At 61.9% G+C, this 57,671-nt stretch carries 45 protein-coding genes and 2 tRNA genes (1 of these 47 cut by a window edge); 23 read left to right on the top strand and 24 right to left on the bottom strand.

What is annotated here, in order from left to right:
* The 3 genes in view from HMPREF3048_RS00620 to HMPREF3048_RS00610 are tightly spaced (each overlapping or abutting the next) and all read left to right on the top strand, a layout consistent with a single transcriptional unit that may run on beyond the window.
* Positions 1 to 357 carry the 3' portion of an ATP-binding cassette domain-containing protein gene (locus HMPREF3048_RS00620; protein WP_070421939.1) on the top strand. Its footprint begins 258 nt before the window's first position, so the window shows 357 of its 615 coding nt (coding positions 259–615); its start codon lies off the left edge, out of view; its stop codon occupies positions 355 to 357.
* Complete coding sequence (locus HMPREF3048_RS00615; protein WP_070770940.1) at positions 354 to 2,447, top strand: YhgE/Pip domain-containing protein; 2,094 nt, start codon at positions 354 to 356, stop codon at positions 2,445 to 2,447. Before HMPREF3048_RS00620 ends, HMPREF3048_RS00615 begins: the two co-directional genes overlap by 4 nt.
* Positions 2,444 to 3,958 carry a cutinase family protein gene (locus tag HMPREF3048_RS00610; RefSeq protein WP_070770939.1) on the top strand — a complete coding sequence of 505 codons (1,515 nt, stop codon included), beginning with the start codon at positions 2,444 to 2,446 and terminating at the stop codon, positions 3,956 to 3,958. The genes HMPREF3048_RS00615 and HMPREF3048_RS00610 overlap by 4 nt, the downstream gene beginning before the upstream one ends.
* 55 nt (positions 3,959 to 4,013) lie before the next feature.
* Here HMPREF3048_RS00610 and HMPREF3048_RS00605 read toward each other — a convergent pair whose 3' ends face one another.
* The 6 genes from HMPREF3048_RS00605 to HMPREF3048_RS00580 all read right to left on the bottom strand — a co-directional run bounded on the left by HMPREF3048_RS00605 (position 4,014) and on the right by HMPREF3048_RS00580 (position 16,292).
* Entirely contained in the window at positions 4,014 to 8,633 is a 4,620-nt protein-coding gene (locus tag HMPREF3048_RS00605) for a hypothetical protein (RefSeq protein ID WP_141758809.1), read from the bottom strand.
* A gap of 322 nt (positions 8,634 to 8,955) precedes the next feature.
* Entirely contained in the window at positions 8,956 to 13,374 is a 4,419-nt protein-coding gene (locus HMPREF3048_RS00600; RefSeq protein WP_141758808.1) for a hypothetical protein, read from the bottom strand.
* 266 nt (positions 13,375 to 13,640) lie between these two features.
* A complete protein-coding gene (gene crtI, locus HMPREF3048_RS00595; RefSeq protein WP_070770936.1) occupies positions 13,641 to 15,173 on the bottom strand; it encodes a phytoene desaturase family protein in 1,533 nt (510 codons plus the stop codon).
* Positions 15,170 to 15,976, bottom strand: a complete 807-nt coding sequence (locus tag HMPREF3048_RS00590) for a phytoene/squalene synthase family protein (protein ID WP_070770953.1) — start codon at positions 15,974 to 15,976, stop codon at positions 15,170 to 15,172. Before HMPREF3048_RS00590 ends, crtI begins: the two co-directional genes overlap by 4 nt.
* Before the next feature lie 153 nt (positions 15,977 to 16,129).
* Positions 16,130 to 16,202 (bottom strand) — tRNA-Ala (locus HMPREF3048_RS00585).
* Between the two features lie 16 nt (positions 16,203 to 16,218).
* Positions 16,219 to 16,292 (bottom strand) — tRNA-Ile (locus tag HMPREF3048_RS00580).
* Between the two features lie 725 nt (positions 16,293 to 17,017).
* Here HMPREF3048_RS00580 and HMPREF3048_RS00575 point away from each other — a divergent pair.
* On the top strand, positions 17,018 to 18,262 hold the full coding sequence (locus HMPREF3048_RS00575; protein WP_070770935.1) for a hypothetical protein: 1,245 nt from the start codon (positions 17,018 to 17,020) through the stop codon (positions 18,260 to 18,262).
* An 82-nt stretch (positions 18,263 to 18,344) separates the two neighbouring features.
* Here the strand turns inward: HMPREF3048_RS00575 and HMPREF3048_RS00570 are convergent, their stop codons facing one another.
* Together HMPREF3048_RS00570 and gyrA are read right to left on the bottom strand one after the other, a co-directional pair.
* The gene (locus HMPREF3048_RS00570; protein ID WP_070421925.1) at positions 18,345 to 18,689 is read right to left on the bottom strand and encodes a DUF3566 domain-containing protein; all 345 of its coding nucleotides are present in this window, start codon (positions 18,687 to 18,689) and stop codon (positions 18,345 to 18,347) included.
* 3 nt (positions 18,690 to 18,692) lie between these two features.
* Entirely contained in the window at positions 18,693 to 21,209 is a 2,517-nt protein-coding gene (gyrA, locus tag HMPREF3048_RS00565; protein ID WP_070770934.1) for a DNA gyrase subunit A, read from the bottom strand.
* A 71-nt stretch (positions 21,210 to 21,280) separates the two neighbouring features.
* Between gyrA and HMPREF3048_RS00560 the strand changes: the two genes are divergently transcribed.
* The 4 genes from HMPREF3048_RS00560 (at position 21,281) to HMPREF3048_RS00545 (ending at position 24,145) form a co-directional block, all read left to right on the top strand.
* A complete protein-coding gene (locus tag HMPREF3048_RS00560; protein ID WP_070421923.1) occupies positions 21,281 to 21,493 on the top strand; it encodes a CopG family transcriptional regulator in 213 nt (70 codons plus the stop codon).
* Positions 21,493 to 21,753, top strand: coding sequence for a TetR family transcriptional regulator (locus HMPREF3048_RS00555; protein ID WP_371326156.1), 261 nt, complete (start codon positions 21,493 to 21,495; stop codon positions 21,751 to 21,753). The genes HMPREF3048_RS00560 and HMPREF3048_RS00555 overlap by 1 nt, the downstream gene beginning before the upstream one ends.
* A 79-nt stretch (positions 21,754 to 21,832) precedes the next feature.
* Positions 21,833 to 23,680, top strand: coding sequence for a Rib/alpha-like domain-containing protein (locus HMPREF3048_RS00550; protein ID WP_070770932.1), 1,848 nt, complete (start codon positions 21,833 to 21,835; stop codon positions 23,678 to 23,680).
* Between the two features lie 27 nt (positions 23,681 to 23,707).
* Complete coding sequence (locus HMPREF3048_RS00545) at positions 23,708 to 24,145, top strand: hypothetical protein (protein ID WP_070770931.1); 438 nt, start codon at positions 23,708 to 23,710, stop codon at positions 24,143 to 24,145.
* A gap of 131 nt (positions 24,146 to 24,276) precedes the next feature.
* On the opposite strand, the gene HMPREF3048_RS00540 is transcribed toward HMPREF3048_RS00545, so the two are convergent.
* Positions 24,277 to 25,176 carry a chymotrypsin family serine protease gene (locus HMPREF3048_RS00540; RefSeq protein WP_141758807.1) on the bottom strand — a complete coding sequence of 300 codons (900 nt, stop codon included), beginning with the start codon at positions 25,174 to 25,176 and terminating at the stop codon, positions 24,277 to 24,279.
* Positions 25,177 to 25,290: 114 nt separating this feature from the next.
* Between HMPREF3048_RS00540 and HMPREF3048_RS00535 the strand changes: the two genes are divergently transcribed.
* Positions 25,291 to 25,725: a DUF6918 family protein gene (locus HMPREF3048_RS00535; protein WP_070421918.1), complete on the top strand. Its 435-nt coding sequence runs from the start codon at positions 25,291 to 25,293 to the stop codon at positions 25,723 to 25,725.
* A gap of 89 nt (positions 25,726 to 25,814) precedes the next feature.
* Here HMPREF3048_RS00535 and gyrB read toward each other — a convergent pair whose 3' ends face one another.
* The 6 genes from gyrB to dnaA all read right to left on the bottom strand — a co-directional run bounded on the left by gyrB (position 25,815) and on the right by dnaA (position 34,353).
* Positions 25,815 to 27,932 carry a DNA topoisomerase (ATP-hydrolyzing) subunit B gene (gene gyrB, locus HMPREF3048_RS00530; protein ID WP_168167329.1) on the bottom strand — a complete coding sequence of 706 codons (2,118 nt, stop codon included), beginning with the start codon at positions 27,930 to 27,932 and terminating at the stop codon, positions 25,815 to 25,817.
* 122 nt (positions 27,933 to 28,054) lie between these two features.
* Positions 28,055 to 28,897 carry an Abi family protein gene (locus HMPREF3048_RS00525; RefSeq protein ID WP_141740798.1) on the bottom strand — a complete coding sequence of 281 codons (843 nt, stop codon included), beginning with the start codon at positions 28,895 to 28,897 and terminating at the stop codon, positions 28,055 to 28,057.
* 219 nt (positions 28,898 to 29,116) lie between these two features.
* On the bottom strand, positions 29,117 to 29,713 hold the full coding sequence (locus tag HMPREF3048_RS00520) for a DciA family protein (protein ID WP_070613778.1): 597 nt from the start codon (positions 29,711 to 29,713) through the stop codon (positions 29,117 to 29,119).
* Positions 29,697 to 30,878 carry a DNA replication/repair protein RecF gene (gene recF, locus HMPREF3048_RS00515; RefSeq protein ID WP_070770930.1) on the bottom strand — a complete coding sequence of 394 codons (1,182 nt, stop codon included), beginning with the start codon at positions 30,876 to 30,878 and terminating at the stop codon, positions 29,697 to 29,699. Before recF ends, HMPREF3048_RS00520 begins: the two co-directional genes overlap by 17 nt.
* 15 nt (positions 30,879 to 30,893) lie before the next feature.
* Positions 30,894 to 32,093: a DNA polymerase III subunit beta gene (gene dnaN / locus HMPREF3048_RS00510; protein ID WP_070421914.1), complete on the bottom strand. Its 1,200-nt coding sequence runs from the start codon at positions 32,091 to 32,093 to the stop codon at positions 30,894 to 30,896.
* 673 nt (positions 32,094 to 32,766) lie between these two features.
* Complete coding sequence (gene dnaA / locus HMPREF3048_RS00505) at positions 32,767 to 34,353, bottom strand: chromosomal replication initiator protein DnaA (protein ID WP_070613775.1); 1,587 nt, start codon at positions 34,351 to 34,353, stop codon at positions 32,767 to 32,769.
* 761 nt (positions 34,354 to 35,114) lie between these two features.
* On the opposite strand from dnaA, the gene rpmH reads away from it, so the two are divergent.
* The 7 genes from rpmH to HMPREF3048_RS00470 all read left to right on the top strand — a co-directional run bounded on the left by rpmH (position 35,115) and on the right by HMPREF3048_RS00470 (position 39,647).
* Complete coding sequence (gene rpmH / locus HMPREF3048_RS00500; RefSeq protein ID WP_070421912.1) at positions 35,115 to 35,252, top strand: 50S ribosomal protein L34; 138 nt, start codon at positions 35,115 to 35,117, stop codon at positions 35,250 to 35,252.
* 15 nt (positions 35,253 to 35,267) lie between these two features.
* The gene (gene rnpA, locus HMPREF3048_RS00495) at positions 35,268 to 35,621 is read left to right on the top strand and encodes a ribonuclease P protein component (protein ID WP_070770929.1); all 354 of its coding nucleotides are present in this window, start codon (positions 35,268 to 35,270) and stop codon (positions 35,619 to 35,621) included.
* Complete coding sequence (yidD, locus tag HMPREF3048_RS00490; RefSeq protein ID WP_070421910.1) at positions 35,621 to 35,908, top strand: membrane protein insertion efficiency factor YidD; 288 nt, start codon at positions 35,621 to 35,623, stop codon at positions 35,906 to 35,908. The genes rnpA and yidD overlap by 1 nt, the downstream gene beginning before the upstream one ends.
* A 9-nt stretch (positions 35,909 to 35,917) precedes the next feature.
* Entirely contained in the window at positions 35,918 to 36,898 is a 981-nt protein-coding gene (gene yidC, locus HMPREF3048_RS00485; RefSeq protein ID WP_070421909.1) for a membrane protein insertase YidC, read from the top strand.
* Between the two features lie 100 nt (positions 36,899 to 36,998).
* Entirely contained in the window at positions 36,999 to 37,631 is a 633-nt protein-coding gene (gene rsmG / locus HMPREF3048_RS00480) for a 16S rRNA (guanine(527)-N(7))-methyltransferase RsmG (RefSeq protein WP_101732845.1), read from the top strand.
* A 27-nt stretch (positions 37,632 to 37,658) separates the two neighbouring features.
* Complete coding sequence (locus HMPREF3048_RS00475; protein WP_092102887.1) at positions 37,659 to 38,579, top strand: ParA family protein; 921 nt, start codon at positions 37,659 to 37,661, stop codon at positions 38,577 to 38,579.
* Between the two features lie 3 nt (positions 38,580 to 38,582).
* Positions 38,583 to 39,647, top strand: a complete 1,065-nt coding sequence (locus tag HMPREF3048_RS00470) for a ParB/RepB/Spo0J family partition protein (protein WP_070770928.1) — start codon at positions 38,583 to 38,585, stop codon at positions 39,645 to 39,647.
* Positions 39,648 to 40,150: 503 nt separating this feature from the next.
* Here HMPREF3048_RS00470 and HMPREF3048_RS00465 read toward each other — a convergent pair.
* The 7 genes from HMPREF3048_RS00465 to HMPREF3048_RS12475 form a co-directional block, all read right to left on the bottom strand.
* Positions 40,151 to 41,326, bottom strand: a complete 1,176-nt coding sequence (locus HMPREF3048_RS00465; protein ID WP_070568245.1) for an N-acetylmuramoyl-L-alanine amidase — start codon at positions 41,324 to 41,326, stop codon at positions 40,151 to 40,153.
* 48 nt (positions 41,327 to 41,374) lie between these two features.
* On the bottom strand, positions 41,375 to 41,704 hold the full coding sequence (trxA, locus tag HMPREF3048_RS00460) for a thioredoxin (protein ID WP_070421904.1): 330 nt from the start codon (positions 41,702 to 41,704) through the stop codon (positions 41,375 to 41,377).
* Positions 41,705 to 41,714: 10 nt separating this feature from the next.
* On the bottom strand, positions 41,715 to 42,728 hold the full coding sequence (trxB, locus tag HMPREF3048_RS00455; protein ID WP_083316620.1) for a thioredoxin-disulfide reductase: 1,014 nt from the start codon (positions 42,726 to 42,728) through the stop codon (positions 41,715 to 41,717).
* Positions 42,729 to 42,738: 10 nt separating this feature from the next.
* Positions 42,739 to 43,305, bottom strand: coding sequence for an RNA polymerase sigma factor (locus HMPREF3048_RS00450; RefSeq protein WP_070421903.1), 567 nt, complete (start codon positions 43,303 to 43,305; stop codon positions 42,739 to 42,741).
* A 74-nt stretch (positions 43,306 to 43,379) separates the two neighbouring features.
* Positions 43,380 to 46,805, bottom strand: coding sequence for a murein biosynthesis integral membrane protein MurJ (gene murJ / locus HMPREF3048_RS00445; protein WP_070770927.1), 3,426 nt, complete (start codon positions 46,803 to 46,805; stop codon positions 43,380 to 43,382).
* Positions 46,802 to 49,264 carry a hypothetical protein gene (locus HMPREF3048_RS00440; protein WP_070770926.1) on the bottom strand — a complete coding sequence of 821 codons (2,463 nt, stop codon included), beginning with the start codon at positions 49,262 to 49,264 and terminating at the stop codon, positions 46,802 to 46,804. Before HMPREF3048_RS00440 ends, murJ begins: the two co-directional genes overlap by 4 nt.
* Entirely contained in the window at positions 49,261 to 50,037 is a 777-nt protein-coding gene (locus tag HMPREF3048_RS12475) for an NUDIX hydrolase (RefSeq protein WP_083284711.1), read from the bottom strand. The genes HMPREF3048_RS00440 and HMPREF3048_RS12475 overlap by 4 nt, the downstream gene beginning before the upstream one ends.
* 129 nt (positions 50,038 to 50,166) lie before the next feature.
* Here HMPREF3048_RS12475 and HMPREF3048_RS00430 point away from each other — a divergent pair, with 129 nt between their 5' ends.
* From HMPREF3048_RS00430 to HMPREF3048_RS00405, 6 genes are all read left to right on the top strand, one after another.
* On the top strand, positions 50,167 to 51,591 hold the full coding sequence (locus tag HMPREF3048_RS00430) for a CCA tRNA nucleotidyltransferase (protein WP_246815326.1): 1,425 nt from the start codon (positions 50,167 to 50,169) through the stop codon (positions 51,589 to 51,591).
* Complete coding sequence (locus HMPREF3048_RS00425) at positions 51,584 to 52,192, top strand: YqgE/AlgH family protein (protein ID WP_070770925.1); 609 nt, start codon at positions 51,584 to 51,586, stop codon at positions 52,190 to 52,192. The genes HMPREF3048_RS00430 and HMPREF3048_RS00425 overlap by 8 nt, the downstream gene beginning before the upstream one ends.
* Positions 52,193 to 52,912 (top strand): AzlC family ABC transporter permease, encoded by a 720-nt coding sequence (locus HMPREF3048_RS00420; protein ID WP_070770924.1) that lies wholly within the window; start codon positions 52,193 to 52,195, stop codon positions 52,910 to 52,912. It begins immediately after the preceding gene.
* On the top strand, positions 52,913 to 53,260 hold the full coding sequence (locus HMPREF3048_RS00415; protein WP_070421897.1) for a branched-chain amino acid transporter permease: 348 nt from the start codon (positions 52,913 to 52,915) through the stop codon (positions 53,258 to 53,260).
* Positions 53,261 to 53,393: 133 nt separating this feature from the next.
* Positions 53,394 to 53,831, top strand: a complete 438-nt coding sequence (locus HMPREF3048_RS00410) for a hypothetical protein (RefSeq protein ID WP_070770923.1) — start codon at positions 53,394 to 53,396, stop codon at positions 53,829 to 53,831.
* 212 nt (positions 53,832 to 54,043) lie between these two features.
* Positions 54,044 to 54,415, top strand: a complete 372-nt coding sequence (locus HMPREF3048_RS00405) for a hypothetical protein (RefSeq protein WP_070770922.1) — start codon at positions 54,044 to 54,046, stop codon at positions 54,413 to 54,415.
* Between the two features lie 69 nt (positions 54,416 to 54,484).
* Here HMPREF3048_RS00405 and HMPREF3048_RS00400 read toward each other — a convergent pair whose 3' ends face one another.
* On the bottom strand, positions 54,485 to 55,768 hold the full coding sequence (locus HMPREF3048_RS00400; RefSeq protein ID WP_070613757.1) for an HNH endonuclease signature motif containing protein: 1,284 nt from the start codon (positions 55,766 to 55,768) through the stop codon (positions 54,485 to 54,487).
* Between the two features lie 250 nt (positions 55,769 to 56,018).
* Complete coding sequence (locus tag HMPREF3048_RS12675; RefSeq protein WP_168167328.1) at positions 56,019 to 56,801, bottom strand: hypothetical protein; 783 nt, start codon at positions 56,799 to 56,801, stop codon at positions 56,019 to 56,021.
* Between the two features lie 373 nt (positions 56,802 to 57,174).
* Between HMPREF3048_RS12675 and HMPREF3048_RS00390 the strand changes: the two genes are divergently transcribed.
* Positions 57,175 to 57,429, top strand: coding sequence for a hypothetical protein (locus HMPREF3048_RS00390; RefSeq protein WP_070770920.1), 255 nt, complete (start codon positions 57,175 to 57,177; stop codon positions 57,427 to 57,429).
* Positions 57,430 to 57,671 lie beyond the last annotated feature (242 nt).

Below are 57,671 nucleotides of genomic sequence, written 5' to 3'. Positions count from 1 at the left end.
GTGCGCGTGCGGGATGCGGTGCGGGAGCAGATTGCGTGGTCGCAGAGTTTCTTCAAGCGCACCCCGCGCAGCCCGGAGGCGATTAAGGCGCATCCGTACGTGGAGAAGTGGTTGGAGCCGCTGCAGTTGGAGGAGCTGGATCTGCTGGCCAAGGTCGGCGACATTACTCCGCTGGAGCGCTTCCGCTTGCGCGTGTTGCTTGCGTTGATTTCGCGTCCGGAGGCGAAGTTGCTCATTGTCGACGACATCGATCAGGTCCGTGACATGAAGTTGCGCAAGTTGCTTCTTAGCGACCTCCGCGGCGTCGCGGTCCACCTTCCCGTGATGGTGAATACGGTCAATGAGGAGGGGCTATGAGCGGCCTGCATATCGGAACCGATTTCCGGAAGTTTTTGAACGGCAAGCTCCCACCGCTTGCCCTTGTTGCCATCATGTTGCTGCCGTTGCTGTTCGGCGGTTTGTTTGTGTGGTCGTATTGGGATCCACTAGGCAATTTGTACAAGTTGCCGGTTGCGTTGGTGAACTCGGATGAGGGTGAGAACGGCGACCAGGTGGTTGACGAGCTGTTGGAGCAGCGTCCGTTGGATTTCCAGTTGGTCAGTGCCGAGGAGGCCAAGGAGGGCATTGCTAACGGCACGTATTACCTGGGTATGGAGATTCCGACGAACTTCTCTGAGGCTGTGACCAGCGTGAAGTCAGAGGATCCACATTCGGCGAAGATCAACATCACCTTGAATGAGACGAACGGTTTCATCCCGACGGTGTTGGGTGATAAAGCCGGTGAGGCGGTCGCGGTTGCGGTGTCGAACTCGGTTGGCGAGAAGGTGGTGGACCAGCTGTTCGTCGGCATTAATACGTTGTCGCAGGGCGTGCAGGACGCCGCGGATGGCGCGGGCAAGCTCGACGACGGTGCGAATAAGGCCAAGGACGGCTCGCAGAAACTCAACGACGGCGGCACGAAGCTCAACGACGGTATCCAGCAGCTCAATGACAAGGTGCAGCAGATGCCGGGTGCGGTGGGCAAGCTCGACGGCGGTGTGGCCAAGTTGCAGGACGGTGCGGCGCAGCTTAATGACGGCATCACCACCGCATCCGGCGGCGCCTCCAAGCTCTCTAACGGCCTGGATCAGTTGCAGGCGGGTACCCAGCAGTTGGGTGCCGGTGCGACGAAGATCGCCGGTGGCGTGGATAAGCTCACCGGCTTTGCTGGCACGTTGAACCAGGCGCAGGCGGCGTTGGCTGACGTCAATGCGAACCTGGACCGCGTGATCGCGGATCTGGACCGCTCCCCTATCCCGGGCTCGAACGAGTTGGCCGCGCAAGCTCGTGGCGTGAAGGCACAGTTGAACGCTGGTCCGCTGCAGGCGGTGCCGGGCAACGACCTGGTTGGCCAGTTGATGCAGTTGCAGGCCGGTGCGCACGAGTTGGCCACGCAGTTGTCTGATCCGACCGCGCAGTACCGCGGCGGCGTGGATAGCGCCGTAGCGGGTGCCCGCACTCTTGCGGAGGGTCTGGCCCGCCTGCAGGACGGTTCTGGCACGTTGCTGGCGGGTATTACGACGTTGAAGGACGGTACGTCGAAGTTGGTTGTCGCTGCGAATACGGCGACGGATGCGACCTCGAAGTTGGCGGCCGGCTCGAACCAGTTGGTGGTGGGCCTGAGCGATTTGAACGACGGCCTGGTGAAGCTTTCTGACGGCACCGGCGAGCTCTCCATGAAACTTGCGGACGGCGCCAAGGAAGCCCCGAAGTGGGAAGGCGAACGCCTGGACAAGGCGATCCACGCCGCCGCGGATCCGGTGACCCCGCAGCACACGGGCGACAGCGTGACTTACTTTGGTAAGGGTTTGAGCCCGTTCTTCCTGGCCCTGTCGCAATGGTTCGGTGTGCTGATCACCTACATGATCATGAAGCCGTTTAGCCGCCGCGCCATCGACTCGGGCGTGAGCGCGTTCCGCGTGATGCTGTACACGATGATCCCTTCCGTGATCATTGGCTTTGCGCAGTCTGTGGCGCTGTGGGTGGTGCAGGTTGGTGTGCTGAAGGTGGAGCCGCAGCACCCGGTGGCGCTGTTCGGCGTGTTGGTGTTCGTGTCGTGGGTGTTTATCTCCGCGATTATGGCGTTGAACACCACGTTGGGCCCGGCGCCTGGCCGTTTGGCCACGATGGCGTTGATGTCGCTGCAGTTGGTGGCGTCGAACGGCCTGTATCCGCCGGAGGTGCAGCCTGGGTTTATCCAGTGGGTGCACACGTGGGACCCGATGCGCTATTCGGTGGATTTGGTGCGCTACGCCCTGTTCGGTGCGCCGTCGTATGACCCGCGTCTGTGGACTGCGCTTACGGTCCTGTTGTTCGTGGCGGCCCTGTCCATCGCCCTTACGTGTTTCGCGCTGCGGAAGCGTCGCACGATGGCGTTCAAGGACCTGCACCCCGAGTTGACGGTGTGAGACGCCCCCTAGCCATCCTGCTGTCCGCCGCGCTTGTGCCGCTCGCGGTGCCACAGGCGCAGGCGTTGCAGTTGCGGTGCCACCCCGTGCATGTGATTCAGGCGGCGGGGTCCGGGTTTTCGCATTCGTGGCATCCGTCCGCGCGCGAGTCGCTTTTCGACGACACCTCCTCCCCCGCCGACGACCTCCAAACCCGCTTCGGCGCCCGGACGGTGTCCACGTTTCAGGTGAAGTACCCGGCCTCGCTGGGCCGCTTCAGCGTGTTCGGTACCTCGGGCAACGTCCCGGAAGGCACCGAGGCGGCCACGTATGGGGAGTCGGTGCGCTACGGCCGGGACGTGGCCACCTTGGAGATGGAGACCGTGGCCCGGCATTGCCCCGGCACCCGGTTCATTTTGATCGGCTACTCCCAGGGCGCCCACCTGGTCGGTGATGCAGCGGCGGAGGTTGCCGCCGGTCGCGTGCGGGGTGTGGGTGCGGATGACATCGCCGCCGTCCTTCTCTTCGCCGACCCCGCCCGCGCGCCGCTGGGTGACCCGGCGCCGCAGCAACCTTCGCGCCTCTACGCCGAACCACCTGCGGGCGTGCGCGGCCGCAACGGGGAGACAGTCCAGACCGGTGGCACGACGCTCAACCCCGCGTTCGAGGGCCTCGCCGGCACCCGCACCACGCCGTTTACCGGCTTGGAGGGCAAGGTGCTCTCCCTGTGCAACGGCGCGGACATGGCGTGCGCGACCGAGCCCACGAGCCCGCTGCGCACGCTTGCGGATGTGGCCATGCGCGATGTCACACCCGGCCCTTTCAACGCCATCACCGGCATCCGCGTCGCCCGCTTCCGCGACTTACGCGCGCAGGGGCTGCCGGTGCGCGAGGCGTTTGAGCAGTCGGGCCTCTCACTTATCGACGCCACCCTCATCCCCCAAATCATCATCGAAGCCACCACCGCCGCCACCGCCCTTGGGCAGCACGCGGCGGGCACCAGCACCACTCCCCCAGCCGAACAAGCCGCCATCGCGCTGCTCGCCGCACTGCCGGAGTTGGCCAAGGAGGGCGTGACCTGGCCGTGGTTGTTCCAGGCGCTTGAGCCTCTGCGCGATCAGGCGGCGCAATTGCTTGACGACGACACCACCGCCTGGCTCGATCTCACCCTCGAAGTGTTTCGCACCATCCATGCCGTGGAGCAGTTCAGTTGGCAGCTGCATCGCCTCGGCGTGATCCCCCGCACCCCAACCGGCACCGAAGGCCGCCAGGCCTGGGCGCATAGTACCGTAGCGGCGTTGTGCGGGCAGGTGCTGGATGTGACCGGCCTGCGCGCCACTTACGAGGATCCCCAGAACGCAGTGTTGGTGTCGTCGGCCCAGCGTGCTGGCGATTTCGGGCCGCGGCACATGTCGTATTACAAGTTGGGCTTCACTGACATCCCCGGTGGGTTCAAGGTGGGCGGCCAGACGGGTTATGACTATGCGTTGGGGTGGCTTGACCGGGTGGTGCGTGGGGTCGTCGCAAAGTAAATGCGCAAGAGAAAACCCGCCGGGCTTTCGCCTGGCGGGCTAGCTCACTGCGGGTTTACTTGTCCTCAGCGGGCTTGTTCTCTTCGGTGCCCTTGTCCTTGGACTCCGGCATCTTGTCGGAGGAGCCCTTCATCAGGGTCTCGTTGCCGGTCGCCTTGCCCACCATGTAGGAGGAGGTGTACTCACCTGCACCACATGCGCGCATGACGCCGTCGACTGCCAGGAGGCCGAGGGTGATCGCACCCAGAGCGCCGGCTGCGAGGCCGATCATCTGCGGGTTCTCGATAGCGAACGCACCCTGGATGCCAGCCGCACGCTGTGCACGGTTCTCGTCGTGGATGCCCAAACCGCGTTGGATCTGGTCGTTCGCCTGACGGATTGCCGCGTTGACCTGGGCGGAGACCTGCTCTAGGCCCGGGATCTGAACCTGCGACAGGATACCCAGCGGGATAGCCAGCAGCAGCGGCGCGGTCATGCCGACGATGCCGGCGATGCACGTGCCGTCGAGCTCAGAGGAGCCCTTGGTGGTCTGATTATTCGTCTCCTTGTTCAGGAGGAACTCGAAGTTGAACTCCTGAATGTCGTGGCTCTGTGCACCCTGTTCGGTGTAGCGGAAGAAACCACTCGGAAGACCGCACTCAGCCGGGTTGAGCGGCTTACCCTTGGCCTTCTGATCAGCAAGGCACTTCCTAGCCTTCTCAGCAAGATCCTTCGGGATGATCAGGTCTGCACCCTTATCGGTCGGCACAAGCTTGGTGCCGTTGCTCTCACCGACCACACCGACGTCCTTGACCGGATCCTTGAAGTACAGGTGAACAACAACGTCACCGTTCTTGGTGCTGTTGTCGATCGTGACATCCGGGAGGTTCTTGTTCGAGCCAGCCGGAGCACCGTTCTCGGTAACGGCACCTTCCTTCACCACACCCAGAATCAGGTTGCGGACAATATCGCCGTTGGAGTTTCGCTCCTCGACGCGGATCGTCTCACCAACCGTGCCCTTCTTCGGGGTGATGATGAACTTGCCGTTCTCGGTCTTCGTATCAGCGTGCTCGCCACCAGAAACCACAACGAAGGTGTTCTCCGGCTTGAGTGCCTCGAACTGACGCTCCTTACCTTCGATCACGTAGTCACGCTGCTGGTAGGTAACGGCGGACTTGCCCTGCGTGATCTTCAGGCGGTAGCGGTTGATTTCCTTACCGTTCTTGTCGAGCTCAACGACCAAACCGGACTTGCCAGCTGCGTTGGACTTCGGCTTCAGAATCCACTGACCGTTGCTGTCCCTCGGTGCCTGGAAGAATTCGGCACCTTCGAGGATCTTGAACGAGTTCTCCTGGTGCACCATGGTGGCGATGAACTCAGAGTTCGTCGAGACGGTGTACTCGCGATCCTTAACAGGTGCGTCAGTCAGCTCGAGCTCGTAGCGAGCCCAGACGCCACGCTTGTCCTTGACCTCGATAACAGCGGTGCCGGTCTCACCCTTCGGGCTGGTGATAATGAGCTTCTTATCGCGCTCCTGCACATCAACGAGGTTCTTGCCCTTGATGACCTCAAAGGTATCCGGGTAGTCCTTGACCTCGTTGAAGTTCACCTGTGCGGTGCCATTAACCGTCATGCGGCGCTTGATGGTCTCAACGTTAGCGTTGCGACCCGGAGTGACGTTGATGGTGTAACGCTCGTAGACGTATCCATCATCGGTCCGGTTCTCGATGACAACCTTGCCCTCAGCATCGGCCTTCAGGTCGAGTTTCAGGGTGTCCTTGCCATCCTCCGCATCACCTGCGATGAGGTCCTTGCCTTCGACGATGAAGAGCTTGTTGCCGCCCAGGTTGAGGAAGTTGTCCGCCGTGATGTTGTAGGTCATCTCACGGATCTGTGCTGGCTTCACGGTGTAGATGTACTTCGTGATGGTCTTGTATTCGACCTTGCCGTCAGTTACGAACGGCTGCTCTTCCTTGACGACGACGCGGCCGTCAGCACCCGGCTTGAAGTAGAGCTCAAAATCGTCATTTTCTTCAATCTTCGACTTCTCAGCCAGAAGATCCTTGCCCTCGACGATCTTCAGCTTGTTGCCCGGCGTCTGATTATTGCCAATGAAACCACGGAGCACACGAACGATCGAGCGATCAACAACATCGCGCTCGCGCTCTTCCTCGCTAACCTGACCAAGGTTTCGGGCAGGTGCAATGCGTACGGTCCACACTGCGGACAGAACTCCGTTCTTGTCCTTGATGTGGATGACAACGTTGCCACCCTTCTCGTTAACCGGAGTGCCGTCTTCGTTAGTCGGGTCGACGACAAGGGTCTTTCCGTCGTTGGTCTCAAAGATGCGTGCGACGTCCTTGCCGTCGACGATCTCCCAGGTCCAACCGTCCTTCAGGTTGATCTCTGCAGACCCGTTGTTCTCAATCGAGTCGTCACGCATGAACGGACCACCGTTCGGGTCCTTCACGATCTCCAGGGTGTAGTTGTACTCCACTCCCTTGTCGTCAGTGAAGACAATCTCGACGGTGCCCTCAGCGCCATCCTTCGGCTTGATTACCCAGTTCTTGCCGTCTTCGCTCTTGACGATCTGGACCAGGTTCTCACCAGACTTGATGGTGTAGCTGCCACCGCGACGCTCGATGATCGCCGTGGAGGTGTTCAGGATCTGGCGAGTGACGTCGAACTGAGAGTTCGTGTTCTCGACGGTGACAATGTTCTCGCGAACGTCGCCGCCTTCCTCGGTGATGCGAACAACGACATTGCCGCGAACCGACGGGTCCTTGACGTCAACCTTGAGCTTGTTCTCGTCTTCGACAACCTCAATGGAGCCCGGCTTCGGCTCGATGCGGTTGCCATCCTTGTCGACGAGGTACCACTCGTACTTCTCATTCTTGTCCCACGGAATCTCGCGGACGCGGTTCTCGCTGCCCGGATTGATCGTGTAGAAGAAGTTGTTGACCTTGATCTTCGTCTTGGTCTCGACGTTGATGGTGTCGCTGACCTTGATGCGATAGATGTGCTGGTTGCCCTGGTCGTCGGTGATCAGGATCTCCACGTCACCTTCACCCGTGAAGCCCGGCTTCGGGGTGATCTTGAGCTTGCCGTCTTCGGTGCGCTCAACGATGACGATGTCCTGACCCTTGATGATCTCGAAGGTCCAGGAGCTACCCAGGTCCTTCGGAAGCTCAATGTCCTTGGACTTTTCGCCCTTGATGAAGCCAGCGAAGTGGTGGTATTCGCGGATCTCCTTGACGCTCTCGTAGACCTTCTCGCGGTAGTAGTTCTCCACGTGGGTCAGCGTCTGTGTTTCAACCGGAACTGGATCCGGCGTGATGGTCTTCGTCGTGGTGACGGTCGTGCCCGGGACGTGCTTCTCGGTGATCTTGACCGGGGTGGTCGTCACGGTCTCCACAGTTTCGCTCGGCTCACGCGTGATCGTCTCGGTGACTGCGGTGACGGTCTCGGTGTACGTGGTCGGCTTGCCAGGCTTGGTTTCCGTGGTCACGTACGGCTCAGGCGTAACCACCGTGGTCTCCACCTTCGGCTTGCCGTTGACCGTGGTGGTGACATAGTTGGTCAGCGGCGTCGGGATCACGGTCTTGGTGACCTCTTCGCCCGGCACCGTGGTGCGGGTAACAACCGTGCTACCCGGAACCGTGGTCTTCTCGTTCTTGGTTACCGGCGGCAGGGTACGGGTGGACGTGATCGTGGTAGCCGGCAGCGTCTTCGTCGTAACGGTTTCGACTGGCTTCTGCGGGACCGTCTCAGTGACGGTGCTCGGATCCAGCGTTTCCGTGGTGACCGTGGTGGTCGCCTCCGGCGTGGTGTAGCTGGTAACGGTGATCTTGCCGTCCCAGTCCTTCTTGTTCGGGTTCAGGCCCGGCTGCTCGTTCGGGATGATGCGCTGGAACGTCAGGTTCAGGCGACGCGTCATCGTGTAGTTGTAGTTCTTCGGCACGATGATGGTGACGTACGCGTCCTTCGGGTACTTCGACTTGAAACCATCGAGGATCTTGCGGTCGGGAACCAGAGCGTAGTTCGGCTTTCCGCTCTTGGTGTCCACCGTGACGTGCACCAGGCTGAAGCCGGTAAGTGCACGGAACTGAGCGCCGTCAACAGTGACCGGGTTCTTGTCACCCGGGTCGCTGGTGTCCGGACGGCCGTCATAGATCGCGCCACGAACGTTGTTCAGGGACGTCAGGTCGTTGCCCAGCAGCGCACGGAGTACGGTGGTCTTGACCTTGATGGCGTGGGTCCTATCCTCGCCTTCCTTGTGCTTCTGGTAGTCCTCCATGAGCTTGGTGACGACGTTGATCGCTGCGTAGCGCACGTCCTCGTCGATGTACTCACCGTTGCCGTAACGACCGGAAGCACCGGTCAGCTTGCGGACTTCGTAGCCCGCCTTGGTGTTGTCCCAAGGGTTCGACAGGCCCCAGTCGATGCACCAACCGTTGCCGTACTCGGTCGGAAGCAGGCCGATCGAACCGTTTCGCTCGTTCTTGCTTTTCTTAACGGCCTCGAAGTATTCGTGAAGTTCCTTTTCACTCATCTTCTCGTAGGCGTTCACCGTGAGGTAAGAGTCTGCGACGGTTGCAGCAGTTGCCTCAGGCGCTACCACGGCGATCGTGCCAGCCACAGTGGTGGCGGAAATAAGCGCAGTCATGACGCGCTTCTTCAAATGTGCGTTCTTCAACGGCTTCAATCCTTACAACTCGGAGGAGATATTCGAAGCAGCCTTGAGATCACCTGAACACGGATCTCCAAACTGATAACTACATATTTAAGCGCAATATCGGCTTGGAGAATAGTCCGAAACCCCCTACAGAAAGCCAAAACGCCAGATCAACACCAAAAACTTAGAAACCTGACCCTCTGAACTGGACGTTTAGACAGTACTCAGGAAGAAAACCACAAGGTGATTTTCACCACAATCCGAGCAATTGTTCAACAAATCCTCAAAGAACGCCGAAAGCCCGAAGCCAAGTCGGCTTCGGGCTTTCAGGGATCAGAACGATCTACTTCTTGGATTCGTCCTTCTTGTCCTTTGCGCCAGCTTCCTCGGACGGCTTTTCAGCCTGGTCCTTGGAGCTCTTGCCGGAGGAACCGTACATCATCCATTCCTGACCGGTGGCCTCACCGATCTTGTAGGACGAGGTCATCTCCCCCTGGCCGCAGGCACGCAGCACACCGTCGATCAGGAACAGACCGAGCGTGATTGCGCCGAGGGAACCAGCGGCGAGGCTCAGCATCTCCGGGTTGGCAACGTTGAACGCGCCCTGGAAGCCAGCTGCGCGGCGAGAACGGTCCTCGTTGTAGATACCCAGACCGCGCTGGATCTGGTCATTCGCCTGACGGATGGCGTCGTTCACCTGAGCGGACAGACCTTCAAGGCCTGGGATGCGAACCTGGGAGAGGATACCCAGCGGGATGGCCAGCAGCAGCGGCGCAGACAGGCCGACGATGGAGGCAATGCACTTGCCGTCGAGCTCAGAGGAGCCCTTCTGGCTGCCGTTGGTGTCCTTCACATTGATGGTGGCTTTGATGTTGACCTTGCGCTCTACGCCCTTAGCTGGGACGCCGTTTTCGACACCACCGATCCAGAGGTAGTCCCACTTACCGTTCGGGATTGCGCCCGGATCGACGATGATCTGGTCGCCTTCGCGCTTGACCTTATTCGGGTCGACCGGAACACACTGGGCGTCATTGCACACCTTGATCTCAACACTGTTGCTGCCGCCGGTGATATTGAAGGTCCAGCCATCCTTGGCGTTACCCTTCGGCTCGCTGATGGAGATCGACGGCGTCGTGGTGTCGCCCTGCGATGTCGGCGGGATCTCGAGCTCGACGATGCGGACCGGGTTGCCCTCAGGGTCGCGCTCTTCGACGAGGATCTTGGCGTACTTCTGCTCGGTCGGAGTGATCTGGAGGCTACCGTCCTCCAGCTTCTCCTCTTTAACAAAGTCGCGGCCGCGGATGATGTTGAAAGTGTTGCCCGGGGTGCCCGGGTTGATCTTGCCGTCGAGCTTCTCGATGTAAACGCGACGCTCTTCCTTGAAGTTCAGCGGCTTCGGGTCGGACACGATCTTGATGACGTGACGCTTGACCACAACATCGCCGCGGGTCTCCACCACCGTGACGGTCTTGCCAACGGAGCCCGGCTTCGGCGTCAGGATCCATTCGCCGTCCTTAGAGGGGTCAACCTCGACCCACTCGGAGCCGTCCTGAACAACGATCTTGTTCTCGTTGCGGCGGGTGATCTTGAAGGTGCCGTTCTCGGTGAGCTTGAAGTCGTTGTTGATGGTCGTGTTGCCGGAGTTCTTCTTCGTGCCATCAACGGTGAAGATGTAGCGGTACACAACGTGACCGTACTCATCCTTCACCTCAACAACAGCGCGGCCTTCCTTGCCGTCCTTCGGTTTGACGACGAAACCGCCATCCTGCTTCTCAACAGCAATGATGTTCTCACCCTCGGTGATTTCGAAGGTGAAGTTCTTGTTCAGGCGGAAGTCGGCAGAAGCGTTGCCGACGAGTTTGATGTCGTCTTTCTGCACCTCAACCGGCTTGACGTTGAAGATGAAGCGCTGGAACGGCAGGTCACGAGAGTTGAGGTTCTCGACGACAACCTTGCCCTCAGCACCCGGCTTGAACTTAATTTGGCCGTTCTTCAGGTCAGAAGCCTCGAGGTTCACCAGGTTCTCGCCCTCGGTGATGCGCACGACCTGACCGTCCATCACACCAGAGAAGGTAACGAGAGAGTTCGACTCAACGTCCTTGACCTGCTCTTCGACCTCGCCCTTCTTCACGTGGATGGTGTAGGTGGCGATGAGCTTGCCCTGTGCGGTCTCCTCAACAACGATGTCGCCCTCGAAGCCCGGCTTCGGCATGATGCGGTAGACGCCGTCTTCCCGGATCACGGTGGCGTTCTCATCGTTCTTGGTGACCTTGATCGTGTTCGGGGTACCAGCTGCGTCACCCGGGGTGATCTTCACAGTGTTGCGATCGATGACGTCGTACTCGACGTTGCCCGGTGTGAAGTCTTCCTTCTCTGCCGGCTTCGCAATGAAGGTGTAGACGCCTACCAGGATGCGGTCCGGGGAGTTCTTGATGGTCTTGTACAGGTTGAAGGTCGCGGTGTCGTTGGTCTTGTTGGTGACCGTGAACTTGTTGCCCTCACGCTTGACATTCCAGTTGTCCCGGTTGTAAGCGGAACCTGCAGGCTCAAAGATGAAGCCGTCGCCTTCGGCCACGATCTCGCGGGATTCGCCCTCGACGATGTTGTGCGTCTGGACGTCGACCAGCACGTTCGTACCCTGCTTGATGGTCAGGGTGTAGGTGTAAACGTTGCCGTCCTTGTCGGTGGCCTCGATGACAGCATTGCCCTCAGCACCCGGCTTCGGCGTGATGATCCAGAAGCCCTCATCGTTCTTCTCGATGCTCTGGATCAGGTCCTCGCCAGACGTGACCTTCGGCTGTTCCTCAACATCCTTGATCTCAAGCTTGTAGGAGTTGGCATTACCGATCACACGGGTCTGCGTGTAGCGGTCAGCAAATGCATCGATGTTGAAGATATAGTTGCTCTCGTTACCGGTGCGCTTGCCGTTGATCTCCTCGTACACCTTGATCTTTGCGGTGCCACGGGAGTTCTTCTTAGCGGTGACCTCAATGCCACCTTCGACAGCCTTGGTGTCGATGATGCCGCCGCCTTCAACGACCTCGTAGTTCCAGTTCTTGTCAATCTGGATGGTCTGCTTCAGGTTGCCAGTACCAACGTTGAAGTAGTGGTCGTTCACCACTGCCTCAGTCTCAACGATCTTCTCGGTCTTCTCGTTGACCACGTTGATGATGTATTCGTGGCGGTTGCCCTCAGCGTCTACGACAACGATGCGAACCGTGCCGCGGCCTTCCTTGACCGGCGTGATCTCCAGGACAGCCTTGCCGTTGACAATCTTCTTCTCAACCTTGACCAGGCCGTTCGAATTGTCGACGAACTCGATTTCCCAGTTGCCGAGCTTCTCAACCTCGATCTGGCGGGACTTCTCGGACATGTTGAAGTCGATGGCGTACTTGTAGTTGCGGATGTAGCGCTCCACAATCTTCGTACGCTCGACCTCGGTGACGTTGGTCTTGGTGACATGAGCAGTCACTGTCGTCGTCTTTGGCGCTGCGGTGACAGTTGCGGTCTCCGTCTTCGGCGTTGCGGTGACAGTTTTAGTCGTGTACACCGGCTCAGCCGTCTTCGTCACATACTTGGTCTCCTTCGGAGCATCCTCAGTGACAGTCGGGGTAATCGTCTTGGTCGTGGTGGTCAGAACCGGCTCATCGACGTAACGGGTGACGGTCTTCTGCGGGGCAGTCTCGGTCACCGTGGTCGGCTCGACCTCGCGGGTGTAGGTCTCGGTGTTGTGCTCAACACGCGGACGCTTCGTGGTGGTCACGGTCTTATCCGCCTGCACCACAGTTTGGGTCGTCGTTACGTCCTGCGAGACAACCTCGGTCTTGGTGATGGTCGGCTGCTCAACGACCTCCTTGTGGTGCTCAGGCTGGACGTAGTGAGTCACCGTCGAGGTGCCTGCCGGACGGGTGACAGTCGTCGTGACCGGATCAGCGGTCTTAGTCACCGTCTCGCGGACGATGTTCTTCTTCGGCTCGTAACCCTCAAGACCCGGCTGCGCAATGATAATGATGCGCTGGTTGGTCGGCTCCTTGGTCAGGTCCTCGTAGACGTTGTAGGACTTCGGCACCAGAACGGTGACGTACTCACCGGTCTTGACCTTCAGCTGGGAGAACGCCTGCTCATTCTTGTACAGGAAGAAAGCAGACTGACCAATCGGGTTGCCGTAGTTACGGCGAATCTCAAAGCCCGTCCACTTCAGGAACTCATTGGCGGAAACCTCAGGCGGCTTCGTGCCGGACTGGAACTTAAAGTCGCCCTGAATCAGGCCACGCATCTTGTCCAGCTGTTCCAGGTTGTTGGACAGCAGTGCCTGGAGAGCGAAGTTCTTCTTACGAACTTCCTCGGTCTGGCCAGCGTAGTAGCTGTCCAGCATGGTCTTGGTCAGGTTGATGGCGGCCTTCTCAATGTCCGGGTGGATGTTGAGATCGCCGCCCATGTTGCCGTTAAACCCGTAATAACCAGAGGTGCCGTCCAGACGACGAACATCAAACTGGGTGTAGTGCTGCGGCACGTCCAGGTGGGCATCGATGCACCAGCCCGGACCGTAGGCCGTAGTCATCAGGTCCATGCTGCGGTTGACCTTGAGCGTCTTGTTGTACTGCAGTGCAGCGTCGTAATCGCCCTGATCCAGTGCTGAGTAGGCGTTTGTAATACGCGGGTCAGCGTCAGCGGTCGGAGCTACGACCGTTACGCCACCAAAAGCCACCGTGGCGGAAACCAGGGTGGCCAGGACGCGCTTCTTCAGATGTGCGTTCTTCAACGGCTTCATTCCTTACAAGTCGGAGGAGATATTCGAAGCAGCCTTGAGATCACCTGAACACGGATCTCCAAACTGATAACTACATATTTAAGCGCAATATCGGCTTGGAGAATAGTCCGAAACCCCCTACAGAAAGCCAAAACGCCAGATCAACACCAAAAACTTAGAAACCTGACCCTCTGAACTGGACGTTTAGACAGTACTCAGGAAGAAAACCACAAGGTGATTTTCACCACAATCCGAGCAATTGTTCAACAAAGCCCATTTCAGGCGCAGAGAGGGCCTGGGCTTTTGTCGCCGCGCAGGCGCTTCAGCACATTTTCAGCGGAAATCAAGCACATCGGTACGCCCACCCCAGGAACGGTCGTGGCTCCGGCGTAGTACAGCGCTCCCAGCTTCTTCGAAGCATTCGCGCCCCGCAGAAACGCCGACTGCTTCAGCGTGTGCGCCGGCCCGATCGCCCCACCCGACCACGCGTGGTAGCGGTCGCGGAAGTCTGCAGGACCGAGCGTTTGCTTAACGACGACCCTCTCGCCCAGGCCCTCAACCCCACACCACTTCTCGATCTGTGCAATGGCAGCGTTGGCAATCAGGTCCACCTGCGGGGAGGCCCCATCGCGGTACATGTTGCCGTGGCCGATCGTCTCCTCGGCGGCGACGGGCACGAGTACGAACAGGTTCTCGTCGCCTTCGGGCGCCACGCCGGGGTCGGTCGCGCTCGGCTTGGACACGTAGATCGACTGCGACGCCCCCAACGGCCGCGCAGCCGGTTTGCCCTCGAAGACGGTGGCGAAGTCATCGTCCCAGTCCTCGCTGAACAACAGGTTATGGTGGGCCAACTCGGGGATCTCACCCTTCACGCCCAGCATGACCAGCACGGTGCGCAGGCCCGGATCGCGGCGAGAGAACCACGACTCGTCGTACGTGCGCAGCTTCGGCGGCAGCAGCCGGGTTTCGGTGTGGTGCAGGTCGGCACACGAGATGGTGAGGTCGGCGGGGATGAGGGTGTCGTCGATAAGCGAGATGCCCGTGGCCCGCCCACCGCTGTACGTGATGGAAGCGACGTCCGCGTTGAAGCGGAACTTCACGCCCTGCCCGAGCGCCAGCTCGTAGAGCGCATCCATCACCGCCGCGAACCCACCCTGCGGATACAACACGCCCTGGGTGAGGTCCGTGTGGCTCATCAGATGGTACATCGACGGCGTGCGCGCGGGATGCGACGACAAAAACACCGCAGGGTACGTCAGCATCTGGCGCAGGCGCATGTCCTTGAACTGGCCTGCGACGAAGCGATCCAGCGGCTCGACCAGGTAACGCAGCAACTTGCCGTACTGGCCGCGGATCTTGGCAAAGGGCTTCAGCGTGGAAAAGGTGGTGTAGAGGAAGTAGCGCAGCGCCAGGTCGTAAGTTTCGGCGGCGCGGTCGAGGTAACTGGCCAGTTGGGCGCCGGCGCCGGGCTCGATGCTGTTGAAAAGCCGGATCGCGTTGTCGCGGCCCGACTCCACGTCGATCGGGTCGTGGTTCTCGGGGAAGAGCCGGTATGCGGGCGTGAGCGGCTTGAGATCCAGCACGTCCTCGGTGCGCTTGCCAAAGAGTGCGAAGAAGTGGTCGAAGGCATCCGGCATGAGGTACCAGCTCGGGCCGGTGTCGAAACGGAAACCTTGGACGGTTTCGTTGCCGGCGCGGCCGCCATGCGAGCCGAGGCGCTCGACCACCGTGACCTCGTAACCCTCCCGCGCCAGCAGCGCCGAGGTAGCCAAACCGGCAGCACCCGCGCCGATCACCACCGCAGTTGTCATAGCCCAACCCTCGCAATCGCCTTCGCCGTCAGCGCAACCTTGCGACGCTGCGGCACGCTGATGCGCTGCTGCGTCAACTGCGCGGCCGGGGTGCGCTCCGCGATCTCCGTGAGTTCACGAAACAGCGCCTCCGCGGCCGCCACTCCCCCACGCACCCCGCGGGGCAGCAACGGGATCGCCTCCAAGGCCTGATCAAGTTCGGTGTGGATGGTGGTGGTGATGGCGTGCTTGGTGTCGTCGTCAAGCATGCGCCCAAAGTACGCCCGCCCGAGACTGCCCTGATCCTCCCCGAAATCGCGCAGGAAGTTGATGCGCTGGAACGCTGCACCAAGCGCGCGGGCGCCACGCTGAAGTTTCTCGGGATGGGGTGCCTGGCGCTCTGGGAAGAAAATGTCCAAACACATCAAGCCAATCACCTCGGCCGACCCATATATATAGGTCTCCAACTCCGCCGGGGAAAAAGCGTGCGGGTTGAGGTCCGCGCGCATCGACGCGAAAAACGCCTCGAGGTGCTCCGCGTTGAGGCGACAACGCCGATACGTATTCGCCCACGCGTGCAGCACCGGATCCGTGTGAAAGCGCTGGTTAGGGGCCTGGAGTACCTGCTCCTCGTAGGCGTTAAGCAGGGTCTCGGGGTCTGCGTAGGCCTGCTGCGCGGCACCGTCGACGATCTCATCTGCGATACGCACCACCGCGTAGAAATTACGAATATCGCGCCGCACCCCCGGCGCCAACACCTTCGTAGCCAACGAAAAACTCGTCGAATACTGCGCAATCACCTGAGCAGCCGCACGATCCGCCATCGTGTCGTAACGGGAAAGGTAAGAGTTCACGCAGGCGCTTTCTATTTGCAGACTTTTCCGGGAGCTTACCGCGCAGCAACCGCTGCCTGGGCCCCTGGTGACCACCAACGCCAAAGGCCAGGTCCCCGGGAGGACCTGGCCTTTGTGTTCCTGTGGAGCATAGGAGAATCGAACTCCTGACATCCTGCTTGCAAAGCAGGTGCTCTACCAACTGAGCTAATGCCCCGTGCCCTTTCGGGCTGTGGGCCTAGCAAGAATCGAACTTGCGACCTCATCGTTATCAGCGATGCGCTCTAACCGACTGAGCTATAGGCCCTGGGAACGAATAGGAATATTACAGAGCACTGCTATAACCGCCAAATCGCCAGGTTGTTGCGGGTTTTTACGCTTATCGTCTAGCTCGTTGTGCATTGCTACTAGACGACCCGCCTGCACCCTCCACATATCCCCAGGTGATGTTGGCGATGGTTTTCAGTATCAGCGTGATCGTCTGGTTCGCCGGAACGGGAGCTAGACGATCAGGGCACAACAACCGCACTCCAACGACACCTCAACGACACCCTCGCGGAACGGGGGTACTTTGCGGGGGTAGGAGGCCTGCACAAATTGGTGAACAATCCGCCCAACCTGGCCTTTTCGCCACTCAGCAGCGCCCCAAGACGGCGCCAAAACCTGTTTTTATACGAGCGTGACAGGCAAAACTCCTGGTGAGGGCCAGATCCCAAGTTGTATACCCATCCATATACAAAACAATGCATAGTATACTGCTCCTCCGGATTGTTGAACGAACCGAACCGGAGCGCAAAAGATCGTTCAACAACCCAACGCGACACCCCTAAAATCAGCTCGGATTGATGAACAATCCGCACGATAAACGGGGTGAAAACGTTGAACAATCCAAAATAAACGTTGAACAATCCGGCCTCGAAAGGGCCGAAAATTCGACGGGTTTACCAGCGCATACTTGGTGCATAAACTCGAGGGCAGCAAAGGAAATGCGGTGTTTACCGCAAACACCGCACATAAGTAAGGAGCAGGAAAATGCGCGCAGCACTTCGTACCGGTCTCGCAGCAGCCCTCGCCGCCACCGTCGCCTTCGGTGGAGTTGTTCCGGCTAAGGCTGCAGAGCCTGCTGACGTTGTCGTCGATAATCAAGCAATCTCCGCGGAGCTCATCGACTCCGACGGCGACGGCATCCCCGACATCTGGGAGCGCAACGGCGTTGTCCTCGAGGACGGCACCGTGCTTAACCTGCCTGCTTACGGTGCTGACCCGAGCCGGCCGGACCTGTTCCTCCAGCTCAACTGGATGGAGTCCGAGTACAAGACCCTCGGCTGCGACGCCGATCCTTCCGAGGCTTGCGCCAACGCCAACACCAAGGAATACGGCGTGAAGGCCGAGTCCCTGCAGGAGATGGTTGATCTTTTCGACGACCACGGCATCAACCTCCACGTCGACGCCGGCGAAACCTTCAACAACATCCCCGGCTACGAGGCTCGCGGCGGTGAGACCCTGAAGTACGTCAAGAACTACTTCGAGAACGAAAGCCAGGGTTCGAAGCTGCTGAACAACATCGACGAGATGCTCGGTGAGCGCCAGAACATCTTCCGCATCGGTGTTATCGGCGACCAGATCGACGCCTACAACCTGTCGTCCGGCGCCTCGCTGGTCAACGACACCTCGTTCTTCGTGGCTAACCACCGCTTCATGAACTCGGAAGAGATGCTGCGCAACACCATCCTGCACGAGCTAGGCCACACCCTCGGCCTGCGCCACCAGGGTGCGCACGCGGTGGTCAAGGACATCCAGGGCATGCGTCTGGATACCTCGGCCTACAAGTCGGTGATGAACTACGACTACCAGTTCGACTACTTCAACTACTCGGAGAAGCCATACCTGCTCGACACCCCGTTCGGTGTGCGCGAGGTTCCGGCGGACTGGGAAGCACTGGCCATCAACGCTTGGCGCATCGGTGCCCGCGGTGTTGCCTCGGCTCCGTCGCAGGAAGGGGCGGTCAACGACCCGGCTCCGAAGGAGCAGCCTGAGGAGGAGCAGCCGGCAGAGCAGCCAGCACCTGAGGCCGAGAAGCCCGCTGAGAACCAGCCGGAAAAGCCCGCCGAGAAGCCAGCCGAGCACGAGCAACAGGCTGAGCAGAAGGACAAGCCGGCTCCGGTTGTTGAGAAGGACGTCAACGTCGCGGCGATCGTCGCCCCGATCGTGGCAATCCTGGCCTTGATCGGCATCGGCTTCGCGGTGATGAACATGATGCCGGGCCTGGGGTTCTAACCCAGCACAAGTCAGCACAGAAAAGACTTAACGCGCCCCGGGAGGTACGACCCGGGGCGCGTTTTGGTGTCGTCGATAAGCGCTATTTTGCCCTGTTAGACATGGTGTAGCGCACACCACCGACGAGGTCCGCGACGGCGTTGTACATGATCGCGGTCAGTGGCGCCATGATGGACATGAACACCACGCCGGCCAGGCCGAATAGGGCCGCGGCCATCATGGCGAGTTTCATGTCCACGACCTGGTCGCCGCCCACGCCGCCGATGAGCGAGTTGATGGACTCGACCACCCCGGCGCGGTCCAGCGCGAGGTACACCAGCACTGCGGCGAGCATCCAGGCGATGAACCCGAACAAGGCAAGCAGCGTCGCAACCTTAAAGACGGATCCGGCGCTGACGTTCCGGATTGTCACTTTGCGAGCGGCCATGGGCTACTCCTTCGCATCGTCGAGGGTCTTCTGGCCGGTTGCCACGGCAGTGGCTTCCTCTTCGCCCTCGTCTTCGACGTTGCGGTCGATGGCAAGCAGTTCCACGCCGTCGTTGAGGTCCACGAGGCGCACGCCCATGGTTGCGCGTGACGACGGGCGGATCTGGTTGACCTCAGTACGGATCACGCCACCCGCGGAGGTGATGGCGAAGATCTGGTCCTCCTCGGTCACGGCCAGGGCGCCGATGAGCTTGCCGCGCTTCGGGGTGTACTTGAAGGTCATCACACCCATGCCGCCGCGGCCCTGGGTGTTGTACTCCTCGATGGCGGTGCGCTTGCCGTAGCCGCCGGAGGTGGCCACGAGCAGGAACTGGCCGTCTTGGACGACGGTCATGGCGAGCAGTTGGTCGTCGCCACGGAAGCGCATGCCCTTCACGCCGGCGGTTGCGCGGCCCATCGGGCGCAGCTGCTCGTCGTCGGCGGAGAAGCGGATCGCCTGGCCCTGTTCGGAGACGAGCAGGATGTCATCGTCCTCACCGACAAGCGATGCGCCGATGAGGGCGTCGCCTTCGTTGAGGTTCAGGGCGATCAGGCCAGAGGAACGTGCGGATTCATAGTCGGTCAGGCGCGACTTCTTCACACGACCATCGCGGGTGGCCAGGACCAGGTACGGAGCGTCCTCGTAGGACTGGATCTGGATGACCTGGGCGATCTTCTCTTCCGGCTGGAACTCCAGCAGGTTAGCCACGTGCTGGCCGCGGGCCGTGCGGCCTGCTTCCGGCAGTTCGTAGGCCTTGAGGCGGTAGACGCGGCCGAAGTTGGTGAAGAACAGGATCCAGTCGTGGGTGGAGCAGATGAAGAAGTTCTTCACCACGTCGTCCTGCTTCAGCTCAGCGCCACGCACGCCCTTGCCGCCGCGCTTCTGGGACTTGTAGGCGTCCACCTTGGTGCGCTTGGCGTAGCCCGTGGAGGTGATCGTGACCACGACGTTCTCGCGGGCGATGAGGTCCTCTTCGGTCACGTCGCCGGTTGCGGCAACGATCTGGGTGCGGCGCTCGTCGCCATACTTGTCGACGATCTCACCCAGCTCCTCGCCAACAATCTGACGCTGACGCTCCGGCTTGGCCAAGATGTCCTTGTAGTCGGCGATTTGTTCCTCGATGGCTGCGAGGTCGTCGACAATCTTCTGACGCTCCAGCGCTGCCAGGCGGCGCAGCTGCATGGCCAGGATTTCGTTGGCCTGGATCTCGTCGACATCGAGAAGCTTCATCAGGCCCTGGCGGGCGTCGTCGACAGTCGGCGAGTTGCGGATCAGGGCAATGACCTCATCCAACGCATCCAGCGCCTTGACCAGACCACGCAGGATGTGGGCGCGCTTCTCGGCCTCGTCCAGGCGGTACTGGGTACGGCGGACGATGACTTCGATCTGGTGCTTGACGTAGTAACGCAGCATCTGATCCAGGCGCAGGGTGCGCGGCACACCGTCGACGATGGACAGCATGTTGGCAGAGAAGTTTGTCTCCAGCTGGGAGTGCTTGTACAGGTTGTTCAGCACGACACGCGGCACAGCGTCGCGCTTGAGGGTGACCACGATGCGCATGCCCACACGGTCGGAGGACTCGTCCTCGATCTTGGAGATGCCCACCATCTTGCCGTTGGTGACCTGCTCCGCAATATTGTGGATGAAGTTATCCGGGTTGACCTGGTACGGCAGCTCGGTGATCGTGATGACCTGGCGGTTGCCAATCTCCTCGATCTCCGTCACGCCACGCATGCGGATGGAGCCGCGGCCGGTGGTGTAGGCGTCCTTAATACCCTGATCGCCCACGATGAGGCCGGCGGTTGGGAAGTCCGGGCCCTTCACGCGCTCCATCACGGCGTCGAGGGTGGTCTGCTCGTCCGCGTCGTGGTTGTCCAGGATCCACTGGATCGCGGCCGCCAGCTCATTCAGGTTGTGCGGCGGGATGTTGGTGGCCATACCCACGGCGATGCCGTTGGAGCCGTTCATCAAGAGGTTCGGCACACGGGACGGCAGCACGGCTGGCTCTTGGGTTTTGCCGTCGTAGTTCGGGTTGAAGTCGACGGCGTTTTCGCGGATGTCGCGCACCATCTCCATGGCCAGCGGAGTCATCTTGCACTCCGTGTAACGCATAGCAGCTGGGCCGTCGTTGCCCGGCGAGCCGAAGTTACCCTGGCCATCCACCAGCGGGTAGCGCATCGCCCACGGCTGCGCCATACGCACGAGGGTGTAGTAGATAGCGATGTCACCGTGCGGGTGGAAGTTACCCATGGTGTCTGCCACCGGCTTTGCACTCTTCACGTAGGAGCGCTCGGGGCGGTAGCCGTTGTCATACATTGCGTAGATGATGCGGCGGTGGACCGGCTTCATGCCGTCGCGCACATCTGGGAGTGCACGACCGACGATCACGCTCATGGCGTAATCGATGTAGCTGGTCTGCATCTCCTCATTGATATCGATTGGTTGAATGCGGTCGATGCCGCTTGAGGTCTCGTCAGCCATGTTTATGGAGTTTACCGGGCTTCTGTGGCTTTTTCCGTCACGACCATGGAGCGCCGTGGTATCAAAGTGGTATGGCTATGACGCTCCGGTTGACCGCAGACGAAGACAAAGCGCTCGTTTTACTCGCATCCGCATGGGGGTGCTCCAAGCAGGAAGCCGCGCGTCGTGCGGTGGTCTCCTCCGCAACGCGTTTGCTTGACGACGCCACCGTCACCGACCTCGCACGCTCCCTCATCCCCGGCTACACCGCCATGGAATCGCGCATCCGGCAGGCCCGCTCGTGATGGGCTTGAGTGCAGAGCAGTTGCTGGCCATCGCCGACGAGTACTGCGACGTTCACGGCTGCCACGTGAAGTCCTTCGGGTTTCTGGCGGCGTGCGCTGCCGTGCCGGGCTCCCGGTTCCACGGCATCCCTGTCTTCGACTCGGTGGACGCCGCCGCCGAGGCCTTGTCCTCTTCTATTACTGTGCTCGCACCGCTGTCGTCTGGCAACGAGGGATTCGCCGTGGTCGCCGCAGAGGTGTATCGGCGCTGGGCGGGATAAACGGGATAAATCCGAAAACTCGCATTACAGGTGTCTAGGGGTATAGTCGAAAAGTTCTTATAACTTATTGGAGGCAGCCATGAAGTTCAGTCGCACCGCAATTGCGGTCGCCACCACCGCCGCGTTGTTGGGCGGCGGTGTTGCCCTGCCCCACTCCCCCGCAACCGCCGCCACCTCTCAAGCCTTCCTGTCCGGACTCACGTGGCCGGTCAAGCAGGTTACGCCCGGCGGTACCGTGGAGATCGCCCCGCAGGGCTCCATCCCCAGCAACGTGCGCTTCGAGGGTTCCGACGACTACCTGGGCTACCGGTTCAGCACCAACCCACGCACCGGCGTGGTCACCATGCACGTCGCCGAAGACGTGATCCCCAACCAGCGCACCCAGTTCATGATCACCGGCAGCGACGGCGTGCGCGCACGCAGTTTCCCCATCATGATCCACGTCGTCGACACCATCGGCGAGATGGCAAAGAAGTATCCCCTGTCGTACTACCCAGCGTTCACCGTCGAAGACAGCTCCGATTCGGTGCTCTCCGTAGCGCAACTGCAGGGTGACTTCCCCGAAGGCACCCGATTCGAAGTCACCGCTCCCGACCATTTCAAGGTCACCGCAGCCGCCAACGGCGATCTGTCTGTCACGCAGCTCGATCCGGTCAAGCCAGGCTCCAAGAGCGCAGCCAGCGTGAAGGTGGTGTACCCCGACGGCTCGTTCCGCAACGTGCGTGCAGATATCTACGCCTACTCCAAGAAGTCCAGCGAGTCGCTTGGCAGCGGTGCGTCTATCGAGGACTTCTTCAACAACATCTACGACAACGCCTTCACCCCGAAGTGGCACGACAAGACAATGAGCGGCAGCGAGCAAGCCTCCACCGCGTTGGCGGACGCCCTGCCCGAAGGCACCACCTTCAAGGCACGACCCGATCTCAACCCGAGCATCTTCCGCTTTATTGATGTCGATGTTGACGAGGCCAGCGGGGTTGTCGTCGTCAAGCCAAAGCGCCCACTGACAGCACCCTGGACCTTCCAAATCCCAGTCGAGGTCACCACCCCGGACAACCTCGTCGGCATCGGATGGGCGACCTTCACCGTCACCGAAGACGGCAAGTGGAACTCCGAAGCCTTCACCGCGAAATACCCCGCCGCGAGCGCCACCACCACGGAAATCGCCACAGCCAAACCGGTCGGCGACTTCCCCAAAGGCACCACGTTTGAGATCAACCAAACGCCCCCGGCCGGCTGGCAGGTGAAGATCGACCGCCACACCGGCGAAATCAACCTGACCCCGCCGCAGCGCACCAGGGCCGGCACCACCGTGACCATGCCGGTAACCGCTCGCTTCCCCGACGGGTCGCGCACGTACCTTGAGACCAACTTCACCTTCACCAAACCCGAGGTGGAACAGGCATCCGTGACCACCGTGCGCTACCCCACCGCAAGACTCCTTCCCGGGGAAAGCGTGACCGTGAAGCCAAACAACTGGCCGGACGGCGCCGTAGTGAGCATCACTAACTTGGTCATCCGTGACCTCACGTTTACGGCCGACACCTCCACGGGTGCCATCACCATCACAGCAGGTAAAAACGCGGACGTTGCGCAAATTGCGGCGAATGTGGTGGTGACCTTCAAGGACGGCTCGCAAAACACGGCCCGCCTGCCAATCGCCATCCGCAGCAACACCACGACCGCAACGCAGCCTTCTGATGCGCCTGGTCCTGGTTCGCCCGCACCTGCGCCTGCGCCTGCGCCGAAGCCGGGGACGCCGTCCACCGCCAATCCGGCACCCGCGCCTGCGCCTGCACCGACTCCTGGCGGTACGGACAAGGAGGGGTCCAGCACCGGCGGCATCATCGCCATCGTGCTCGGCGTCCTGGCCCTGCTCGGCGCCGCAGGGTTCGCAGTGACACAGATGGGTTCATTGCCCTTCTAACGATCCCGAGCGCTTAACATGTCTGCCATGAAGAAAATCGCCACCGCCGCCACTGCGATTGCCGTGGCCGCTGCCGCCGCCACCACGGTCGCACCAGCTCACGCCGAACCCGCCGTCACACAGCTCTCCACTACGAGCTCCGGTGGTTCCTCCAAGCCGAACTACCGTCCGGACTACGACAAGGACCTCGACGTGCCAGAAAAGCGCCCGCTTGAGGGCTCCTACACCGGCTCGGCTCCGATCTCGTTGACCATCGCGTTGGTGACCACGCTGGTTGCCATCCAGGCCATCGTCGATTTCGTGCCGCCAGTGCGCCAAGCTGTCGACGACGTAGCCAAGCAGTTCAACCTCACCCACGTCGTGGGCTCCTCCGAGAGCAACCGAATCTTCCCGGCACAGTTCATTACGTCCCAGGTCACGCAGGCGATTGACCAATTCCAGAAAAATCCTCCGTCGTTTAAGTAACGCCCCGCAACCGCGTATGTTACGGTTGTGAACTGTTGTGGTTGCAGTGACTTATGGGGCTGCGGAGGAAGAACTGCAACCAAAAAGACCGCGTCCAGTCCTGGACGCGGTCTTGTCGTTTACCTCCGGTTCTAGCCCCAGTAATAGAAGTTGTACTGACTCAGGTACTCAAGCACAGGGCCGATTGCGGCAGCACCGATTTGGGTAGCATTCACCTTCGGTCCGAAGGACAGGACACCTGCGGCGTAGCGGCCATTCGGCCCCTCAACCCACACTGGGCCGCCGGAATCGCCGTGGTCCGAAATGTTCCGGAACCGGAACACCAGCGGACTTGGAGTATCGATGTAGTAGCCACACGACAAGCCGCTGCGCCAACCTAGACGGCAAAGCTTCGGCTCAGTCCTATCGATTGCCGGCAAACCAGCAACACCCTGCACACGGCCAACACCTGGAACGGTCGGGTCAATCTGCACATTGGGGTTATCAAGGAAAATGACTGCGAAATCAGCATCGACCCCAATCCGATTCGGCATGCCGGTCGAAGAGATAAACCGACCCGCATACATGAGCTGGTTATTGGGAAGCATCACAAACGCACGGTCCCCTGTCACACCGCAGTGACCGGCGGTCAGGTTGAACACACGGTTAGTGTTCTGCTGGCGCAGCATCCACCCAAAACTGCATTCGCCTTTAGGACGACCCGCCTGGTCAAACACCGTATATTTGGCGCCCGGCGCCACCTTGCCCAGATTGACAAGCCGTTCGAAGCCCTGGGACTGGCGGTACACCTCGGTGTTGCGCATACCAGCGGTTACACGCGGTGCAGGCTTCTGCGGCTGCTGCGAAGGCCGAGGCTGCGGCGCAGGGTTGGGCCTCTCCCTGTCCGGTTGCGTAATCTTCTGCTGCCCTGGGTTTTCTGAACTTAACTCCCCCGATGACAATCCGCCGATGAGTCCGAGAACCGTCAGAATCGCGATGACCATACCTGCGATCTCAGGAAGCCGAGAAGCGATGTCTTTAAAATCAGGCATAACGTTTCCTGTCAATTAGTGCCGAAGATACTGAAGACTATATCCCTGCTCCCTGACAGCTGCTTGTTTTCCCGCAAACAAAAATCCTGTCGTACGGCAAGTACACTGCCCACTATGAGTGATCTATCCAAGCTTCTCGACGCCTCCACCCGGTCCAAGCTCGTCGAGGACCTGACCCAACTGACGGAAACCACCGTGGCCAACCAGTCCGGCCTGACCGGCATGGCCCTCAAGTCCGCCATCGCCGCAGGTAAGAAAGCTGATGCAGACGCCGTGAGCAAGGGACTGAACAAGTTCCTGCCGGACCTCGTCGAGTCGCTGAACCCGCACTGGAACGCCTTCAAGGCAAGCGGCCAGCAGGACTTCGGTGGGTTCCTCGCCGCGAACGAGGACTCCGTGATTGATTCCGTTCTCAAGGCTGGTGATACCGCCATCGAATCCATGCCCAGCGCACTGAAGAAGGTCTACTCCACGCTGCGCGGCAAGGCGAAGAAGATTGTGAGTCCGGCGTTGCCGGACCTGGGGCGTGTCGTCGAAAAGTACGCGTAGCGCAAAGCACCCGCAGCACCTCACAACCACCAACGCCCCGGCACTTCCACCAAGGGAAGTGCCGGGGCGTTGCTGTACGCGCCTACAGCCTAGACGTCGAGGAAGCGGACGTCCTTCGCGCGGCGGGTGATGAAGCTGCGGCGTGCCGCGACGTCGTCGCCCATCAGGATGGAGAACAACTCGTCGGCGCGCTGCGCGTCCTCGAGCTCCACGCGGCGCAGGATGCGGGTCTCCGGGTCCAGGGTGGTCTCCCACAGCTCCTTGGCGTTCATCTCGCCCAGACCCTTGTAACGCTGGATGCCGTCATCGGTGTTGATCTTGCGGCCGGCCTCCAGGCCCTCCGCCAGCAGCTCGTCGCGCTCGCGGTCGGAGAAGGCGTAGCCCGGCTCGCCCTTGCCCCACTTGAGCTTGTACAACGGCGGGTTAGCCAGGTACACGTGGCCGTTCTCCACCAGTTCCGGCATGAAGCGGAATAGCAAGGTCAGCAGCAGGGTGGCGATGTGCTGGCCGTCCACGTCAGCATCGGCCATGAGCACGATCTTGTGGTAGCGCAGTTTCGCAATGTCGAACTCTTCGTGGATACCCGTGCCCAGGGCGGTGATGATGGCCTGGACCTCGGCGTTCTTGAGCACGCGGTCCATGCGGGCCTTCTCCACGTTCAGGATCTTGCCTCGCAGCGGCAGGATCGCCTGGTACTTGGAGTCGCGGCCGCCCTTTGCGGAACCGCCTGCGGAGTCACCCTCCACGATGAACAGTTCGGACTTTGCAGGGTCCTTCGAACGGCAGTCCGCCAGCTTGCCTGGCAGGCCACCCAGGTCCGTCGCAGACTTACGACGAACCAGGTCACGCGCCTTACGCGCCGCCTGACGAGCCTGCGAGGACGCCACCGCCTTGTTCACGATGACCTTCGCCTCAGCCGGGTTCGCGTCGAACCAATCGGACAGGTTCTCGTTGATAGCGCGCTGGACAAAGCCCTTGACTTCAGTGTTGCCCAGCTTCGTCTTCGTCTGGCCCTCGAACTGCGGGTCAGCCACGCGTACGGAGACGACAGCGGCGAGGCCCTCACGGCAGTCGTCGCCAGTAAGATTCGGCTCCTTGTCCTTGAGCAGCTTGTGCTCGCGGGCGTAGCGGTTCATCAACGTGGTCAGCGCAGCACGGAAACCTTCCTCGTGCGTACCGCCCTCATGCGTGTTGATGGTGTTGGCAAAGGTGTGGACAGACTCCTTAAAGGAGCTGTTCCACTGCATCGCCACCTCAGCCTCGAGGCCGTCACCCTTCTGGTCGAAACCGACGATGGTCGGGTGGATGGCGGTCTTCGACTTGTTCAGGTAGTTGACGTAGTCAATCAGGCCGTCTGGGTAGTGGTAGACAACCTTCTTCTCGCGCTTCTTCTTGACGTCCGGCGCAACCTCATCGCCAGCCTCAACCGGGTTGCCGTCGCCGTCCTTATCCACCTCGGACGCGTCGACGGTTTCGGTGTTGTCGTCGAACGAGTCGCCGCCGATCAGCGCAGCGGTGTCGCCCTCTTCGGCGATCGCCTCGAGCTCAAGTTCCTCGTCAGTGACGCGCTGGTCCGTCAGCGTAATCGTCAGACCCTTGTTCAGGAACGCCATCTCCTGCAGACGGCGCGCAATGGTGTCGTAATTGAACTCGACCGTCTCAAAAATCTCCGGGTCCGGCCAAAAACGAATCGCCGTACCAGTACCGCGGGCATTACCGCCCTCCTCCAGCTTGTCCGGCACAGCCATCTTGAAGTTCTGCAGCCAGTGCTTGCCGTCGCGCTTAATGTCCGCCTCAACACGAGTCGACAGCGCGTTCACCACGGAAATACCAACACCGTGCAAACCACCAGACACCGCGTAGGAATCCGAGTCGAACTTACCGCCGGCGTGCAGCTGCGTCATGACAACCTGCACCGTCGGTGCACCAGACGGGTGCATCTCCACCGGAATACCGCGACCATTATCGACGACCTGAACGCCGCCGTCTTCCAACAACGTCACATCGACCTGGTCGGCGTAGCCCGCCATCGCCTCGTCGACAGAGTTGTCCACGACCTCCCACACCAAGTGGTGCAGACCGCGCACACCGGTGGAACCGATGTACATACCTGGGCGCTTACGCACCGCCTCAAGGCCCTCGAGAATAGTAATCGACGACGCGTCGTAATGGGGTTGCTGTTCAGCCACTGCGGGACGCTCCTCCATGCGTGAAATATGGGCCCTAAGCCCGTTGAACTCGTTTCATCTTACACGCCGAGGGGGACATAACGGGCACTCGTCCAACCCGCGAGCGGGCGTTTCACGCCCCAATTTCACGTTTTCGGGTTTTAAAGGACAGTCAATCCGTCAAGGAAATCTTGTTGCTGGGCGATCACAGAACGAAAGCGGTTGTTTTGTCGGATAACCTCCGCAACGTCCTCGTCGATATAGCTCGCGATACTAACGAGGTTATCCGCATCACTATTAAAGTTGTGCCGTCCGAGAAGATGTTCATGATGAGCGATCCGGTTCCGTAACTTGGCAAACTGGTTTAATTCGTTCCTCAGCTGGGAACGCTTGCCTTGATAGTTCGGAAAAGCCTCAACCAAACACGGCTCCCATAGCGTCTGTTCGTAGTTGAGATAGCCGCGCCCTGGACCCGAGTCTCCGTTATTCAACAAGCTAAGCCACATTCCTAGAGAAACTTTTCCTACAAAATAGTCCCCCGAAATAGCAGAACTGGGACGCTTCCGTTTAATCTCACTCAGTTTCTGTTCAAATGCACGGTAGTCTTTTCGCGTCAGAAGGATGTACTTGCTCTTGAGCTGATTCCCTTCTTCGGAAGACGATATGGAGTCTTCTCCATTCATCACTAACGTATGCCAACCGTCTTCGTGGTCTATATCGAAGTAGTCGCACAGTTCGTCGTTCATAGCGTTGCGAACGAGAACCTCCACCAGCGCCACTGCGGGCCAAAAAGACCCCGCGATTTGTGAGTCCCAGAAATACAGTCGACTTGCAGCCCGGTTAATTCTTTCAGAAAGTTCGAGGTGTTGTTCCGCCCTTGGTAAGCGATCAACTGGCGCTTCCTGTCCATTCTTTCCTGGCGTTAAAACATAATCCCGAAACGTTGACATTCTCGGCGAAGAAGCGATGAGATTCATATTCAGATCGCTGAAATTCATTTCCACCCCCAGAAATTTCAAATGCCCCGAGCGTCCTGAAAACTCAGAACCTTCGCCGTTACTGGCTCAATCTGCGGGGCTTACATGGAAAACAATAAGCGACACTTTTCCCCAACGCAAGCTCTAACTGCGTGAGGGTATTGACATTCAAATCAGTAACCCCGGTGATGTGCTGATGCAGGGATCGCTCCGGGGCTTTCGGGGGAAACAATACCACCGTAATCCCTACCCATACGTATCCCGCGGGCCGCGGCCTTTGACGTGCAGCGGCCCGTAGCGCCAACTTTTCGTCTTCGGTCCGTAGATGTGCAGTTTGGTCACCACGTCCGGCCCGACTTTCTCGGCGATGGCGCGCAGCACTTCGCGCTGCATGTACTTCATCTGGGTCGCCCACGCGGTGGAATCACAACTCACGTGCACTTCGTCGCCCTTGATCATCTCCACGTGCGTGTGCTGTGCGATCTTCTCCCCGACCAGGTCCTCCCAGTGCCCCATCACCCAGCCATGCGCCATCTTTTCGGTCCAGTCGCGTTTGCGCACTTCTTTGCCCAGCAGGTTGGCAAAAGAGGAGACTTTGTAACTCCTCGGCAGCGCGCGTCCGTCCAGGCCGGTGGGAATCCCCCGAACATCTGCTTGTCGACGACCCCCTTCCGGCAAGTCCAACCCCGGCACCGTGATGGTGCGGTGGTCGTCGATAAGCGTTGGCTTGTTGCGCCTTGGAATCACACTTGTGCCCTGCCGGGAGAGGTCCGGCAGGCGGCCGCCGCGTTTGCGGGCGGTGGCGCGCAGGTTGTCGAAGGTGGTTTTAATGAGATCGCTCAATCGAACTCACCCCATCCTCCATGGTCACGGCGTAGCGGGCGGTGACGGCGTCGTCGAGGTTGCCGGGCAGATCGTCGCCAACCGCAGCGGTAATCAGGACCTGCTCGGCCTCTTCGGCCACGTGAACGAGGCGCTCGCGGCGTTTGGCGTCGAGTTCGGCGAAGACGTCGTCGAGAATCAGCACCGGATCCTTGCCGTCGCTGGACAACAATTGGTATTCGGCCAGGTGCAGTGACAACGCATACGACCAGGTCTCCCCGTGCGAGGCGTAACCTTTCGCAGGGTTGTCGCCGAGCATGAGCGCCAGGTCGTCGCGGTGCGGGCCGACCAGCGTGATGCCCCGGTCGATCTCCTCCTTGCGGCGCCGCCCCAACTCCGTGAGCATCGCCGCCTCAAACACGGCAGGGTCCCGCGAGGGCCCGCCGGCGAGCTCCGTGACAGCTTTGTCCAGCGTAGAGCGGTATTCCACCGACGCCGGCCGCGATTCCGGCGCCACCGAGTGGTACGCCTCCGCGATCAGGGGCCCAAGCGTATCGACGAGCCCATGCCGCCCCGCCACCACCTGCGCCCCAAAATGTGCAAGCTGGCCGTCCCACACGTCGAGGGTGCTCAAGGCGCTGGCGCCGTCGTCGTCACCATAGCCCCTGCGAAGCGCCATGTTTGAGTGCTTGAGCAGTGCGTTTCGTTGGCGCAGCACCCGCTCATAATCCGCGCGGGCCCCGCCAAGACGCGGCGTGCGCAGCGCCGCCAGGTCGTCCAGGAAGCGACGCCGCTCCGCCGGCTCACCATTGATCAGCCGCAGGTCCTCCGGCGAAAACATCACCGTGCTCAACACGCCCAGGATCTCCCGGGCGGACTTCAACTTCGTGCGGTTGATCTGCGCCTGGTTCGCCCCATGTGGCTTGATCAGCAGGTGTGTTGTGAGTTCCCGGCTGTCGTTGACCGTGGTGACCGAGACGCGCGCGTTCGGTTTGTTGCTGGCTACGAGGGGTGCGTCCGTCGATACGCGATGGCTCGACAACGTGGACGTGTAATGCACAGCCTCCACAATGTTGGTCTTGCCATGGCCGTTGCGGCCGGCGATCACCGTCACCCCCGGCTCGAGCTTGAGATTCAACTCGGGCCACGAGCGGAAATCACGCAGATCAAGCTCGCGGACGTGCATACAGGCCGCCCGCGACTAACCCGGCAGGCGAACCGGCATCAGCAGGTACGTGAAGTACGTATCCGGGGTGGGGAACGTGCCGTTCTCGTCCGCCTCCGGCAGCTCCTCCGGCTCCGGGATCATGATCGCCGGACGCGACGGCTCCGTGAAGCCGAACACCACGCGGTTCGTGCCAATCACCGACAGGCCCTCGCGCAGGTAGCCGGCGTTGAAGGCGATGAGCAGTTCGTCGGCACCGGTGAAAGCAGCGTCGATGGTCTCCTCAGCCGCACCGGAATCCGCACCGGAGGAAAACAGCGTGACCTGGCCTTCCTTGAAGTGCAGGCGCAGCTGCGCGTTGCGGTCCGCGACCAAGCTGACACGACGGATCGACTCCATCAGCGGCGCAACCTCAACCGACGCGATCGACGTGTGCTCCTTCGGCAACAACGGCTCCACATTCGGGAACTCCGCATCCAACATGCGAGTTGTGGTTTCGCGGTTGCCGGTGTGCAGGCCAAACAGGCCCTCGCCGCCAATGTTGTCTTCGGAACCGACAGCGATCTCCACCGGCTCGTCGATACTCGTGTCCAGCGTACGAGCGTTATCCAACAGCGTCTTCGCCGGAACCAGCAGATCAGCCTTCACGTTCGCGCTCGCCGGCTCCCACGTCAGGTGACGCTGCGCCAGGCGGAAACGGTCCGTTGCAGTGAGCGTGACATTTTCGCCGTCGATCTCCACGTGGATACCAGTGAGCATCGGCAACGTGTCATCACGGCCCGCAGCCGCGGCGACCTGAGTGACAGCACCCGTGAGCGACGCCGGCGAAATACGACCCGTGACCTGCGGCAAGTGAGGCAACTGCGGATAATCATCCAAGGACATAATCGGCAGCTCGAAGCGCGCCGCGGCACCCTGCAGCACCAGCTTCTGACCATCCGTGGTCACCTCAACCGGCTTGTTCGGCATGTTCGCCACAATGTCCGCCAGGAGCTTGCCCGCCACAGCGACGCGACCAGGGTTAGACACCTCTGCGCCGATACGCACACGGGTGGACACCTCGTAGTCAAAGCCCGCGAATTCCAAACCATTGTCATCCGCAGTGATGACCACCGCGCGAAGCACCGGCTGCGTGTTCTTCGTCGGCAAACTGCGCGCAACCCACGCCGCGGCGTCAGAAAGGTCGTCCCGTTCGACGCGGAACGACACGTTGTTGTCACCGTTGATGTCAACCATGGCGGCGCAGACTCCTTGCACGTGGGTAGGGGCCGGATGTAATTACGCAACCACTCTAGGCGGGCACCCCGACACACGCCATTTCCGGGTGCCAGTTTTGTCATTCGCTCTTTGCCTCTCGACGAAGCCCCGGCGAGTTCTGCACACCCTCTCTTTCTCTTAGAAGAATTACAAGTAAATAGATGGGAACAACAGTAAGTCCTGGGGAATCTGTGGATTACACGTTATCTTGGCCGGTCATCTCGGCGATCCGTCTTGTGATTCAGGGTGTGGATAACTTGTGGATAACTGCCCTTGCTTGTGGATAGATTTCTGCGCTTTTTGGAATTACACAATCTGTCCCGAGCTATCCACGGTTTGTCCACATTTCGCTCCCCAGCCGGTCAGAAGCCTTTTGTGACCAAGATCGCCTAATTACAACGGTGTAATTACACAGGTGTGGATAGGTCTGTGGATAGATCTAGGTTGGGTGGGGTTTGGCGTGGTTTTGGTGTGTTGTTGAGGCTCCCTGGCTGACACATTCCGCCAGAATCTGTCAGCCGTCGGCATCGCTGCTGGTCAGAAATGAACCCTGACAAATTTTGTGAAGTTTGTCAGGAAACGCCGTGCGGGAGGCGCGACAACCACAAAAAAGGGAGCCCACCGGAGTGGACTCCCCTATTAACTCAACCGCCTACCGCGCGCGGGCCCGGTTCTTCACCAGTTGCGTGAGCTCCTGGATCTCGTCGTAGGTGCCACGGTTTTCTGTCATTTCCTTGCGGATCTTGCGGTCGGCATACATGACGGTGGTGTGGTCTTTGCCGCCGAACTCGTCACCGATCTTGGGCAGTGACAGGTCGGTGAGTTCGCGGCAGAGGTACATGGCGATCTGGCGGGCGTGCGCCACCTGACGGGTTTTACCTGCGCCGACGAGCTGCTCCATGGTGACTTCGAAGTATTCCGCGGCGGCTTCTTTGATGGTGGCGGCGTTGATGTTCACGTCGCCTTCGTCGGGAAGAATGTCGCGCAGTGCTACCTGCGCAACTTCCATGGTGATTGGCTCGTTGATCAGCGAAGAGTAGGCGGAGACGCGGATTAACGCGCCTTCGAGTTCGCGGATCGACGACTCGAATTGCGATGCGATGAGTTCCAAAACGGCGTGGTCGACTTGGGTGCCGTCGGCGGCGGCTTTCTTCATCAGAATCGCGATGCGGGTTTCCAAATCTGGCGGCTGCACGTCGGTGATCAGGCCGCCTTCGAAGCGGGTCCGCAGGCGATCTTCCAGCGTGGTCAGTTGCTTCGGCGGGCGGTCGGACGACAGGATGATCTGCTTGTTTGCCTGGTGGAGGGCGTTGAAGGTGTGGAAGAACTCTTCCTGGGTGCCTTCTTTGCCTTCGAGGAATTGGATGTCGTCGACCATCAAAATGTCGAGGTTGCGGTAGCGCCGCTTGAAGGATTCTTGGCGGTCGTCGCGCACGGAGTTGATGTAGTCGTTGGTGAATTCCTCGGACGAGACATATTTAATACGCAGGCCTGGCTGTAGGACGCGCGCGTAGTTGCCGGCGGCGTGCAGCAGGTGGGTTTTGCCGAGGCCGGAGCCGCCCCAGATGAAGAGGGGGTTGTAGGCCTTGGCGGGGTTTTCGGCGACGGCGACGGCGGCGCCGTTGGCGAAGCGGTTTGAGGAGCCGATGACGAAGTTTTCAAAGGTGTATTTCGGGTTGAGGCTGGCTTCGCGGTCGGGGTCGTGAGCTGGCTTTTCGCGCGGGATGCGGCGGTCCACTGTTGGATGAGCAGCTGCTTCTCGACGACGCCCCTCAACCTGAGCGGCATGCATCCGCGCCAGCTCATCGAGGCCCATTGGGATTTGTTCGCCGGCGGCGGGTTGTTCTGCTTCGTACTCCCCCGCCACGGTTTGGGATTGGCCCCAGGAGTGCTGCTGGACCGGCGGCGTGGGCGGCTGCACCGGTTCGGGTTCGGGTTGTGGTTCAGGCTCGGGCTCGGGTGCGGCGACGGAAACGGCCAGGTTGTAGGGCAGTCCGGTGTGGGAGGTCAGCAGCGCGGTGATGTGCGGGGAAAGGGAGTCTTCGACCACGTTTTTGGCGGCTTGGTGTGGTGCGGAGAGGAGGGCGTAGCCGTCGACAAGCACGACTGGCTTCATGAGCCGCAGGTAGGCGCGCTGCTGCGGGGTGAGTGTGGGGACCGAGGAGGAGGGTTGCTCGGAGAGTCTGAGGAGTTCGTCGACGATGCCACGCCAAAGATCCTCGAGGTGTTGATCCGCCAAGGTCCGCTCCAGTCTGTCAATTTCCTGTAATTCCAAATTCACCGCTTGATCCACAAGCGCTGAGGATGATCGGCTTGGCTCTCACCTGCCGATCCACAATGTTATCCACAGGTGTGGACAGCTTCGCATTCGGGAGTTGTCCACAGGTGCATTTTCCTCTGTGGATAACTGTGTGAATTACAGAAACCTGACCTGCCCTGCGGAAATGACCGTCGAACCGGGAAAGTCTCAACCATTACTTCACAGTTATCCACAGGGCTGTGCATGAACAGCCTGTGTGATTGTGGTGTTGAAACATTGTTACCCCGCCCGACCTCGCAGTGTCTAACGTTTTGTCATTCACCAAACTGTGGACAACTCCTGTCGTCGAACATGTGTCCCCATACTCACAGCTGCTCCGCAGGAAACTTCGGCGATTCGTTGCCCGACCTGCGAAAAAACACAAGCTTGTAATTACGGGGGCACCCGTTCGGGCCAGATGAGAAACCCGGAGTGTTGATTTGGCCGCGGCCGCAAATCTCGCGTAGTCTTAACCCCGTCTTCACGCCAGTTACCCCTGGCGTGCTTCACGAGAGCACCGCCCCCGCCGGGCACCGGGCCGCTTACCAAGGCGAGCCGGCGAAGGCGCTGCACGCGACTGCGCACCGATCCACTGGTGCCGAACCGCAATCTCGACGCACTCGTTTCAACTTTGGAACGGCTACTACCCCGGGAGGCTTTCACGAGCCGTCGGCCGTTCATGACCGCACAAGGAGTCCACCGTGTCTAAGCGGACTTTCCAGCCGAATAACCGTCGCCGCGCACGCAAGCACGGCTTCCGCGCTCGTATGCAGACCCGCGCCGGCCGCGCAATCGTTTCCGCGCGCCGCAAGAAGGGCCGCGCGAACCTTTCCGCGTAGTCTTACGCAACTATCGTGCTACCCCGCCCGCACAAACTCACTTCATCTGCCGACTTCAAAACGGCGATGAAGCAGGGAGTGCGCGCGGGGTCTCGCACGTTAATGGTCCATGTGTACCCACGCCCGGACGAGGTCATCACAGGTGGCCCACGTTTCGGGCTTGTGGTGTCTAAGCAGGTCGGCAACGCCGTGACCCGCCATGCGGTGTCGCGGAGGTTGAGGCATGTGGTGGTGCAACGTGGGGTCGTCGATAAGCTGCCGCGCAATTACGACGTCGTCATTCGCGCCCTGCCGAAGTCTGCCACCGCAACCAGCGATGACCTCGCGCGCGACATGGAGCGCGCCATTACCAAAGCGATGAACCGCTAATGGCGTACTACAACTTCGCCGGCGGCGAAATCCCCGCCGCCCGCGGACCGGCCGCCAAAGCGCTGGTCGGGCTGATTCGCGGCTACCAAAAATACCTCTCACCCCTTAAAATGGGCGGGACCTGTCGTTTTCTGCCGGTATGCAGCGCGTATGGGCTCGAAGCTGTGTCTCGGCACGGCGCTCTACGTGGTGGGATGCTGGCGGCGGCCCGGATCTGCAAATGCGGACCCTGGCACCCGGGGGGCTACGACCCTGTCCCGGGCAGCATCGAATTGAGTGAGGAGTAACACCGAAACGTGCTGAATTTCATTTATTGGCCGATTTCCTGGGTGCTGAAGTTCTGGCACGAGGTTCTCGGCTTCATCCTTCCGAAGGATTCAGGTATTTCCTGGATCCTCGCCATCGTGCTGCTGACATGCACGGTGCGTCTGCTGCTGCTGAAGCCGATGGTGAACCAGATGCGGTCCACCCGCAAGATGCAGGAGATGCAGCCGCGGATGCAGGAAATCCGCGAGAAGTACAAGGGCGACCAGCAGAAGATCGCGGAGGAGACGCAGAAGCTCTACCGCGAGATGGGTACCAACCCGCTGGCATCCTGCATCGTGCCGCTGGTGCAGATGCCGATTTTTATTGGCCTGCTCCACGTGCTGCGTTCCTTCAACCGCACCGGTGACGGCGGCGGCGTTGGTCTTGGTTTCACGGTTGAGCAGAACCGCAACACCGCCAACTACGCCTTCCCGCCGTCGGACGTGCAGTCCTTCCTGGACGCGGACTTCCTCGGTGTGCCGCTGTCGGCGTACATGTCGATGCCGGAGGAGATGTTCGCAGCCTTCGGTAACGCTGACCTGACGCGTGCGAACATCATCGCCGTCTGTGCCCCGCTGGTCGTGCTGTGTGCTGCGTTTACGCACTTCAACGCCCGCATCATGATCAACCGCCAGGCCGCCCGCAAGGCTGCCGGCAAGACCGCGAAGCCGCAGGGCGAGATGGCCGCGATGATGGAATCCCAGATGGGCATGATGAACAAGATGATGCTCTGGTTCTTCCCCATCATGATTCTGGCCACCGGTGTCATCTGGCACATCGGCCTGCTGTTCTACATGCTGACCAACAACGTGTGGACCTTCTTCCAGACCCGTTTCCTGAACAACAAGATGGACGCCGAGGAGGCTGCCGAGGAGGCCCGCAAGGTGGAGATGAAGCGCACCACCGCGCCTGCCCCGGGTGCCCGCAAGGTGGATCGCCGCACGAAGAAGCAGCGCAAGCAAGGCAAGTAAGCATTTGCTTATCGACGACGCCCCGGCTTCACCCGGGGCATTTTTCATGCCCATATATATGGTGTGGGGCCGTGTCGTGGAGCCGACTACAGTGTTGTGCATGTCGGATACGTCCCCTGCAGCCGCAGCCCAAGTTTTCGGAGATCGCCTCGCATTAGCCGAGGCCTACCACCAGTCGCTGGCCACCACAGCCGCCGAGCGTGGCTTTATTGGCCCCAAGGAAGTCGCGCGCCTGTGGGAGCGCCACATCCTGAACTGCGCGGTGATCTCGGAGGCCTTCCAAGAGGGGCTGAAGGTGGCGGACATCGGCTCCGGCGCCGGGCTGCCCGGCATCCCGCTGGCGATCGCTCGGCCGGACCTGAAGATCACGCTCATCGAGCCGCTGCTGAAGCGCTCCACCTACCTGCGCGAGATCACCGAGGAGCTCGGCCTGGACAACGTCACCGTCATCCGTGGCCGCGCCGAGGAGCAGCCGAAGGCATCCTTCGACGCCGTGACCTCCCGCGCCGTGGCACCCTTGGGCAAACTTGCCGGCTGGTCGCTTCCGCTGCTGCAGGGCGGTGGGGCCATGATCGCCATGAAGGGCGAATCCGTCGCCGAGGAGCTGGAGCGCGACGCCAAGCTCATCGCCAAGGCTGGCGGTAAGGATCCCGAGATTCTCACCGTGGGTGCGACTACGCTTGAACAGCCAACCACCCTAATCCGCATCACCCGCAAGAAGAAGGGGGAATAAGTGGATCACTACGATGACACGCCTTTGATGGAGGAGGCGATGCGGGCGGCGAGGGTGTCGTCGAGAAGCGAAACGCTCCCGCGACCCGACCAACCCCGCGTGATCACCGTTGCCAACCAAAAAGGCGGCGTCGGCAAAACCACAACCAGCGTCAACCTCGCGGCGTCACTGAGCCGCCAGGGCATGAAAGTGCTGGTGATCGACCTGGATCCGCAGGGCAACGCCTCCACCGCGCTCGGCGCCGAGCACACCTCCGGCACCACCTCCAGCTACGAAGTGCTCATCGGTGAGGCCGACGCCGCCGACGCCGTGCAGGCCCACGCAGACAACGAGAACCTGTTCTGCATCCCCGCCACCATCGACCTCGCCGGCGCGGAAATCGAGCTGGTGTCCATGGTGCGCCGCGAATACAGACTCCACGACGCCATCCGCCGCGGTTTCATGCAAGAACACGGCTTCGACTACGTCTTCATCGACTGTCCACCCTCGCTCGGGCTGCTGACCATCAACGCGATGACCGCCGTCGACGAAGTACTCATCCCCATCCAATGCGAGTACTACGCACTCGAAGGCGTGGGGCAGCTGCTGGGCAACATCGGCATGATCCGCGAACACCTCAACCACAACCTGCACATCTCCGCGATCCTGCTGACCATGTACGACGCCCGCACCCGCCTCGCGGCCGACGTCGCCGACGAGGTCCGCGGCCAATTCGGCCAAGTCGTGCTGAACAACGTCATCCCCCGCTCCGTGAAGGTCTCCGAAGCGCCGGGCTACGGCCAGACCGTCATCGACTACGACCCCGGCTCCCGCGGAGCACTCGCCTACTTCGACGCAGCCAAAGAACTCGCGCTGCGCGGCGACTACCAACCCCACCCCACCACCGGCCCAATTGGCGTGAGCCCGGAAGTCTCCGCCCAACTCGACAGCTCTTCCGAGGAGGACTAAACCATGGCAGAACGCAAAGGCGGCCTCGGCCGCGGACTGGCAGCACTGATCCCGTCGGCACCCGCAGACATTGACAAGAACGGCAAAACCCCCGGCATCGGTGGCAACGCCTCCGACGTGATCTTCGGCAAGCAGGACAAGGGCTCTGGTGCTGGTTCTGGTGCAGGGTCTGGCAAGGCGCCGAAGGGTGCGCCGCGGGCTGTGAAGGGCGCGCCGACCGTTACTGCGAAGCAGGACAACGTCATGCAGCCGGTGCCGGTGGGCGCCCGATACCAGGAAATCCCGATCGGCCAGATCATCCCGAACCCGAAGCAGCCACGCCAGGTCTTCGACGAGGATGAGCTCGCCGAACTGGTCCACTCCATCCGCGAGTTCGGCCTCCTCCAACCCATCGTCGTCCGCGACACCCCCGAAGGCTTTGAACTCATCATGGGCGAGCGCCGTTGGCGCGCCTCCTCCAAGGCAGGCCTCAAGCACATCCCGGCGATCGTGCGCGAAACCTCCGACGAGGACATGCTCCGCGACGCACTGCTGGAAAACATCCACCGCGTGCAGTTGAATCCACTCGAAGAAGCTGCCGCCTACCAGCAACTTCTCGACGAGTTCGGCGTCACCCAAGAACAACTCGCCGACCGGCTCGGCCGCTCCCGCCCCGTGATCACCAACGCGATCCGCCTGCTCAAGCTGCCGGTTCCGGTGCAGCGCCGCGTCGCCGCCGGTGTGCTGTCCGCCGGCCACGCCCGTGCGCTTTTGGGCATCAAACTTGGCGACGACACCACCGACGCCCAGGCCCAACTCGCCGACCGCATCGTCGCCGAGGGCCTGTCCGTGCGCGCCACCGAAGAGGCCGTATCCATGATCAACGCAGGCGGCAAGGTGCCCGACAAGCCGAAGCGCCAACCTCTCCCCCAGCCGGAGTACCTCAGCCAGGCCGCCGACTCGCTTGCCGACATCTGGGACACCAAAGTCTCCGTCACCATGGGCAAGCGCAAGGGCAAGATCGTCGTCGAGTTCGGCGACAAGGACGACTTCGAGCGCATCATGGGGCTCATCCAAGGCACCGACTAGGGGTTTTAGGCGGCTGGTTTGGGCGGTTGGTTTGGGTCGCCTGTGCGCCCGCGGTGTCCGCATGCCCGCTGTCGGCCTGCCACGCTGCCTAGCGGTGTCCGCTCCTGACACATTTTGCCGAATTTGTCAGTGCTCCCTTCTGATCTGCGACGATGCCGGCGGCTGACAGATTCTGCCGGACTTTGTCAGGGTCGTGTCTGACCTGCACGATTACCTGCGGCTGACAGATTCTGCCGCAATGTGTCAGTGACTGGGTGCCGGCCGACGGGCGACGGGCGACTGCTGCCGCGATAGAGGTCGCGATCGAGGCCGTTGCCGCTCCCCTCACCAAAAAAGTTCCACGGAAATCGGCAGATCGCGTTAGGCCCGGGAATTATCTTTGGTTCGCGACGGTGCGACCTGGTCGAAGTGAACTATTTGGGCCCGGAAAGCCGAAATAGTTCCCAGGACGGGAACTATTTGGGTAAAAGAGGCCTGGGAGGGCGCGAGAGCCGGGCGGGCGGCTAGGCCTGCTCTTCGCGCAGGAGCTCCTTGAAGGAGTAGGTGCCTGTCGGGCGGGTGTCGTGGTCCAGCAGGTAGAGGCGCTTCACGGCGACGACGACGGCTTCGGCGATGGCGTCGCGCTGGGCGGGGTCGGTAAGTACGGCCAGGTCGCCCGGGTTGGTGAGGTAGCCGGCCACGAGCTCCACCGACGGCATGCGGGTCATCCGCAGCATCTCCCAGGTGCGGGCGTGGTTTCGGCAATTCTGCAGGTCAGTGCGGGCAGCGATCTCGCGCTGGATGTAACCGGACAGGGTTTCGCCGGTCATCGAGGAGCTGCCGTGCTCGGAGCCGAAGTAGAAGGTGGCAACGCCGTTGGCCTTCTCGTTTGGGTAGGAATCCAGACGCAGTGAGATCAGCAGGTCGGCGTTGAAGCCGTTGGCCAGGTCGGCGCGGTGCTTGTTGGACGGGTTGTCGCCGCGCGGGCGGGACAGGATGGTTTCCATGCCGGTGGCGACCATGCGGCCCTCGATACGCTGGGCGAGGTCCCAGAGGATCTCCTCCTCGGTGATGGGGCCGTACGGACCCTCCACAACCAGGCCCTTGTCGGAACCACCGAGGTCAGGGTCGATGACTACGCGCTTACCGGCCAGGTTCGGGCCGGCCTGGCGGACGGTTTCGCGCTCACGGATCGCCTGGGCGGAACCACCGGTGATACGACGGCCAAGCAGCGACAACGCATGCAACGTGTCGGGGCCGCAGACACCGTCGTCCTCCAAACCGGAGTTCAACTGGTAGTTCATCAACGCCTCGTAGGTGGCGGGGCCGAAGCGGCCGTCGATGCGGTTGGAGTAAAAGCCGAGCTCGTGAAGCTGTGTCTGCAACTGACCCACATCGTCGCCGACCATTTCCTGGCCCGGCTGGTAGCTCAGCACGCGCGCGCCCAACGTGTAGGAGGCTTCGCGCAGCTCGCGGAGCGTCAGGTCGTCGATGGAGCCAGACGGCAAAATGCCGCGAGATTGTTGGAAGGCTTTGAGGGCTTCGGCGAGGGTGTCGTCGAAAAGCATCTCGCTTTCGGTGAAGCGACGCGTGCTATCGATTTCGCCTTCGTATCCGTCGAGGAGACCGAGGCGGGCCAGCGACAACCGAACCTCGGCAACCCGCGAGCTGGAGTCGCCAACGTGCAGCAAGTCTTGCACTAAGCACCTAACTTTCCCGGTCGAAAAAACAAAACCAACTACAACAGCTTACGCGTCGAGCTGCGCCTGGATCTTAGCGACGATCTCCGACTTCGGACGCAGACCCACAAACTCGTCGACGCGCTTGCCGTCCTTGAACAGCAGCACGGTCGGAATGGACATGACCTGGAACATTGCGCCCAGGGTGCGCTCGTTGTCCACGTTGACCTTGGCTACCTTAACCTGGCCTGCCATCTCCGACGCGATCTCATCGAGCAACGGGGAGAGTTTGCGGCACGGGCCGCACCACTCTGCCCAGAAGTCCACGAGAACCGGGGTGTCGGACTCGATGACCTCGCTCTTGAAGGTGGCCTGGGTGACATCTACTGGTGCGCTCATGGCCGTTAGTTTACAGCTCCGCGAGATAGTGCTGTGCGTCCAACGCGGCACGGCAGCCCGAACCAGCCGCCGTGATGGCCTGACGGTATGTCTTGTCCACCAGGTCACCGCAGGCGAACACGCCGGTGACGCTGGTGCGTGTCGACGGATCCTCCACCGACACGTAACCGCCCTCGTCTACAGCAACCTGGCCCTCCAGGAAGCCGGAACGCGGATCGTGGCCAATAGCAACGAACAACGCGGTGGCATCCAGGACGGACTCTTCGCCGGTTTCCACGTTGCGTACGTTCAGTCCGCCAACCTTGCCGTCTGCCTCAACGACGGACTCGACGACGGTGTTGGTGACAAACTCGATCTTCTCGTTCTGTCGCGCGCGCTCCAGCATGATGGCGGAGGCACGGAAGTTCTCCGAACGGTGGATCAGGGTGACCTTGTAGCCAAACTTGGTCAGGAAGGTTGCTTCCTCCATTGCGGAGTCGCCACCACCGACGACGGCGATGTGCTGGTCTTTGAAGAAGAAACCGTCGCAGGTGGCGCAGGTGGACACGCCACGGCCGGTCAGTTCGGCCTCGCCCGGGATGCCCAGGTGGCGTGGGGCTGCACCGGTGGCAAGGATGACGGCGCGGGCGTGGAATTCCTCGTCGTCCACGAACACTTTCTTAATCTCGCCGGAGAAGTCCACGCGGTCTACCAGTTCAGGGCGCAGGTCTGCACCAAACTTTTCGGCCTGCTCGCGCATGTTGCCCATCAGGTCTGGGCCGAGCACGCCCTCGGGGAAGCCGGGGAAGTTCTCCACGTCGGTGGTGTTCATGAGTTCGCCGCCGAACTCGTAACCCTCGAATACGAGGGGCTTGAGCTCGGCGCGAGCGGCGTAGAGCGCGGCGGTGTAGCCGGCCGGTCCGGAGCCGATGATGATCACATCGTGGATGGTGTCTACATCGGTGCGGGCGGTGGCGGGTTCCGTTGCGGAATCGCCGCTTTCGTCGGTCTGCGGGGTAACGAAATTGAATCCGGAGAAGTTCATATCGGTGAGTCTAGCTGCTTGTTAACCTCTCCCCGATTGCTGCAGCTACTGCCTCCCGGGCACGGTATCTCCGGGACTTCACGGTGCCCGGTTTCACGCCTAATTCGTGGGCGGCGTGCTCGACGGACATGCCTGCGACATCGATCAGCCACAGTGCCTTACGCTGCCCCGACGGCAACACGTTGAGCGCCTGGCGCATCGCGATGGTGCGTTCCATGGCCTCCATGGGGTTGTAGGCGAGGTATTTGTTCATGTCGCTGCTGACGGCCACGGCGTCGTCGTCAAGACTCGCCTGTGCGCCCGCGCGCGTGAACTTGCGTTGGTGGTCGATGGCGGCGTTGATGGTCATGCGGTGCAGCCACGTGGATAGCTTCGCTTCCCCGCGGTAGGTGTGCAGGCTGCGTGCCGCCTTGAAAAACGCGTCCTGGACGATGTCCTGCGCGTCTTGGTCGTTGCGCGTGTAGTTGCGGGCCACGTAGTACATGGCTTTGTGGTGGCGTTTGACGATCTGCCTGAACGCTCGTCGGTCCCCGTCGAGGTATTGGGCGACTAGAGCCCGGTCATTGCGGTAATCCATGATTCCCCCCAGAAAAGTGTTGACCCCCAGTGTGCACGACCCCTGCCCCGAAGGGAAGGGGTCAATTGCACAATCTATTGGACATCCACATGCCCTGCCAACGAAACTTCCGAAATTTCGAGCGGTTTCTGCTCCGCCGGGGTGAAGGAGATGATCACCTCGGTCAGCGCGCCGGTGTAGTCCACATCGGCACTGATCTGGCCGGTGCGCACCGTGCCCTCCGACAGCACCACAGGCGCTTGACCACCTGCGGGTACGCCGGAGATGGTGAAGGTTGCGCCGGTTGCGCCGGAGGCGTCGATAAGCACTTGCTCGAGGTCGAACGGCTGACCGTTGCTTTGCTTGACGACGAGATCCCCTCCGACCTCCCACTTCGTGGCCCGATCACCGTCAACGGCGGCGTGAGCATCAGAGCCGGAAGAGCCAGCAGAGTCAGCAGCAGTGGCCTCCAGCGGTGCAATGAGCACCGGTACGCGAGGGGCGGGCGCCACGGAGGATGTCGCGACGGCTTCCTCTTCTTCCTCCCCGGAGACGATGTCCACCAGGTAGGTCGTCAGCACACCGATCGCCACTGCGGCAGCCACGGCCACCAGGGTGACCAGCGCGATTGTCAACGGCTTGGTGCGGCCGCTGCCGAAGCCACCGTGGATCACGTCCGGGTCCTCCACGTGCTCGGGCACGGGCTCGACGGACTCGGGCACCTCGACGACGGGGATGGTGTCGGTCGGGGTGTCGTCTTCCTCGCTGTGGCGGCGCGAGCCCGGCAGGTTGGCTGCTTCCTTCAGGGCGGTGGCGATTTCGCGGAAGGCGGCTTGGTCGACGGCGTCGGCGTCGACAAGCGCTCGCGTGCGTGCGGTGATCTCGGCGAGGTCGTCGGAGGTGACGTTGGAGGTCAGCAACTCCAGGGCGGCGGCGAACGCCTCGGCGTCGGTCGGCTTCGTCGCATCCGGCAGGACGGCCGGGAATGCGAGGCGCACGATGCCGTCTGTATCAATGCGCAACTGCTGGCGGTTGTCCAGACCCAGCGGCACGCCGGCCTCGTGCGCGGTGGCCAACGCAGCAGCCAGCGGCACGAGCGCATTGGCGACGGCCTCCGTGTGCAGCGTCTGGCCCGACTCCGCAACAGCCTTCACCGAGGAGCCCTCGATCCAGTCGGACACCACGACGGCGCCGGAGCGGAACGACAGGATCTCCACGTGGTCCGGCAGCGCCGGCAGGTGCATGTTGACCAGCTGGCGGGTACGGCGCGCGATACCGGCGGCCTGGAGGGCGGCCTCGCGCGGGGTGGCGGGCGCCATCGGGGCGGCACCGGTGGTGTCCACGAACGTCAGCGCGACGTCGCGGCCAGTGGCAATCTCGCGCGCCTGCCAGAAGCGGGCGCTGGAGGTGGCGCCGTGGTCGCGGATGAGTCGGAAGCGGCCGTCGGACACGGACGCACCTGGCACAAGGCGTGGGCCGCGGACGACACCGGCGGACATCGGTGGTGGTACCGGGGAGGCGTTGAAGGTGTCGGCGGCGAGGAACTGGTTGGACATCTCGCGCGGGTCCACCTGGCCCACTTCGAGGCCGCGGTCGGCATCCGCGGTGATGAACCGGCCCAGCCCCGGGATGCGGCCCACGGCGGAGCCCAGGTTCTGCACTTCCGGCAGGCCGGAGCGCGACAGCACGACGCCGGTGACGATGAGGAACAGCACGCCGAGCAGTGCAATCTCGATCAGCGAGCCCAGCGACGGCGCACCGATCATGCGCCCAAGGGCTTCCGGGAGGTGGAGGCCGGCGATATCGCGAAGCAACCAGCGCACTCCGAACACCACGGCAACACCGACGATGGACGCGCCGATCGCCCACAGGGACGTGTGCAGCACCTCGCGGGCCTGCAGGGTGCCCAGTTTGCGGCGCAGCAGCAGCGCACCGATGATCGCGCCGGCGACAAAGCCGAAGCCGTTTGCCGCACCGAGCAGGATTACCACGTGGCCCGGCTCGCTCGCGATGGTCGGTGCCAGCATGGACAGTGCAATTTTGGTGCCGGTGATGCCAGCGATGATGAAGGTTGGCGTCCAGGCTTCCTCGCGCGCGTAGAACACACGCAGGTGCAGCATGACCAGCGCGTACGGGATGAGCGTGAACGCGGCGGCGCTGATGGTCAGGCCGAGGGTGTAGGCGGCTTCGTCGCTAAATGAGCCGTAGGCGAACAGGGCGCTGGCGATGTCAGGGCCGAGCGCCGTCATGAAGACGATGATCGGCAGCAGGGCGATAAACGTCAGTTTGGTGCCCATGGTCAGGTCGTGCACAACGGCCTTGTCGTCGCCGTCGGCGGCGTTGCGCGACAGGCGCGGCATGATTGCGGTCAGCAGGGTCACGCCAATGATGCCGTACGGCATCTGCAGCAGCATCCAGTGCTGTTGGTAAATGAACTGTGCCGCCGGGTCGGCCGCGAACGCGATGCGGGTGGTGATCACGTAGCCGAACTGGCTGATCGCCACATAGGTGATGATGGCCAGGGCCATGCCGCCGAATTGCTTGAGGCGCTCGTCGATCCCCCACAGCGGCCGCAGGTCGATGCCCAGTTTGCGCAGTGCGGGCAGCATGATCAGGCACTGCACCACGACGCCAGCGGTGGTGCCCAGGCCAAGCAGCAGGACGTGCGGATTGCTTATCGACGACGGCGCCGCCGGATTCAGCGTCCCCGGCAACGCCATATACGCCACCAGCACCGCAATAGACACGACGTTGTTGGCCACCGGTGCCCATGCGCCCGGCCGGAAGTGTTGCTTCGTGTTCAGGATGGCCATGAACAGGGAGAACATGCCGTAGAAGAAGATCTGCGGCAGCAGCAGGTAGGCAAAGGATGTGGTTTGGACGAGGTTGCCTGTGGAGTCCTCGTCCAGCATCATCTCGGTCAGCCACGGCGCGCCGACGACGGCGAGCAGCGTGACCACCGTCATCAGTGTCAGCGTGAGCGTGAACAGGCGACGGATGAAGGCGGCGCCGTGGTCGGCGTCCTCTTTCTCCGCGCGGACGAGCACCGGTACGACGAGTGCGGTGAGCACGGAGCCGAGCACGATTTCGGTGATCAGGTTCGGCAGTGTGTTGGCGGTGTTGAACGCGGAGGCGACAACCTCGCCGAGCGCCGCGCCGATGAGCACGGTGCGGATAAAGCCGGTGATGCGCGAGATCAGGGTGGCAATCGCCATCGATCCGGTGGCGCGGACGACCTTTTCGCCATCGCTCGGTTCGGTGTCCTCGGCAGGCTCGGCGGGCTCGGCGACCGCAACGTTTGTCGCGGCTGTGGCGACTGCGGCGGCGTCGTCAGCCGTCGGTGGCGGGGCGATGGTCTCGCCCTTGGGGCTGGTGGTCAGCAGGGACTTGTCCGGCAGGCCGGTTGCCGCCGGGGTGGGCGGCTTCGGCTCGCGCGGGGCCGGTACTGGCGCCGGTGGTGCCGGGGCGACGATGCGGCGGCGCAGGCCAGCCTCGGGCTGGCTGTTGTCCTGTGCTGTCACGGCTGTCTCCGTTCACGTGGGTTGCTGGGTGGTGGGCGTTTGGTTGGGCGCCTGTTCGGCGGTGCTTTCCTGCGGGTGATGAGCAGGAGCGCCAGCATCGCGGCGATCAGCGCGCCGGCGAGCGCCCACCCGCCGAGTTGGAGCCCGGCAGTGCGCACGGAGATGTCCACCGGGCGCGAGATCGGTTGGGCCGAGGCACCCGCGAGGTAAAGCTGCAGGTCGGTGCCGCGGTTGTTGTCGGGCAGGTCGGCGGTCATCTGGACGGTGACGGAGCCGCGTGCGGGGATTTTCAGCGTCCCCGGCACGTTCAGTTTCGCGCCGTCGGGCCCCCAGTAGCGGATCTGGGTTTGCACCGGCAGCGGCATTCCGTTTTGGGCGACGATGAGCAGTGGGCTTGACGACGACGCCCTGGTGTACACGTTCCCCGGCGGGATTAACGTCACGGAATCGCGCAGATCGTTCAGCGTTGCCCGGCTGGCGGCGAGGCGGTCGCCGGTGGCGCGCACGGCGTCGTCGTAAAGCGAAAGTGCCCTGCGTCTGTTGGTGCTGAGCGCGACGAGCATGTCGCGGCGCAGTGGCAGGGTGAAGCCGTAGCGGGTCAGCGCGATGGCCGGGTCGGGGGCCATGAGCGCGGTGATGTCGTTGATGAAGCTGTTTTGCTGCGTGACCTGCAGGATTTCCGCGTCGGTGTAGGCGGCGGGGTCCCCGAATGTGCCGGCGTCGTCGGCGGGTGGGACCTCTGGCGGGGCGGCGAGGTAGTCGCCGAATGAGACTGGGCGCGACGTGCCGTCGGCGATTAGGCCAGCGATTGTGCCAAGGAACACCGCGGCGGTTTTCGCGTCCCACGTCGCCGGTGGGTTGACCATCACAGGCTGCGTCGGTGCGTCGTCCTCACGCGTGGTGGCGCTCTGGGCGGCAAGCCGCATCGCGGCGGCGGCGTTGTTGTCGCGCGCGGTCTTGGAGTCCATGGTGTAGTCGAACCGCAGGCTCGGGTTGGTGTAACCAGGCGTTTCGGGGTGCTCCCCCGTCGCCGCCAGCACCGCGGCCAGCGAATCCTGGTACGCGACCTCCATCACGCCGGCAGTGTTCCACGTGAAACGTTGTGCATCCGCATGCTTTGCGACGAGTACCTGCACCGGCACCTCCGGCACCGGCGCCGCCGCGCCCGAGAAGTCTGCGAGCTCCGCGCGTTCGAGCGCGCTCTGGTGGGAGTCGGCTTCGGCGTCGGACGCGCTGTCAGCTTGGGCCGCCTCCCACGCGGCGTGCATCCCCCCGTCGAACACCGTGGAGCGGGTGTGGTCCGCCCAGCCAAGCGCCGGCCCGGCGCCTGCCTCGATGTAGCCGGTGCCAGCGACCACCGTATTGATTGTGCCCGCCGTGCCTAGCACCCGCTGCAGCACAAACGGGCCGCGCTCGACGGCCTCGCGCATCAGCCACGGATCACCCGTACGCGCCACCGCGTTGAGGTCCGCGTTCGCCCACGGCAGCGCCACGGTGCAGCCGGTCGCGGCAATCTCGCGCACCTTCTCCAGCCACGCCTTCGCGTCCTCGGCCCCGGAACCTGGGGCGCGGTGCGTGTCGTCGTTCGAACCCCAGCTGTCGCGCAGACGCTTCGGTTCCTCCACCACGGCGGGGCGCGAATCACTGACGGTGTAGCCGCCGGTCATGCGGTCCACCGTGTCCACCAGCGCCGGGTCGAGCGCCATGCAGGTGGCGTAGCCAACCTCAGGGGTTTCCACCGCCTTGCGGTACTGCTCCACCAGGGTGTCCAAGCGCCCGCCGGGCGCGAGTTGTTCCGCCAGTGCGTCGCTCTGCAGCACCAGCGGCGGGTCCTCGGGGGCCTCGCCGGTCTCTCCCGGCACGATACTCACCGGAGCGGAGACCGGGTACAGGGCGGTCAGCCCGCCCGGTTCGACGTCGTCGGCCGACCCGCGCACGGCCAAGTGGAAGCGGTCGGTGTCCAGGGTGGCGCTGGTGTCGTCGATAAGTTGCAGCATCATCGGGTACGCGCCGATGCCGCCGGGCGCGGTCATCTGCAGCGACAGCTCGGCGCTTTCGCCGGGGCGCAGCCGGGTATCCACGACCACCTCGTCGCCCACAACGCTGTACTCCCCCACCCCGGCGACGGCGGCCACGCGCTGCTCGGAGACGGAGCCCACCGGCGCGGCGCGACGCGTGAGCACTTTGAGGCCCTCGAGGGTTGTGTCGGTCTGATTGGTCACGCGAAGTTTCACGTGAAACGGATCGTGCGCGGAGACGACCGCGGGGGCGTCGATAAGCGACACGCGCGCGAGCTGGCCCTCACCCGGGCGCACCGCCGGGTTGACCCACTGCTCCGCAACCTCAGGGTTCTTCGGGCTCACCGGCACCGCAGGCACCGCGCGAGCCGGGGTCGCTGACGGGACCGCCAGCGCCACCGCAACCGCGGCCGCAGCTAGACGGGAAATCGGCCGAATCATCGCGGGGTAGACCTTCCGGCGGCGACTTCCTTCCGAGCCAGCTCAGGCATCCGGTCAAACGCGATACGCGCCAGTTTGCGCTCGTCGGCATACGCAAGGTGCTCCATCAACTCGCTCATGGGCACCCAGGCCACTTCGGTGACCTCCGGGTCTTCGTCGTTAAACACGCCGTCCACAAACCGCAGCAGGTTGTGGTGCACCGTCTTGTGGATCCGCACTCCGTCGGACACAAACCAGTAATCAATGGTGCCCAGGGTGTCGAAGGCCTCGCCGGTAATACCGGTCTCCTCCCAGACCTCACGCTCTGCGGTGCGCCACTGGTGCTCGCCATCCTCGACGTGGCCCTTCGGCATCGACCACAACAACCGCCCACGGCGATCCAGCCGGCCAATCAGCGCGACGTAGATGCGGCTCATGTCTACCTTGCCGTCCGGGCCGACAGCCTCCGCCATACCGGAGACCACCAGACCACCGGCCGAGGTCTCGTCGCGCACCTCCATCGAAGAGTCGTGCTGGCGGTTGTACTGCGAATGACGGCGATGCTGGTTGCGGTTTCGGTTCCGCTGATTCCCGCGCCCGCCCCTCCGGCGGTTGTTCGGGTTACGGCGACGGTGTTGCTTCTTCTTCGGCTTGTCGCCGCCTTCTGATTGGTTCTTGTCTTGGCCCTGCTGGTTTTTATTCTGGCCGCCGCGGCGCTTCCGCGGACGACGCCGCCCGCCGGATCCCCCCTTACCGCTGGGGGGACCCGGTACAGGCCGCGTGTTGTCACTCATTCGTGCCATGCTATCCGGCTTCAGGCCGGTTGTGGTACTCCACGCGCGGGGGTGGCGGGTATCGTGTCCAAGGTGACAAAGCTTTTCGACATGCCCGATCCGAACGACCCACTTGCCCCCGCCGCGTTGATGGCCCGGGCGCAGGGGGTCGTCGAGAAGCAATCTGCCCTGCTGGAGCCGCTTGCCCGACTCTTCGCCGAGCGCGGCGAGTCCTTATATATTGTTGGCGGTTCCGTCCGCGACGCCATGCTGGGCCGCGGGGTGCACGATTTGGACTTCACTACCTCCGCCCGACCTGCGGTTATCCAGGAAATTCTCGCGGAGTGGGGCGAGAAAGTGTGGGACACCGGCATCGAGTTCGGCACCGTCTCCGCGATCCGGCACGGCGAAACCGTGGAAATTACGACGTTCCGCTCCGATCTTTACGACGGCGTCACCCGCAACCCCGAAGTCACCTTCGGCGACACCCTCGAAGGCGACCTCGTGCGCCGCGACTTCGCCTGCAACGCGATGGCCATCGAGCTCTCGCTTGTCGACGACCACCTCGCCCCCACCTTCCACGACCCCGTCAACGGCCTGTCTGACCTGGTCGTGGGCGTGCTGGACACCCCGCAGGAGCCGGAGGTGTCGTTCCGCGACGACCCGCTGCGCATGCTGCGCGCCGCCCGCTTCGTCTCCCAACTGGGCTTTACGGTGGCCGACCGCGTCTTCGATGCGATGCGCGACATGGCCGGTGAGATCCAGCGCATCACCGTCGAGCGCGTCCAGGCCGAACTGGACAAACTCATGTGCGGCTCGCGCCCCTGGGAGGGCATCGACCTGCTCGTGGCCACCGGTGTTGCCGAGTACATCCTGCCCGAGATCCCTGCCCTGCAACTCGAGACCGACGAGCACATGCAGCACAAGGACGTCTACCGCCACTCCCTGACCGTGCTGCGCCAGGCCACCGAACTTGAAGACGCGGATGAGGGCCCTGACCTGAAGCTGCGCTGGGCGGCGCTCATGCACGACATCGGCAAACCCGCCACTCGCGCGCCGAAGGAAGGCGGCGGCGTGACCTTCTACCACCACGAAGTGGTCGGCGCGAAGATGACCCGCAAGCGCCTCAAGGCCCTGAAGTACCCGAAGCACGTCATTTCCGACGTGGGCCAGCTCGTGTTCTTGCACATGCGTTTCCACGGCTTCGGCGAGGGGCAGTGGACCGATTCTGCCGTGCGCCGTTACGTCACCGACGCCGGCGAATTGCTGCCTAAGCTTCACAAACTCGTTCGGGCCGACTGCACCACCCGCAACCCCAGGAAGGCCGCGCGCCTCCAGCGCACCTACGACCACCTGGAGGAGCGCATCGCCGACATCGCCGCCAAGGAGGACCTCGCTCGCGTGCGCCCGGACCTCGACGGCAACGAGATCATGGAGATCCTCGGCCTCAAACCGGGCCCGGAGGTTGGCAAGGCGTGGAAGTATCTGAAGGAACTGCGCCTCGAGCGTGGCGAGCTCGACCACGACGAGGCCGTCGCCGAACTCAAAACCTGGTGGGAGAACGAGAATGCCTGAGTACTTCTACGCCGATCGCCTCTTCAACGCCCTCGAGCGCACTGACCCCGAACCCGGCATGCTGCTCGTCGCCGCACCCGGCATGTACTCCCCCGAGTACGCCCGCACCGTGGTGCTCATCATCGAGCAGAGCGCGGATCGCACCCTCGGCGTCGTGTTGAACCGACGCAGCGAAACAGCGCTTGCCAACGTGATCCCCGCGTGGGCCGACCTCGCTGCCAAGCCCCAGGCCGTGCACATTGGCGGTCCCGTCCGCCCCGAGGCCGCAGTCTGCCTCGGCGTCACCTCCCCCGGCGTGGACATCGACGCCAACCCTTACTTCCAGCGCATGGCCAACCGCCTCGTGCTGCTCAACCTCAACGTTGAACCGGAGCTTGTCTCCGCCGACATCGACGGTGTTCGCATCTTCGCCGGCTACGCCGAGTGGGAGCCGGGCCAACTCGACGAAGAGATCCTGCGTGGCGACTGGTTCGTCGCCCCCGCCCTGCCCTCCGACGTGATCGCTCCGGCGGGTGCGGATTTGTGGGGGGACGTGATGCGTCGCCAAGCAATGCCCTTGCCACTGTTCGCGACGTTCCCCGCGAGCCTGGAGGACAACTAATTGGGTGTTTCACGTGAAACACAGCAGCAGATTCGCCAGGGTCTGAAGGACTCGTGGCTCGTCGGCCTCGGTTTGGTGCCGCTCGGCCTGGCGTTCGGGTTGCTGGTCACGCAAGCCGGTTTTGCATGGTGGTGGGCCCCGATCTTCTCCGTCATCATCTACTCCGGCTCGATGGAATTCCTGGCCATTGGCATGGTGACCAGCGGGTTCGGCGTGTTTTCCTCCGCGCTGACCGCGTTCATGGTGAACTTCCGCCATATCTTCTACGGCCTCACCTTCCCCCGCGACGTCGCGCGCACGGGCCTCCCGCGCCTGTACCTCACCTACGGCGTGACCGATGAGCTCTACGCGCTGACGTCCACGCTCGTCGCTAATGGCGCGCGCCTGACTCATGCCCGCTTGATGACCAGCGCGATGCTGATCAACGCGTCGTGGATCCTGCCGGGCATCATCGGCGCACTCGTGGGCAACCTCATCCCGGAGGACATAGAAGGCTTCGAGTTTGCCCTCACCGCCCTATTTGCGGTCCTCGCCTACGAGGCATTCCAAAGCAGCAAGGACCTCTCCGCCCCACTCATCGCGGGTGCGCTGGCCGTGGTCGCGGCGTTCATCTTCCCCGACCAGATGATCATCATCGGCCTGCTCGCCTACTTCGGCGTGCTGTTGCTGCGGTTCTGGGCACCGCGTATCGACGACCTCCTCACCTGGCAGGTGAAATAAATGAGCACCCTCGGACTCCCCGACGGCGTCACCCTCGGCATGGCCGCCGCCGTGATCATCCCGGCCGGCATCGTGACGTTCCTGCTGCGCGCCCTGCCCTTCGCGCTCACGCGGTACCTCAAGGGCAGCCCGTTCATCGACTTCCTCGCAGTCCTCATGCCCGTCGGGGTGATGACGGTCCTGGTCGTGTACACCATCGCGGGCGAAGCCGGAAACCCCGGCCGCTTCTGGTCCGCCCTCGCGGCTTTGGTGATTACGTTCGTGCTCCACGCCTGGCGACGCCGCGCCGACCTCTCCATCTTCGCCGGCACCGCCGTGTACATGCTGCTGGTGAACCTGGTGGTGTAGAGCGCTTATATCGCCAGGCAACCCGATAACGTTACGGTTAAATTACGTTTGGTCACAGGTTGTTGGCTGTGCTTTAATTGCGGTTGTCAAGTTACTTGGCTCACTTTTATCCGCTCTACTTCAGGAGTTTCCCATGAAGCGCACCGCCGCAGCCGTCCTGGCAGCAACCACCGCCCTGTCCCTCGCCGCCGTTCCGGCTCACGCTGTCGAAATTGCCGGTAAAGAAACCGGAGGCTACGGCCACGCAGCTTCTTCCCAGGTCACCGAAGCGGAGCTTGGTGTGTACGCCCTCGCTGCTATTGCAGCTGAGTTTGATAAGCCGGGTGAGGGTTTCTCTGCCCCGTTCATGGGCTCCTCCAAGGCTGGCATGTTTGAGACCAAGACCGATAAGGAAATCGCTAACCAGAACGCCGTCATGACGTCCTCGTACCAGAACGACGCGAACAACGGCTACAAGCTCGGCACCACCTACGACATCCTCGTCGGCACCGGCATCGCCGCTCTGGTTCTCGCTGCCCTCGGCGGCGCTGCTTACGCAGGCGTCATCCCGGGCGTTCAGCTCCCGTTCTAAGCCTTCCCGGCTTTAAGGCTTGACTCCTCTCCCTTGTGGAGGGGAGTTTTTCTCTGCCCTGTTTCCCAGGTCACGCTGCTATTGAGATGATCCGAGGGCTGTTGTGGTCGCCCTTTTCCAATTTGACTTCTGCAACGAATGCGAAGTTCTGTTTTAATGGCGTGTGTCAAAGTAATTGACAGAAGTAATCCGCCTCACAGTAGGAGCATCCCATGAAGCGCACTACAGCAGCAGTTTTGGCAGCGACTACCGCACTGTCGCTCGCCACCGTCCCGGCACACGGCATTACCGTCGACGAAGCCCGCGCCCAGGACGAAGCGCGTAATGCAAAAGAAGTCGAGAAGCTAATCAAGAAGTGGGACGAAAATGGCTACGGAGCCATGCCTAACACCTATGAGGCTGGCTACATGGCTGGTGGCTCGGTGAAGGCTGGGTCTTCGGGTGAGCAGGCATACGGAGCCACCCAGGCCGGCTGGGTTGCCACCTGGATTGCAGTATCAGCCGCGGGGTTGGGCTTGATCGCATTCGCTGCGAAGCAGGCGGGTGTCCTGCCACCACAGATCGCGGGACAGCTCCCGTTCTAAACCGCCCTTGGTTCTTGCACGTAACTCCTCTCCCCTGCGGAGGGGAGTTTTTCTCTGCCTGAGCCATGCTTAGTCGTCGAACCCACCCCCGCTTTCTGCCCAGGTTTGCGCGTTGTCGCGGCGCCGTGGCAGGGAATAGTTGTCCGAGACGTAGCGGGTGCCGTCTTGGTAGATGAAGTGCACGTCGCTGCCGTCCTTGACGGTTTCGAGGTAGCCATCGGTAACCAAGGAGTGGCAGGCGGAACAGAGTGGCAGCAGGTTTTCTAGATCGGTCATACCGCCCTCGGACCATTCCTTGATGTGGTGGATTTCGATGAAGCGGGAGTGCGTGCAACCGGGAGCGGCACATTGCCCGCCCCACATCGTGAGCAGGGCGTTGACCTGTCCCGGCGTCGCGAAGCGGGAAGAGCGGCCGGTGTTGATGATCAGGCCGTCGTCGTCGACAGTAGAAACGCGCAGGTCAGCGTTCGCGATCAACCCAACCAGTGCCTCGGAGCGTGCGCCGACGTTGTTGGGCATGTAGGCGCGGCCGTCCTTGGTCACCAGAACGTTGACGTGCGCGCCTGGCGTTGTCAGTGTGCTCTTGGGCTGGCTGCGGGTCATGTGCACCATGCCCATGAAGGCCTGCAGCAGCATTCGGCCGATCGGCATGCCATAGCCCGAGGCGGTCTTGCGTGCCTTCTTTGCGGGTTCGACGGCGTCGGCTTTCTGCAGCATGTCCCTGATGGAGAGCTCGGCGACCCGACCGTCTTCGTGGCGCAATGCATCCTCGAGCATTTCCTCCATCTCGTAGTAGGCGATCTCCCCGAGTTTCAGCGCGGCGATGAACGCGGCGCCATCCGAGGCGTTGAGCACCCCGTGGAGGGCAATCTCGCCGTTATCGCGGGTGTGTACGCGCAGGTAGTGGTCCGGCTTCTCGCTATCACCATTCCCTGGTTTGTCGTATCCACTGAGTGCGATTTCGAGTTCGTGGTAGCCGAGTTCCAGGGCCATGTCGACAAGTTGGCGCTCTACCGCCGGGGTTAGGTAGCGAAGCAGCAAGCGAACCACCGAGTAGCTGATCTTGCCCGCAGAGAACTGCTGCTGAAGGTACAGAAACTCGCCGAGGCGGCAGCCGACGTGGACATATTCGTGCGCTGTGGAGATCGAGATCCCCAGGCGACGCGTCAGAAACTGCGCCGTGGTCCGTGCCCCCATCTGCGGTGCGAAACCGCCCTCCTCAAACGCGCGTATCGACGACAACAGCTCCGCCTTACAACGCGTCATGCTTCTGTGCGACTGCTCGATTGCATCCGTAAGCAACTCCGCAAACGCACTAGGTTCAGTGCACTTCTCCTCCACTGCCGTTGTCATTGTGGTCCCCCTTAAGGCCGTATGTATGTTCGATAAAGCAAAGCATACAACCCGCCACGACACGGCTGTGACCTGCACAAACAATGTTTTATATGAGTGCTATAAAACGCACTAAAACCGAACGGAACAACTCCGCATTGCGGACAATCCCGGCCGCGCCAATCGTTGGGGAGGCCCAACGAATTCGGGCGCGTGGGGTCGTCGTCAAGCATCCGCAACTCCGCATTGCGGACAAGTGGGGACGCACCAACTAATTCACCACGCGGTACCAGAGGCGCTTGCCTTCCTTCTTCGGCGGGACGAGTTTCACGCGGACCGGCTGCGGCAGGGTGAAGTCGTAGCCGCCACTCTGGATCTGGCGGCGGATCTCGCGGGCTTTGAGCGTGTCGCCGACGTCGATCCGATGCGAGCGCTGGCGTAGGGGGCGCTTGAAAATCTGCCGACGAACCGCGCTGGGGAGGGCACCGGGACTGGCGGGGATGTCCTTGTACTTCACTACCCCATTGGGCGTGGTGGCCTCGATCGTCGCAACGGACATGTATCTGACGGTCGAGTCCACACCCGGGATGTGCGGGGTGATGTGCATGGTGCGGATGACGCCGTCGATAAGGTCGCGGCGAAATCCGATGGGTGCGCGGCCCGGGAAGATCATCCGGGCGATGAAAAACAGCACCAGGATCGGGAGGAAAATCTTGCCGTAGAACCCGATGATTTCAAGCGGGCCAGGCAGGAAGGGGCCTATGGTGTCGAAAAAGCTACCCATAGGCGAAGAATAAAGCTGGTGCGGGAACTTCGCTCGGGCTTCGCTCCAGAGGCCTTCGAATTCGTCGGCGGTGAGGTGTCGGGCGGTGATGCCTTCCATCGCGTCGTAGGTGCGCGGGTGTGGCACGGTGCCCATGGGTTGGTTGGCCTGTCCGATGACGCGGCCGTCGACGTAGATGCCGGTGATGGTCTCGGCGGGAGGAGTTGTAGGGCGATGCCGGTGAACACGGTGGCGTCGATGTGCACGCCGCCGCCCGCGCCCATCAGCCACATCACGAGCAAAGGCGTGACGCTGACACCCACTAACGACGACACTGCAAGCGGTTAAGAAGAGCCCCAACACTTAGGCGTTAGAACGTGGTGGACAAGATGGCTGGCAGCGTATCCCTTGACTCAATTTTGCTTGACCGCTCAGAGGTGTAAAAACTCGGTAACACCTTCCTGTAGGGGGTGGTTGTCGGTAGCGCACAGCTATTACGATTTGCTATGGCTGGTTGTTTACAGACGTCCAACTGTCAGAATTTGAAAAAGGAATACCCACTATGGGAAACACAGTCATTTCAAACTGATGGTCCTTGCAGGTGTGGCACCTCTATCCGTCTCGTGCCACGCGCGCATAACTGTTAAGGAGGAGGTGCCTGATCATGGAGAAGGCTCACCGCAGCGCATGGATCTACCCGCTTTTTGTTTCGGTTTGGATCGCAACACCGTTTATGGGTGACCGTGTTCCCATGTGGGGCCAATGGCTTTATTGGGCTGGCTTGATCGCGGTATCTGTTCTGGGGTTTGTTATCGCGGTGCGGGAGAAGCGCCCCTTGCTGGGGATATTTTCTGTTCTTACCCTGTTTGCTTGGCCGATCACACTCGGGGTGGCGTTGGCGTTCGCCCCCTTTGCCTGATGAGTGTGCTGCGAGGCGGCGGGTTCCGCTTGGGGATCCATCCCGGTGATTCCCTGCCGTCGCGAGTCTTGGTGCACCCTCCGATGGGCAGGCCCTGTCCCCCACAGCTCCGCATTGCGAACAAGTGGGGGCGCACCAACTAATTCGCAACTGGGTGGATTAGTGCGGGAACTTCGCTCGGGCTTCGGACCAGAGGCCTTCGAACTCATCGGCGGTGAGGTGTCGGGCGGTGATGCCTTCCA

Origin of the sequence: Corynebacterium sp. HMSC075D04 (assembly GCF_001815635.1) — a bacterium.
GTDB classification, from domain to species: Bacteria; Actinomycetota; Actinomycetes; order Mycobacteriales; family Mycobacteriaceae; genus Corynebacterium; species Corynebacterium coyleae.
The sequence above is the reverse complement of the archived record's forward strand: the minus strand, read 5'-3'. Positions and strand labels throughout refer to the sequence as shown.

What these genes read in the sequence shown, in the direction of transcription:
- HMPREF3048_RS00555 (WP_371326156.1), top strand. Translation starts at nt 21,493, where the DNA reads ATGGGCTTGAGTGCAGAGCAGTTGCTGGCCATCGCCGACGAGTACTGC.
- crtI (WP_070770936.1), bottom strand. Translation starts at nt 15,173, where the DNA reads ATGACAACTGCGGTGGTGATCGGCGCGGGTGCTGCCGGTTTGGCTACC.
- HMPREF3048_RS00535 (WP_070421918.1), top strand. Translation starts at nt 25,291, where the DNA reads ATGAGTGATCTATCCAAGCTTCTCGACGCCTCCACCCGGTCCAAGCTC.
- HMPREF3048_RS00405 (WP_070770922.1), top strand. Translation starts at nt 54,044, where the DNA reads ATGAAGCGCACTACAGCAGCAGTTTTGGCAGCGACTACCGCACTGTCG.
- HMPREF3048_RS00440 (WP_070770926.1), bottom strand. Translation starts at nt 49,264, where the DNA reads ATGATTCGGCCGATTTCCCGTCTAGCTGCGGCCGCGGTTGCGGTGGCG.
- dnaN (WP_070421914.1), bottom strand. Translation starts at nt 32,093, where the DNA reads ATGGTTGACATCAACGGTGACAACAACGTGTCGTTCCGCGTCGAACGG.
- gyrA (WP_070770934.1), bottom strand. Translation starts at nt 21,209, where the DNA reads ATGGCTGACGAGACCTCAAGCGGCATCGACCGCATTCAACCAATCGAT.
- yidD (WP_070421910.1), top strand. Translation starts at nt 35,621, where the DNA reads ATGGCGTACTACAACTTCGCCGGCGGCGAAATCCCCGCCGCCCGCGGA.
- HMPREF3048_RS00410 (WP_070770923.1), top strand. Translation starts at nt 53,394, where the DNA reads ATGAAGCGCACCGCCGCAGCCGTCCTGGCAGCAACCACCGCCCTGTCC.
- HMPREF3048_RS00430 (WP_246815326.1), top strand. Translation starts at nt 50,167, where the DNA reads ATGGCCCGGGCGCAGGGGGTCGTCGAGAAGCAATCTGCCCTGCTGGAG.
- HMPREF3048_RS00400 (WP_070613757.1), bottom strand. Translation starts at nt 55,768, where the DNA reads ATGACAACGGCAGTGGAGGAGAAGTGCACTGAACCTAGTGCGTTTGCG.
- HMPREF3048_RS00550 (WP_070770932.1), top strand. Translation starts at nt 21,833, where the DNA reads ATGAAGTTCAGTCGCACCGCAATTGCGGTCGCCACCACCGCCGCGTTG.
- recF (WP_070770930.1), bottom strand. Translation starts at nt 30,878, where the DNA reads ATGCACGTCCGCGAGCTTGATCTGCGTGATTTCCGCTCGTGGCCCGAG.
- rsmG (WP_101732845.1), top strand. Translation starts at nt 36,999, where the DNA reads ATGTCGGATACGTCCCCTGCAGCCGCAGCCCAAGTTTTCGGAGATCGC.
- HMPREF3048_RS00570 (WP_070421925.1), bottom strand. Translation starts at nt 18,689, where the DNA reads ATGGCCGCTCGCAAAGTGACAATCCGGAACGTCAGCGCCGGATCCGTC.
- HMPREF3048_RS00590 (WP_070770953.1), bottom strand. Translation starts at nt 15,976, where the DNA reads ATGGCGGATCGTGCGGCTGCTCAGGTGATTGCGCAGTATTCGACGAGT.
- HMPREF3048_RS00470 (WP_070770928.1), top strand. Translation starts at nt 38,583, where the DNA reads ATGGCAGAACGCAAAGGCGGCCTCGGCCGCGGACTGGCAGCACTGATC.
- HMPREF3048_RS00390 (WP_070770920.1), top strand. Translation starts at nt 57,175, where the DNA reads ATGGAGAAGGCTCACCGCAGCGCATGGATCTACCCGCTTTTTGTTTCG.
- HMPREF3048_RS00545 (WP_070770931.1), top strand. Translation starts at nt 23,708, where the DNA reads ATGAAGAAAATCGCCACCGCCGCCACTGCGATTGCCGTGGCCGCTGCC.
- HMPREF3048_RS00475 (WP_092102887.1), top strand. Translation starts at nt 37,659, where the DNA reads ATGGAGGAGGCGATGCGGGCGGCGAGGGTGTCGTCGAGAAGCGAAACG.
- gyrB (WP_168167329.1), bottom strand. Translation starts at nt 27,932, where the DNA reads ATGGAGGAGCGTCCCGCAGTGGCTGAACAGCAACCCCATTACGACGCG.
- HMPREF3048_RS00425 (WP_070770925.1), top strand. Translation starts at nt 51,584, where the DNA reads ATGCCTGAGTACTTCTACGCCGATCGCCTCTTCAACGCCCTCGAGCGC.
- trxA (WP_070421904.1), bottom strand. Translation starts at nt 41,704, where the DNA reads ATGAGCGCACCAGTAGATGTCACCCAGGCCACCTTCAAGAGCGAGGTC.
- HMPREF3048_RS00560 (WP_070421923.1), top strand. Translation starts at nt 21,281, where the DNA reads ATGGCTATGACGCTCCGGTTGACCGCAGACGAAGACAAAGCGCTCGTT.
- HMPREF3048_RS00575 (WP_070770935.1), top strand. Translation starts at nt 17,018, where the DNA reads ATGCGCGCAGCACTTCGTACCGGTCTCGCAGCAGCCCTCGCCGCCACC.
- HMPREF3048_RS00540 (WP_141758807.1), bottom strand. Translation starts at nt 25,176, where the DNA reads ATGCCTGATTTTAAAGACATCGCTTCTCGGCTTCCTGAGATCGCAGGT.
- HMPREF3048_RS00415 (WP_070421897.1), top strand. Translation starts at nt 52,913, where the DNA reads ATGAGCACCCTCGGACTCCCCGACGGCGTCACCCTCGGCATGGCCGCC.
- HMPREF3048_RS12475 (WP_083284711.1), bottom strand. Translation starts at nt 50,037, where the DNA reads ATGAGTGACAACACGCGGCCTGTACCGGGTCCCCCCAGCGGTAAGGGG.
- HMPREF3048_RS00450 (WP_070421903.1), bottom strand. Translation starts at nt 43,305, where the DNA reads ATGGATTACCGCAATGACCGGGCTCTAGTCGCCCAATACCTCGACGGG.
- HMPREF3048_RS00615 (WP_070770940.1), top strand. Translation starts at nt 354, where the DNA reads ATGAGCGGCCTGCATATCGGAACCGATTTCCGGAAGTTTTTGAACGGC.
- trxB (WP_083316620.1), bottom strand. Translation starts at nt 42,728, where the DNA reads ATGAACTTCTCCGGATTCAATTTCGTTACCCCGCAGACCGACGAAAGC.